This is a genomic window from Antarcticimicrobium sp., from assembly GCF_029212575.1.
Lineage (GTDB): Bacteria > Pseudomonadota > Alphaproteobacteria > Rhodobacterales > Rhodobacteraceae > Antarcticimicrobium.
The window spans coordinates 1-54,087 of sequence record NZ_JARGPK010000091.1 but is presented as its reverse complement, the minus strand read 5'-3'; the positions used below and the strand labels follow the sequence as shown (position 1 = coordinate 54,087).

The window sequence follows — 54,087 nt, the reverse complement described above, 5'->3', positions numbered from 1 at the left end:
CCGTCGTTGGTGTAGAAATCCACCTCGTAGACCCCCGGGGCGTCGAAGCGGATAAAACCCCGGATCGATGCCGCGACGTTCTCGTCCCGCTTGGAGGTAAGGGTTGGCTGGCCGGGGTTGGTATCGCGGTAATCCAGCCCGCGCAGGGCCGGGCCGGGCTGGGCCCCGCCGCGCAGGGCGCGGCCGGCATCGGTGAGGGTGCGGATGTCCTGCTCGGAATAGGCGTAGCTGACCGAGAGGCCGCCGCGCAGCCCCCCGGGCTGCGGGTTGGCCGGGCTGAGTTTCAGCGGCCCGGCAAAGCTGGCCGTCGCCGAAACGGCAGCGAGAGCGAGGGCGGCCACGGTGGCCTGAATGACTGTTTTCATAAGGCGTCCTTGGAAAAATGCGCCCCGAGGTGAGGAGCAGGGAAAGGTTAGGCGGCGCAGGCCGCGCGGGCAAGCCCGTTGCGCCTCAGCGCCACTTGGTATGGTAGGTCAGCGCCCGGCGGATCAGCAGGCGCAGAGCCGGGTCGGCAAGGCGGGCGGGATCGTCGAACAGGATGGCGCGTTTGCCTTCCACTGGCCAATCCGGCCCGGCGAGGGCGCAAAACTCCTCCATCAGGCTGCTCTGGCAATGCACGAAAAGAGCGAAGCCGCCGGATTTCGGCACCCCCAGTCGCAGGGTGCTGCCCGAGCCGGTTTCCGGCGTGAGATAGGCGGGCTGACCCCAGCGCAGCTCCTCGGTCACGCGCCCGACCTCGGGGGTGTCGGCGGCCACCGACAGGATCAGCGCGCGCAGCGCCCGCAGGCCCGGTTGCAAACCGGGCGGGAAGGCGTCGAAGACGGCGGCGACCGTATCGCTCATTTCCATATCCGTTCCTCCTGTCACAGTGGGCGCACCGGCTCGCGCAGGATGGTCTTCAGCCGTTCCGGCGTGGTGCGACGCGGATCGCCGAGGTAAACCTCGTGATGCGGCCCGTTGAAGGTGACGCCCAGGCCCGGCATCAGCCGGTCATGCAGATCGGCAAGCACCGGCGCCTCGTCGACATAGGGGCCAAGATGCAGGCGCTGCAGGCAATCGCCCTCGGTCAGGCCGGCCAGCCGCACGGCCTGTACGGTGGCGGCGTCGGTGGCGGCCTCTTTCCTGCGGGCAAGCTTTTTCAGCGCGCCGTCGCGGGCGGCGGCGAAGACCCCTGCATCGGTACTGTCGGGCAGCCGCAGCAGCACGGTCCAGCGCCAGGCGGCACGGTCGCCGGTGACGAAGGCCGCCGGATCGTCGGCCCACCACAGCGCCTCAAGCGGCGGCACAATGAAATCGGCGCCCGCCGTCCTGCGGATCGCCTTGACCCCATAGGCCACCGGGTAGAGCGCGGAGAGCGCGCGGGCGTAGTCCGGCCCGCCGGGATCACCCAGCCCGTCGATCGCGGCGAAGGTCCGGCCGGGGATGTCGATCCGCTGCCACTGGCCTGAAGGGGCGGAATAGAAGGGTTTCTCGGTGCGTTTGAAATCGAGCTTTGTCATGGTTTCAACCGCAGGCAGATATCGGTCACCAGATCCTCGGGCGTGGCCTCGGGCGGGGTTTTGACATAGATCTCATGCACCGGCTGATCGGCCGGCTCGCGCCCGGATTGCGGCAGCCAGACGCCGAAGAAATAGCCGTAGGCGGCGTGCAGCCCGGAAAAGGGCCCGTGATGGCGCAGCCGCGCCACCGGCCCGCCGGGGATCTCGACCGGCTCCAGATCGTCGGGAAGCGCCGCCTGGTCGCGCAATGCCAACCCGGCAAACGACCGCAGGTCCCGCGCCGACACAACCGCCGGGTCGTCGAGGAAGACCCCGACCCGGTCGGTGACCTGCGGCCAGAGCCCACGCGCGGTGGCGATCGCGCTGAGCTTTTCGAAGGTGGCGCCCAATGTGGGATAGGGCCCTCGATGCGCCAGCGCCGCCAGGAGGCGGCCCGGCGCGGTTTCGATCACGACATCATAGGTTTGCAAGGGGGTCTCCCGTTTCAGAAGTTGTGGCGCATAAGGTGCGCCGATCTCGCGAAACCGGACGGGCGGCAGGCCAAAGCCGGCACGGAAGGCGCGGCCGAAGCTCTGCACCGAGGGGTAACCGACGCGGCGAGCGATCTCTGCCGCCGGCAGATCGGTTCCGGTCAGCCATTCCGCCGCCCGGTAAAGCCGGATCCGCCGTACCGCCTGGGCGCAGGTCTCGCCGGTCATGGCGTGGAACACCCGGTGCCAGTGAAACCGGCTCATCGCCGCGACGTCGGCCAGCGCGTCGAGCGACAGGTCGCCCGCAGGGTTGGCGTGGATATAATCCAGCACCCGCAGCATCCTGTTTTCATAGCCGTCCGGCATCTCCGGCCCTACCCTGTTTCGCGCCACCGTCCTGGCATACGTGCCGTGAACAAATCTTGCTCAGTTGCATCTGAGGCTCCGCGACGTCATATAGCCCCCGTAATACCCGATACGGTTCCGCAGCGAGAGGCCCGATGACCCAGTACCTGGATTTCGAGAAACCCCTGGCCGAGATCGAAGGCAAGGCCGAGGAGCTTCGCGCGCTTGGCCGGGCCAACGAGGAGATGGACGTCGCCGACGAGGCCGCCGCACTGGATGCCAAGGCCGAGGCCCTGCTGCGCGATCTCTACAAGAACCTCTCGGCCTGGCGCAAATGCCAGGTCGCGCGCCATCCCGAACGGCCGCATTGCCGCGATTACGTCGAGGCGCTGTTCACCGAGTTCACGCCGCTGGCCGGGGATCGCAATTTCGCCGACGATCACGCGGTGATGGGCGGGCTGGCGCGGCTGGACGACCGCCCGGTCATGGTGATCGGCCAGGAAAAGGGCAATGACACCAAGTCGCGCATCCTGCACAATTTCGGCATGGCTCGCCCCGAGGGCTATCGCAAGGCGGTCCGCCTGATGGAGATGGCCGACAGGTTCCGCCTGCCGGTGGTGACGCTGGTCGACACCCCCGGCGCCTATCCCGGCAAGGGCGCAGAGGAGCGCGGCCAGTCCGAGGCGATCGCGCGCTCGACCGAGAAATGCCTGCAGATCGGCGTGCCGCTGATCTCGGTCATCGTCGGCGAGGGCGGTTCGGGCGGCGCGGTGGCGCTGGCCACCGCCGACCGGTTGGCGATGCTGGAACATTAGGTCTATTAGGTGATCACGCCGGAGGGCTGCGCCTCGATCCTGTGGAAGGATGCCGAGAAGATGCGCGAGGCCGCCGAGGCGATGCGGCTGACCGCGCAGGAGTTGAAGAAACTGGGCGTGGTCGACCGGCTGATCGCCGAGCCGCTGGGCGGGGCGCATCGCCACCGCGAGGCCAGCATCGAGGCGGTCGGCAAGGCGCTGCGCGCGATGCTGGGCGAGATGGACGGCAAATCCCCGGCCGCGCTGATCAAGTCCCGGCGCGAGAAATTCCTGAACATCGGGTCCAAGGGGCTGGCGGCGTAAGCCCCGCCTCGCCCCAGGCCCCCTCGCTGACGCGAGAGCTTCGCCTGCCCCTTCCCTTTCACCCTCTGAGCCGCGCCAGCAGCGCCCTGGACGGCTGCCCGGTTGCGGGCAGACCCCTGGCGCGCTGATAGGCGGTGATCGCCGCGCGGGTGTTGTCGCCGATCACCCCGTCGGTGCCTTGCGTGTCGAACCCGGCGCGGGTGAGACTGGCCTGCAAATGCTTGCGATCTTCCAGCGTCAACCCGGTGGCGTCCGGCCCGAATCGCCCGAAAAGCGGCGGGCCGCCGGCGATGCGGTCGGAGAGATGGCCGACACCGATCCCGTATTTCTCGGCGTTGTTGTAGCGCAGGATCACCCCGAAGTTGCGGAACACCAGGAAGGCCGGCGCGCCGGAGCCGGCCGGGGCCAGCACCGAGGCGGGCCCGTGGTCAGGCAGGGCGCCGCCGGCCGCCGGGCGAACCCCCAGCGCCGCCCACTGGCCCACACTGCGGCTGGTGCCGCGCCCGGTCAGCCCCATGTCGAAACCCTGTGGCAAGGCGACCTCGAGCCCCCAGGGCTGGCCGCGCCGCCAGCCCGAGCGCGACAGGTAGGCGGCGGCGGAGGCCAGCGCGTCGGCGGGATCGTCGGACCAGATGTCGCGCCGCCCGTCGCCGGTGAAATCCACCGCATAGGCGAGGTAGGAGGTGGGGATGAACTGGGTATGGCCCATGGCGCCGGCCCAGCTTCCGGTCATGCGCTCGGGCGGGATGTCGCCGTTCTGCACGATCTTGAGCGCGGCGATCAACTGGCTTTCGAAGAACGCGCCACGGCGCCCGTCATAGGCCAGCGTCGACAGCGCCGAGATCACCGGCACGTCGCCGCGCCGCGCGCCATAGCGGCTTTCCAGCCCCCAGATGGCCAGCACAACGCGGGCCTCGACCCCGTATTGCGCCTCGATCCGCGCCAGGAGCGCGCGGTGCCGGGTCAGCATGGAACGGCCCGTCGCGACCCGATCGTCGGAGGCGGCGATGGCGATGTAATCCTCAAGGCTGCGGGTGAACTCGGTCTGGTTGCGGTCGCGGTCGATCACGTCCGGCAGGTAGCCGGCGCCGCGAAAGGCGCGGGCCAGAACCTGCGGATCAATGCCCCGGGCCGCCGCGCGGGCGCGGAAGCCTTCGACCCAGGCATCGAAACCGGGGTTGGGCACCGCCCGCATCCGGGCCGGGGCGGGGGATTGCGGTGCGCCCCCGGTGCAGGCCGTCAGCAGCGTTGCCGCCAGTCCCGTTGCCGCCATGCGCCGTGTAATGATCATCTGCTGCCTGCCTCTGCGACCCGTTTTGACGCAGGCTAGCGCAAAACCCCGGCGGCCCCAACCGGCTGTCTAGCGCGTCAGCAGTTTCAGACCCTGGGTCACGTCCGAGCGCACCGCCAGGCGCAGGCCCGGTTCGTCGCCAGCCTTGAGCGCGGCGATGATCAGCCGGTGGTACTGCGGCGCCTCGGTCCGGTTCAGCCGGCCGTAGAGCGCCCGCATCGTCGGGCCGAGCTGGAGCCAGACGGTTTCGGCCATCGCCAGCATCGCCGGGGCCTGGGCGCGCAGGTAGAGGGTGCGGTGAAACTCCAGGTTGGTGCGGATGTAGCCGACCGCGTCGCGTTTCTGCACCCGTTCGGCGATCACGCTGTTGATGCTGTGCAACCGGTCGATCAGGGCGATATGGGCGCGCGGCAGGGCGCGGCTGGCCAGTTCGACTTCGAGCAGGGCGCGCAGGGCGGCCAGCTCCTCGAGCCGGTCCTGGGAAAGATCGGGGGTCGAGACCCGGCCCGAACTGGACAGTTGCAGCGCCCCCTCGGCCACCAGCCTGCGCACCGCCTCGCGCGCCGGGGTCATCGAGACATCGAACTCGCGCCCGATGCCGCGCAGGGTGAGCGCCTCGCCCGGGCCGATCTCGCCGTGCATGATCCGCGTGCGCAGGGTGCGATAGACCCGGTCATGGGCGGCGGGCGCGGCGTCGGGGGGGCGTTGCTGCATCATCATGGCGTCATGTGATCACAAAACGGCAGAGGGTCAAGCCGTCGCGCGCGGCCTATGGCAGAAAGCGGAACCGATGCAGCCCGGCGCCATGCTCGCGCAGCCAGCGGCGCGGCGCGTCATAGGGGCCGTGAATCCGCTCCACCCCCGCCCAGAAGGCGGCGGAATGGTTCATCTCGGCCAGGTGCGCGACCTCATGCGCGGCGACATAGCGCAGCACCTCGGGCGGGGCCATCACCAGCCGCCAGGAGAACATCAGCGCCGCGCGCGACGAGCACGACCCCCAGCGCGACCGGGTGTCGCGCAAGGTGATGCGGGCATAGTCCCGGCCCAGCGCGCGGGCATAGTCGTCGGCGGCGCCGGCCAGGCGGTCGCGCGCCAGTTCGCGCAGCCAGGACTGCAGGCGGCGGCCGGAATTGTCCTGCGGCACGGCGATCTCCTCCCCGGCCAGACGCACGCCGCGCCCCGGCCCGGCAGCGACGCGGCGCAGCACGCCCTCGACCGGCAGAAGCGTGCCGGGGCCCACCGCCACATCGGTCGGGCGCGCCGCCAGATGGGCGCGGATCCAGTCCTGTTTGCTCTGCGCGAAATCCAGAGCCTCGGCCTCGGGCACGCCGCGCGGCAGGGTCAGGGTGACCCGCCCGTCGAGCTGCGAGATGCGCAGGCTGATTCGCCGCGCGCGCGCCGAGCGGCGCAGGGTCAGCGGCACCGCGGGTTGCCCCGGCAGGAAATGATCGGGCATGACGCTCGGCTCCGGTCGCAAAGACTTTGACAGTCTCTAGCTCATATGGCACGTGCACGGAATCGTCGACACGACTCAGCAGATAATCGAAGGGATTTCGAATGCCCAAGGAAGAATGGGGTGTAAAGCGCGTTTGTCCGACCACCGGCAAGCGGTTCTACGACCTGAACAAGAACCCGATCGTCAGCCCCTACACGGGCGAGGTGGTTGAACTGGACGTCAGCAAGAGCCGGATGATCGCGGCTGACGCCGAGGATGCCGCCTCGGCCAAGGCCAAGGCCAAGGCGAAGGCCACCGATGACGAAGAGGTGGTGCTGGACGACGACGATTCGGTCGATGTCGATCTGGGCGACGATGTCCTGGAGGACGACGACGACGAGGACAACGTTTCGCTGGACGAAATCGCCGACGTCTCCTCGGACGACGACGACTGACCCTCGCACCGGCGGCGGGCGGGGGCGGATGGAGCCCGGCCCGGCGCAAGGGCGGAAATCCTGCCCGCGCGGCATCTTTTTTGCTTGATCATCCCAGCGCCGTTCCTTAAACGACGCGAACAACGCCGGTGACGGCGACGGGGCCTTAGCTCAGCTGGGAGAGCGCCTGCATGGCATGCAGGAGGTCAGCGGTTCGATCCCGCTAGGCTCCACCAAACCGCACATTTGTGTTGAAAAATCTGCTAACACCTTGAATGGAAAGGTGATTTTGGCGGTTCGATAACCTCCATCACGGCTGTACCGCAGAGGCTCTGCGAAGGCCAATTTCAGCACAGTTCGCTTGAAGGCGAATCTGCCTTTTTCGTAAAGAATCCAAGGGTTTCCCAGAAAAGTCAGGGCGTGTTCGATAAATTCGTCCAGGCGTCCTTTTGGCGGCACGATCTGCGCCGCTTGTTCGGCCAGCCTGATCTACTGACGCTCCAGCTTTTCGATCCGTGCTTCATACGCCTGTATGACGGACGGGCTCGTCGTTTCGACGATCCGATCCACAAGCGCATCGGTCTGGCCCTCAATGTCCTTGATCTGGGAATCAAGCATATTCCTAGCGCTGCGCGCCTCAGAAAGACGCATTCCCCCAACGTCGATGAACATCGCCCTGACCAACTCGAAGAGCTGCTGGGCGGGTTGCAGGGACCGAAGAATCGCTTCCGCCCCGTCTTCAATTTTTGCACGCAGGATCGATTTGCGCTTGGATACGCAATGAACCTGACACGGTTTGGAGTTGGAGTTCCCCCGATTTCGTGGACGATTATGGGCTTAGAGATTCCAGCCTTTCAGCGGCGGTCCTTTCGTAGTTGATCGGTGACTTATATCCCAAAGCCGAATGGCGGCGAGAGGGATTGTACCAACCTTCGATGAACTCGAAGCAGGCGACACGTGCCTCGACCTAGGTTTTGAACTTCCGGCGTTCGAGCAGCTCACATTCCAGCGTGGCGAAGAAACTTTCGCACATGCATTGCCCGGCAGGCGATTTGCAGCGCAAATCCGCCGAGAGGGGCGTTGTCATAACAATCACCCACCGATCCCATCGATGGCCGCACGCCCATTTCCTTGCAACGCAGGCCGAGCGCCACTGATGTGTATTGCGACCCTTGATCTGAATGGTGGATCACGCTGGAGGGCTTGCGTTGGGTGTCGCAGCGCTGGATCCCGGCGCGGCTGCGGAACCGGCGGTTCGTCTCACTGACCGAGCTGAACGCGGCGATCCGGCCCTTGCTCGATGATCTGAATACACGGATCATGAGCGATTACGGGGCCAGCCGGGCGGATCTCTTCGCCACGCTGGAGCGCCCGAACCTGCAACCGCTGCCAGCGGAACCATACATCTTCGCCCGCTGGAAACCATCCTGATCACCGGCGCGACCGACGGCATCGGTCGCGAAACTGCACGGCGCCTTGACGCCGATCGCCGGATACCTGGGCCCAGCCCGCAGGGCTGATCACAGTGCCGGAGCCGCGCCCTCGATGCGACGATAGCCGGCGGTGCCGAAGTAGAAGCCGTTGCTGAGGCCGGCCGATCCGCACATCGCCCGCAGCCGGCTGTCGGCCTCCTCGGCGGAGCAGGCGCCGTCGAGAACATCGCGGAACGCCCAGGCCACCTCGACCATGTCCACCGCTTGCGGCATCAGGCGCAGATGGCTCACGCCCATTGCGCCGATTTCCTCGATCTCGGGCAGCAGATCGACATAGCTTTCCGACTGGGTCTGAATGCCGTTCACCCTCAGGATCGGATCGCCGTCGCGCGTGGACAGGGGCATCCCGTCGGGATCGTTCTCGCAGACGAACTGGCAGTTGTCCTTGGTCCGGCCATGGGCGCGCGCGTGATAGCACCGCGCCGATACCGCCAGCGGGGCACGGCCGAAGACCTGCAACTCGACCCCGAGCCCAAGATTGCGCGCCGCCTTCGCGGCCACGTTCACGGCCTCACGCGGCAGTTCGACCGGCAGGGTCACGTGGGTTGCCCCCTGCCCCGCCATCCAGGCGATGGTCGCCTCGTTATAGGCGTTCAGGAACGGCCCGACCCGGTGCGGGCGCTTTTCGCGCGCGAACAGGCCCGCCGCGTTGTTGAGTTCGATCTCCGGGCTATCCATCCCGGCGAGATCGGCGGTGGCCTTGCGTTCCCGCGCCAGCATCACCTCGGCCAGCGACGAGACGATCACCGTCTTGCCGGCGCGCTCCAGCCGGTCGATCGTGGCGGGCAGATCGGCCTCGTGAAAGGGCGCCCGCTTGGAGCAGATCACCTCGCCCAGATAGACCTCGTCGACCGGGGCCTCGTCTGCGACGCGGGCATAGAAATCGCGCCGCTCATCACGGCTCCAGTGGTAGGCGATCGGCCCGAGTGTGAGTTTTTCCATGTCTGTCACCGCCATTTCTTGGTCTCGAAGGCGCCCTGGGTCTGTTTCTGGCCCTCGGTCAGGGCCACCAGGTCCTCGATATTCGCCGTGCGCCCGGCGCGGATGTCGTCCACCGCGCGGCGGAAGGACGAGACCACGCTGCGCACATAGGCCTTCGACCGCTGCCGCCCTTCGATCTTGAAGGCATGCACGCCGGCGTCGATCAGTTCGGGCAGCAGGCGTGACAGGTTCAGGCTGACCGGCTCCTCGAAGGCGTAATAGCCCTCGGGCCGGTGCGGGGCGGTGTAGCGGCCCTTGCAGATGGTGGGATAACCGGCCTTTTCCTCGGGACCGAAGCGGTCGATGGTGAACCCATTGAGACAGCTCGACATCTCTCCCGTCGCTTCGTCGCGGATGTATTCCACGTCCGAGGCGGGCGAACAGACGCCGTCCATGTTGGTCGACTGGCCGGTGAGATAGTTGGTCAGGCTGCATCGCCCCTCGACCATCAGCCCGTGATTGCCAAAGATGAAGGTCTCGATCTCGCAGGGGATGTCCTGCCGGATCTTGCGGATCTCGGGAATGGTCAGGATGCGCGGCAGAACCACCCGCTTGACCCCGAAATTCTCCACGTAATAGCGGATCGCCTCGGGGCTGGAGGCCGCCGCCTGCACCGACAGATGCAACCGGACGCCCGGATGGGTGCGCGCGATATAGTCGGCCACCCCCATGTCGGCGACGATGAAGGCGTCGACCCCGATCCGCGCCCCGGTATCGGCGGCGTGGCGCCACAGGTCCACCTTGCCCGCCGGCGGATAGGTGTTGAGCGCCAGCAGCACCTTGGTGCCACGCGCATGGGCATAGGCCACCGCCGCCTCCAGCTCCTCGGGGGTGAAGTTCAACCCCGGGAAATTGCGCGCGTTGGTGGCGTCCTGGAACCCGCAATAGACGGCATCGGCGCCGGCATCGACAGCGGTGCGCAGGGCGGCCGGGGTTCCGGCCGGGCAGATCAGTTCAGCAAGGCTCATCGCTCACCTCCTGGCATGGCATCATCGGAATACTTGCGGCGCAGGTGGCCCAGGATCGCGCGGCCGGGCGGGCCGAACATCGCCGCGGCCTCCTCGGCGATGGAGCCGTCCACGTCGTCCAGTGCGTTGCGCAGGCGCACCACAGCCTCGGTATCGCCGGTGATCTCCAGATCGCGCGAGAAGAAGGCCGCGTCGCCATCCTCTTCGTAATCAAGCAGTTCGAGAAACATCAGGAAACGGCCGCGGATGGTCGCCCCGGCCACGGGCAGCGCATCCCGCGGAACGGCCCGAAACAGCAGCGCCTTCGGGTCCGGGCGCAGGTGCAGCGCAAAGGGAAATTCAACCGGATCGATCACGAAATCGGTGCCCTGGTGCGGCCCCAGGCGCGCGAAAAGCGAGGCGTGCCGCGCCGCGACGCGGCGCACGACCCGGCCAAGGATTGGCTGAACCAGAGTCGCGGCCAGGCGGGCGAAGGCGCCCGCGCCGGGCGGCCGGGGAGGCAGCACTGCGCCAGGATCAATGGTCATCGCTGGACCTCCTCCGGGAACTGGACCCCCGCCTCGGTCACGATGGTGTCGAGCGGGATGTCATGAGGTTGCGGATAGATCGAGGCAAGGCGTGCCGCCTGCAACCCGATCCCGATGGTGAACGGACGTGGCGCGCAAGCCGCCAGCGTGCGGTCGAAATATCCGCCGCCGTAGCCGAGGCGATAGCCTGCCCCGTCCCAGCCCATCAGCGGCGCCAGCATGATATCGGGGAACAGCGGATCGGCCTCGGGCGGCGGCACCGGGATGTTCCAGTCTCCCCGCACCATTCTGGTGTCCGGGGTCCAGCGGCGGAACGCCAGCGGCGCGGCCTTCACCTCGACCACCGGCAACGCGACGGTGACACCGGCGGCGTGCAGTTCGGCCAGCAGCGGGCGCAGGTCCGGTTCCCCCTTGATCGGCCAGTAGCCGGACAGGACCCTGCCCCGCAGCGGCTCGATTCGCGCCGCGAGCAACCCGCGCAAGTGCCAGGACAGCGCCTGTCCGATCGCGTCCCGGGCCTCGACGCTCAGCGCCTGCCGCATCGCGCGCAGCCGCGCCCGCTCGGCCCGGCGCCAGCGCGCCACATCGCGCGCCTGCGCGGGGTCAACCGCCAGCGGATCGAAGTAATCCGGCGCCACCTCTGCCGCCATGCAGGGGGGAGAGGCATAGCTGCCCGAGGCGTCACTATCCTGCATTTATCCGGCCTCCCTGTTCACGTCGCGGGGACAATTCGAATCGCATTTCCATTCCCCCCGATCAACGCAATGCCGGCGCTGCTGCGCTCTCCGTCATGGCCGCATCCTCGACCGCCATGTGCAGCGATCTTGCGATGCGCTCGGCGGCCTCGGTCACATGACGCGCGCCCTCCGGCGTGCAAACCTGCTGCGCCGTTTCGCGAAACAGTGCCAGCCAGCGGTCGAAATGCGCCCATGTCACCGGCAGGCTTGCATGGGCCGGGACCGGCGCCCCATGATAGCGTCCGGTCATCAATGCCACCGAGGACCAAAACGCCACCATACGCTCCAGATGCGGCGCCCAATCGGTGATCCGCGCCTCGAAGATCGGCCCCAGCACCCCATCGCCGCGCACCTTGCCGTAGAACCTGTGCACCAACTCGCTGAGTATCTCTTCGTCCAGCCCGGTCCGCGCCATCAACGCGGCCGTCATGTCCGGCCGGGCAGAGGCAGTACGCGGTGTAGTGTCGGAACGTTTCATCAAGGCTCTCCCGGATTCGCGCTTGAAATCCTGCCTATCCCCGCTAATAGGTATTGTAAATGCCTATTCAAAGGAACCTCCTGCGATCATGCGTCTCACCTCCTTCACCGACTACGGGCTGCGCATGCTGATGCGCATGGCCAGCGCGCCGAAGCGCGCCTTTTCCACCGCGGAACTGGCGGCAGAGTTCCAGCTCTCGCGCAACCACCTGGCCAAGATCATGCAGCGCCTCGCGCGCGCCGGGCTGATCGAAACCCGCCGGGGCGGCGGCGGCGGGGCGGTCCTGGCGCGACCGGCCGAAGAGATCCGCCTCGGATCGGTGGTCCGGCTGCTGGAGCAGGATCAGCCGCTGGTCGAATGCCTGGGCACAGACGGCGGAAACTGCGTCATCGACGCGCAATGCCGGCTGAAAATCCGGTTCCGCAGCGCCGAGGCGGCCTTCCTCGCCGACCTCGACCGTTCGACGCTGGCCGATGTCGCCCTGGCCCCGGCACCCACGGCATGAGGCGGCGCAAGACCATGTGCAGCGTCCGAAACATCAGGAGGGACGACCGATGACCACAATCGAACGCGACGGCGACGGGTTCGCCGTGGATGCGACCCTGCTGGCCGAGGCGCTGGGGCTGACGCCGGCGCAGGTCAAGGAACGGATGCGTGACGGCCGGATCACCTCGCGCTGCGAGGCGGGCGTGGACGAGGACAGCGGTCGCTGGCGCCTGACCTTTCACCACGGATCGAAAGCCTGCCGGTTCATCGTCGATGACAGCGGCCGCCTGCTGACCCGCGCCAGCTTTCCCGTGCGCCCGCGCGCGGCGGTGCAGGATAAAGACGAGGACCGCTGAGCGCAGGGGCACATCCCCTGCCCGCCCCGCGACGCGGGCGTTTGAGACCAGCGGTCAACCCCTCGGCCCCGGCGGTCATGTCCGGATCGCCCCTAGGGTCCTAAACCCGCCATCGACACATCAACACCCTGTCGAGGCAAACACCCATGAAACCCGCCCCCCTTCTTCTCGCGGCCCTGATCGGCCTTGGCGCCTGTGCCGACAGCGGCGCGCGCGATACCCCCATTCTCGACGGCCCGGAATCCGCCGCCTACCGGGCCGACCTTGCCGCCGGCCAGACCCTTGCCAGGGACCAGCGCCAGTTCGATCAGGAAACGCTGGGCGCGGCAGTGCTCGGCGCCGGTCTCGGCGTGGCCCTGGGCGCGGCGGATGACGATGCCACCGCCGGCGAAGGCGCGGCGGCAGGGCTGACCGGGGGCGCGGCGATGACACTCACCACGATGCCGGTCCTCTGCCTGATGATGATCTGCGGCGGGATCGTTGGTATACCCTGACACGCCGCCCGAAGCCTGAGAGGATCAAGACATGAAAACCGTTCTCATCGCCGGCGCGACCGGCTATCTCGGGCGCCACCTTGTCCGCACCTATGTCGAGCGCCGCTGGCATGTCCGGGCGCTGGTCCGCGATGCCCGCCGCGCCGAGGCCTCGGGCCTCATCGCGCATGAGCTGATCGAGGCCGAGGCGACCCGCCCGGATACCCTGGCCGGGGTGATGCAGGGGGTCGACCTGGTGGTCTCCAGCCTCGGGATCACCCGCCAGAAAGACGGGCTGAGCTATCGCGACGTGGATTACCAGGCCAACCGCAACCTGCTGGACCGGGCCTTGGAGGCGGGCGTCGACCGCTTTGCCTATATCCATGTGCTGGGCGCCGAGAGCATGGGTCACGTGCCGCTGGTCGCGGCGAAACAGGCCTTTGTCGATGATCTGCAGGCGGCCCCCATCGCCTCCACCCTCGTCGCCCCCTCGGGGTATTTCTCGGACATGGCGGATTTCCTGAACATGGCGCGCGCCGGGCGCGTCTGGCTGTTCGGCAGGGGGGCGCATCGGCTGAACCCGATCCACGGCGCCGATCTGGCCGAGGCGGTGGCCGAGGCGGTCGCGGCCGAAAGGCCCTGGCTCGACGTCGGCGGCCCCGACGTGCTGAGCCAGAATGATCTGGCGCGGCTGGCCTTCGACAGCCTCGCGAAGGAGCCGCGGATCACCCACCTGCCCGACGCGCTGCGCCGCCTCGCGCTGGCCGTCCTGCCCCGGGTCACGCCGCGCCACATCCACGGCCCGGCGCAATTCTTCCTCACCGCGATGGGTCGCGACATGGTCGGCACCCCCTGCGGCACCCGCCACCTGATCGACCACTTCCGCGCTGCGGCAAAGACCGGTTAGGGGATAATCGCGCGCCCGCTTCGGAACTCCGCCGGGGTCTGGCCAGTCCAGCGCCGGAACGCGCGGACAAAGGACGAGGCCTCGGAAAAGCCCACGAGATAAGTGGTTTCGTTCACCGAGACCTTGCGCGCGGTGAGATAGTCGGAGGCCATCCGGCAGCGCAGGTCATCGAGCAGCGCGGCGAAGGTCACCCCCTCCTCTTTCAGGCGGCGATAAAGGGTCTGGCGGCTCATCCCCATCTCGGCGGCCACCGCCTCGACCGAGATCTCGCCCTTGTGCAGGACCGGCAACAGATGCGCCTCGATCCGCGCGCGCAGACCGTCCTGACGGTCCAGTTCGGCCAGCAGCGTGTCGGCCTTGTCGGTAAAGACGCCAAAGACATAGGCGATGTGGTTGTCGAATGCCTGTTCCAGCCACTCCGCCGCGATCAGCATGGCGTTGCGCGGCGCGCCAAAAGTAACCGGACAGCGCCACAGCGCCCCGTACTCCGCCGCGTAATCCGGCGCTGCGTGGGTGACCTCGACCGCCAGCGCAAAGGGGCGGCCAGGGAATTCGCGCGCGAACTCGCCGATGAAGCGGCCGAAACCGCCCTCGGTCAGCTCGGGAAACCCGTTGGGATCGGGCCGGTTGTCGATGATCCAGACGCCGTCGCGGGTAAGCTCGGTGCCGAACCGCTCCTGCCCGTCCATCCCGTCCACCTCGACCGTCAGCTTGCCATAGCGGTTGAGCTGCGACAGCGCCTCGCCCAGGGTGCGGCAGGAATGCACGATCAGCCCGACGACCGAAATCTCGGCGATCTGGGTGTCCATCTCGTGATGCAGCACGAAGGCGGGATCGCCGGTGGCGGCCTTGGCGTGCAGCGTCAGGCTCTGAAACCGGTCGAGCGGGACGCGGGCATCCTGATCGGTCAGATCGAGTCCATCCAGCCCCGCCGCAGTTATCAGCGCAGCGCGATCGGCGCCGGCTGTGGCACAAGCGCCGCCGACCCCGGCGCAATCGTGGCCTTCCTTGCCGCGCACCACGGGCTGATGTCGGTCTGGACCCTGACCATCCACGTGGTGAACGGGCTGGTGCTGGCCGCGCTCGCCATTGCCCTGGGCGCGGTGCTTCATGCCGGCGCGCCGGTTCTCGCGCCGCTGGTGCGGGGCTTTGGCCAGCTCTGGGCGACGCTGGTCGTCGCCGGCGGTCTCCGGGCGGTTCTGGTCGCAGGCGCGGCGCGGGTCTCGGGGCTGCTGCCCGGCCCGCTGCCCTGGTTCGGCGGATTGGTGGGGGTGAGCGGGCTGCTGACCCTGCTGCCCGCGCTCAGCGATGGCGCGGGGGTGGTCTTAGGGTTTGGCTATATCGTCTGGTTCTTCTGGCTCATGGCGGCCCTCTCCCGCGCCCCGGCGGAGGGGCGCTGACTGCCAATCCGCAACCGGCGGCGATGCGCCCGAAGGCGCAGCGCCATCAGATATCAAGCTCCAGATGCGGCGCCCCGTCCGAGGTGCGCTCGCGCGACACGCCCGACGGACCCACGGTTCCCCGGATCCGCTTGCGGAAATTCGAGAAGCTGTCGAAGGTCACCACGTCGACCGCTTCGTCAAGATCAAGCTCCAGCCGATACCAGCCGGGGCGCGGCATCTCGACCCCGATCACGGTCGCCTCGAACCCCTGACCCAGATACCGCCCGCGCACCCGCCCGCCCGGCGTGAAACCATCCGGCGGGCGATTGCCGATCGCGGCGTGACAGGTGTTCCAGTCCCGAAACCCGAGCTGATGGGCCACCATCTCCAGCGCCTGCGCGTGGCCCACCTCGGTGCCCTGTGCGGCAAGATCGTCACGCAGCCGCCTGGCCTGCTGTTTGGCCTCGGCAATCGTCGGCAATTGGCGAGTCATTTGCCCGCTCCTTTCATCGGTGTTTCAAACAGACCCCACTTCAAGGCCTGGGTCCTGGCAAGTTGCATCAGCACGAGGCCCGTCAGCCCCAAAAGCATGCCCTCCGCCAACGGACCGGCAAACCAGATGCCAGGTTCGCCGAACCCGGCGGCAAGACCGAATGTCAGCGGGATCGCGAAGAGATAGGGTTTGCTCAACCCCAGCAGGGCCGCGCGTGCCGCGTCGCCGATCGCCTGGAAATGCAAGGCGATCATCATCAGGGGTCCGGCGGCGAAAAAGGCGCCCCCGATCACCGGAAGGATACGTGCCACCTGTGCGACGACCTGCGGGTCGTCGACGAAGGCGCCGCCGAGGGGCGCGGCGAACAGGCTCAGGCAAAGCTGCATCGCGGCACAGTAGACAAGGGCCGTGAGCAGCGCCGTCTTCAGGCTGGTTTGGCTGCGGCGCAGGTCCCCGGCGCCGTAGTTGTTGCCGGTGATCGTCTGCATCGCATGGGACAGGCCCAGCAGCGGCAGGAAAGCGAAGGTGATCAGCCGCGTGACGATTCCATAGGCCGAGACCGTCGCCTCGTACTGCGGAACCTGCACCCCTTGCAGCGCGGCGAGGATCGCCCCCGAACCAAGCGCCAGCCCGATGAAACTCAGGCTTTGCGGCGCGCCGAGCGCGAATATTCCCCCCCACGAGGTCCGCGGCGAATGCCGCAACAGCGCCGTGGGCCGCAGCCCGGTCTCGCCGAAGATGCGAAAGGCCAGGATGATACAAAGCGCAAGCGCCTGCGCCATCGCCGTGCCATAGGCCGAGCCTGCGACCCCCATGTCGAGCACGGCGATCAGCAGGTAGTTGAAGCCGATGTTGGCCAGCGACACCAAAAGGCTCATCGCCGCCATCAAGCCCACCCGCCCCTCGTTCCGCAGGGCATCGGAGTTGACCGAGAGCACGAAGAGCACCGGCGAAAAGAACACCGTGATCCGCAGGTAGACGAGGCCCATCTCGGCCAGGCTTTCCGAGCCGCCGGCCGCCATCAGCGCGGTCGGGCGCCCCAGGGTGAGGAAAAAGGCGATCAGAAACAAGCCCATGACCAGCGCGAGGCCATGCGCGCCGGCAAAGACCGCGCGCGCCTCAACGATCCGCCGGGCGCCCAGGTGGCGTGCCAGGATGCTGGACATGCCCGAGGAGACGAGCGTCGAAAGCGCCACGATCAGCATGTAGATCGGGAACATCAGCGTGACCGCGGCCAGCGCCTCGGGGCCGACGAAGTGGCCGAGAAACAGCGCGTCGGCGACGGTCAGCAACCCGTTCATGCCCATCACGAAGACGATCGGCAGGGCGGTCCTGAGGTAGATCGGGCCGAGCGGCCCGGACAGAAAACTGTTGGTCTGGGTATCGGACATGACCCCGTACTCCTCTCGCGTGGGTCGCGCAGGAATGGACGGGGCCCGCATTACCATCCGCGCGACAAATGCCGAGGATGACGTGGTTCGATATCTACAGAACTTCACCGGGACAATCTGTCAGCGGGCGGCGGGCGTCTGCGGCCGCGCCTGCCTTAGACCGGGGGGCGGCGTGGCGTCAACCCCCCTCATTCGCAGGGATCGAGGCGGAAAACGGGGAGTTTTCGGCCGGTTCCGTACAGACCGCCCGCAGTCGACATCCCCCCGTATGCCCGGTTTGCGGAGTTTTCGACGGATTTTGTACAGGCTTTCTTGCCGGGCGGTGAATCGCCCTGCCCGGCGCGCGGCGCGTTAACCGATGCGCAACCGATGCGGGCGAGGATGCCCCCGGCTCAGAACGCGCCCATGGCAAGACCGGCGGCCAGCGCCGCGCCGAGATCGCGGCAGCGGGCAAGATCATCTTCGGGGATGGTCTTTGCCGCCAGGATCGCCTCGGGGGTCTGGGCCTTTGTGCCGACGATCAGCGGCGGCTGCACCGCGCGCAACCGCCAGCCGGTGGCGATGCGGGCGGCCTGCCGCGCGGCGCCTTCGCCGTCGGAGCCGGCGCAGATCATCAGGGCATAGGGCCGCCCCTCGATCCGGCCCAGAAGGGGGTAATAGCAGCGGTCGAAAAACTCCTTCATCGCGCCCGACAGCGCGGCGAGATTCTCCGGCCCGCAGAAGAGGTAGCCCTGCGCGCCCAGCAGGTCGTCCGGCCCGGCGTCCTCGGCGGGGAGCAGGACGCAACCCGCCTCCGCCCGGGCGGCCCCGGCGGCGGCCTCGGCCATCTGCCGGCTGCCGCCGGTGCGGGAATGGTAGACGATCAGAAGTTCGGGCATGGGAAGGGGTGTAGCGTAGGAGGGGGAGTGGCGGCAATGGTGGGGTGGTGGCTGTGGGCAGAGAGGGGATTTTGCAGAGTGACGAGTTCTGCCCATGGAAATCACTCGAGCAAGGTGTCTTTTACTGCGCTGCTCCTTTAGGCTAAGGTGTCAGAGCCGTGGTATCTCCCCCCCCGGCAGAAAGACCATGCCCGAACTTGTGCCCGACGTGCAGCGTGTGGGGTGAACGACTTGGCAACACTTTCTCCACAGTTTTTTGGGACAGCTTGTTTCGTGCGTGGGAAAGCCCCATGTTCAGCGCAAGAGGATAGCTGCGAAAAATGCCATACGATCCACGAAAAGCTGCACAGACTATCGCCTTTTTCGCAATGAAGCAGGGCGGGGCGATCAATGTGCTTAAGGTGGTGAAGCTGGTGTATCTGGCCGACCGCGAAAGCCTGCGCCAACGCGGACACCCCATACAGTATGAAGCTCGTGTTTCCATGCCATATGGCCCGGTCAACTCGACCACGCTGGACTATCTAAATGGAGCTTATCGTGACGATGGCGGGTGGTCGGATTTCCTGCGCGACCGCGCAGACAATAACGTGGGCTTGGCAAACCAAAACATGCCCCTCGACGCTCTGGACGAATTGAGCAACCGAGAAATCGGTATTCTGGAAAGTGTCTGGTCAGAATTCGGACATATGGACCGCTTTGATCTGGCCGATTGGACCCATGATCATATCCCGGAATGGGAAGACCCTAACGGATCATCGCTCCGTATTCCTCTGGATAGAATGATGGCAGCAGTGGGCTTAGAACGGTCAGTCGAACGTGCCCGAGAGCTGGAAAGCCTAGACCGAGCATCCGCGCTTCTGGGTTCTCTTTAAAGTATGGCATACCGGCGCGGAACGTTTCTTTTGCAATCTGGAACGCCTGCGCAGCCAAACATGAAACACCTGCATATCGTTTGCAATGACACCTGCCCACGGGGCGGCAACCTAATCGTACCGGTTACCAGCTTTTACGACGGTTGCGATAACACATGCGAATTGGATGTTGGCGACCACGAGTTCATACGACATCTGTCATTTGTGTTCTATGCCAGATCACAGATCGCAAAAGCCGCGCAAATTGATGAGTTGGTTGCACAAAATCTAATCACGCCTAAACCCGATATTTCCGAGACCGTGTTTCAGCGCGTTCTACGCGGTATTTGCCTATCGCCAGACACCCCGCCGAAGGTGAAGGTATATCACGGCTGTTAAGCCCCAAATGTAACCTCAGCCCGTTCAATGGCTAGTGAGTGCAAGACCGCTTTGCGCAGCTTCAATGTTTTGGCCCCGCGAAGAGCGCCGAATCGCTTACTTCCGAACCACTCCCCTCCCCCAACCTCCCTCCCCACCCCGCCCGAACAGCGCCGCAGGCGCCGGGCGAGCGACGGCCCGTTCCGGCGGGCTGGCGCCTTGGGGATCTTGCGCTTCGCTGTCAGGGGGGGAGGTATTGGGCTGGCATAAATCGCGCCGATCCAACGTTTGCGGCGCCGTCCCACGGGCCGTCGCGCGACCGGCTTGCGGTGTGTCCGGGGGTGAGCGGTGCGGGAGGGGGGAGGTATCGGGCTGGCATAAAGCACGCTGGCTGGAAGTTGCGGCGCCGCCCCACGGGCCGTCGCGCGCCCGCTACAACCGCGCCAGAACCTCCTGCGCCAGCCTGTCATAGGCCTCGGCCAGGGCGCGGCTGCGGGCGAAGGTGGCGACCGGGGCGCGGTGCTGGCCCATCTTCTCGATCTCGGTGGAAAAGGGCAGAACCACGTCGAGAAACCGCTTACCCTGGGCCGCGCGCATCCGCTGCATGGTCTCGCCGTGCAGGCGCTTGGCCCCCTGCGCCATGGAGAACAGCGCAAGGATCTTTTTCCGGGGGAGCCCGTGGTCGCGGAAGAAGGCGAGCAGCTGGTCGAAGCTGCGTTCCGACAGGGTGGTCGGGATCACCGGCACCAGCACCGCGTCGGCGGCGCGGAACACGTTTTCCGACAGGGTCGAGATGTTGGGCGGGCAGTCGAGCACGATCACGTCGTAGTCGCCTCCGACCGAGGCGAGCGCCTGTTTCAGCCGCGAGCGGCGGTTCTTCATCCGCGACAGGAAGACGTCGAAGTCGCGGAAGCTCATGTTGGCGGGCAGGATGTCGAGCCGGTCGAAATCGCTGGCCCGGATCGCGGCGGTGAAGCGCGCGACGTCCTGGAAGAAACGGGCATCCTTGAGTTTCTTCGAGGGTTTGACCCGGAAATAGAAGCCCGACGCGCCCTGCGGATCGAGATCGCACAAGAGCACCCGCTGCCCCCGGGCGGCGAGCGCATGGGCGAGGTTGACGGCGGTGGCGGTCTTGCCCACGCCGCCCTTGTTGGAATAGCAGGCGATGATCTTCATCTCCCCCCCTCCGCGGCGAAGAGCGCCCTGAACCCGGCGCGGGTTGCGGGCACGTCGAAGGCGGCGAAGGTCGCCATCACCCGGGCGCGTTCGGCGGTCTGGCGCTGATGCAGCACGGTCAGCAGGGCGCCAAGGCTGCGGGCAATCTCGAGCTGCTGCGCGCCCTGTTTTCCGGCCCTGTCCGAGAGCACGTTCTCCAGCGCCTCCTGCTGCACCACGCTGTCGTTGAAGGCGCCGAGGTTCTCCTGCAGGATCTTCAGCGACCTGATCAGCCGCTTCATCGGTTTCTCGCCGTAAAGCGGCGCGAAGAACTCCATCAGGTAGCGCAGTTTCTTGCACTGGATGCGCAGGGCGTGCACCCGTTCGTCCGGGGTGGTGGCGTCGATGGAGGCGGCGATCTTGCGCACCTTGCGGTAGCGCGCCCAGATCAGCGCGCGGGCGTAGTCGCGCACCGGGCGGTCGGCCTCGGAGCCCTTGGCGAGATGTTTTCCGGGCTTGGCGAAGAGCCGGGAGAGCCGGTCCATTTCCTTGCCGTAACCGGCGCTGCGCAGGTGGCGGGTAAGCCGGCGATGCGCCGCCGCGCGGTCGCGCGCGAAGCCGTCGAACAGCAGGTCGAGGCCGGGGCGCAGCCCCTCGGGCACCATCCGCAGGTAATGATCGCGTTCGATCAGGTAGACGTCGAGGTCGCGCAGCCGTCCGGTCTCGGCCATCAGCGCGGCGAAGCGCGCCTTGAGTTTCTCGGTCTCTTTCGGCGTGTAGACGCCCCAGAACAGCGAGAGCACCGAGCGGATCTTGCGCAGGGCGACGCGGTAGTCGTGCAGGAACTCGCTGTCGAGGTCGGCGAGGATTCCCGGCTCGTTGGCGCGGGCGACAGGCAGATGGGCGGCGATCACGTCGCCGGTGGCCTTGAAGACGGATTCGTCGGGCGCGAAGGGCACGGCGGGCTTGGGGTCATATCCGGCCGCGTCAGGGAACAGCCGCGCGGCGGTGGCGCGGGCCCCGAGCGGCGCCGCGCCGACGATGCCCCGCAGGTGGGAAACCAGCCGGTCGCAATCGCGTCGGTAGCCGCGCAGCGGTTCCAGCCGAACCAGCGTGACGGCGCGGTCGCTGTCCGGTTCCAGAACGGTCAGGTCACAGCGCGCGCGGGTCTTTTCCTCGTCGTCGAGCAGGGCGAACCGCTGGTGCAGCAACTGGCCCGAGCCCAGTTCCAGCACCCGGCGCAGCGGCGAGACGATGCCGGAGAGCGCGTCGGTGACCGCGCCCCCGGGCATTTCGGGCAGGAAGCCCGGCGGCATTCCCGGTTGGCTCGCCTCACAGCCATCAGGGCCGATCAGGTCGAGCCGCCCGTCGCAGCAGAGCAGCAGCCGCCCGGTCAGGGCGATCTCTCCGTCGAAGGTGTCGCAAAGGGCAAAGCTGACCGTGGCCCCCGGCCCGGCGGCGACAAGGCGGCGCTTGCCTGGCGCGGCGTCGGCGAGGAGGCCGCGGAGGTCTCCGGCGACGATAAACAGGGGGCCGGATTCGGTGTTCATGTATCCCCGGATCGGGTTGCGGGCGGCTTCGGGTATCTCGGTCACGGACGGCGCGGCCCGGATATGGACAGACCCGCGATGAGGGGCATCATGTCATGACAGGGTCATGGCTCGCAATACCAAAGGGATGGCGCTATGGCCATTTTGCAACCGGAGGGAGAGACATCAGCACGGCATTGGCGTCGTGGCCGGTCTCCAGCCCGAACTTGGTGCCGCGGTCATAGACCAGGTTGTATTCCGCATAGAGCCCGCGATGGATCAACTGGGTGTCGCGGTCTGCCTCGGTAAAGCTTTGCGGGCGGCGTTTCTCGACCAGAGGGACGAAGGCGGGCAGGAAGGCGCGGCCGATGTCCTGGGTCAGGGGGAAATCGGCCGCCCAGTCATCGGTGCAGTAATCGTCCATGAAGATGCCGCCCACCCCGCGCGCCCGGTGGCGGTGGGGGATGTAGAAATATTCGTCCGCCCAGGCCTTGAGCCGGGGATAATGCGCCGCCCCGTGCGGGTCGAGGTGGGCCTTTTGCGTGGCGTGGAAATGGGCGGTGTCCTCATCGTACTCGATGCATGGGTTGAGGTCGGAGCCGCCGCCGAACCACCAGGCGTGCGGGGTCCAGAACATCCGCGTGTTCATGTGCACCGCCGGGACGTGCGGGTTACGCATATGGGCGACGAGGGAGATGCCCGAGGCCCAAAAGCGCGGGTCGCCGGCCATCCCCGGCAGCCCCTTGCGCGCCATCATCGCGGCCTGGGCGCGCTCGCCCAGCTGGCCGTAGACGGTCGAGACGTTGACGCCGACCTTTTCGAACACCCGACCGCCGCGCATCACGCTCATCAACCCGCCGCCGGCGTCCGAGCCGTCGTCGGAGGCGCGGCTGGTTTCGGTGACCTCGAAACGGCCCGGGGCGGCGTCGGAGAAGGGGCCTGTGTCGTGGCTGTCCTCCAGCGCCTCGAAGGCGGCGACGATCCGGTCGCGCAACTGGCGGAACCAGGCGGCGGCGGTGGTTTTCTCGGTGTCGAGCGGTGCGGTCATCTGGGCTCTCCCGGGGGTCGGTGATGGGCGGCCAATCTAACCGGGTTGGCGGCGGGGGCCAGCGGTTTTCCCGCAGGTTCGCGATTTGACGCAGAGGGGGCGCCGCCCCCGTCGCGGCAGGCCGCGCGGGCTCCGCCCGTTCGCGCCTGAAACCCTCCACCGGAGCATTTCCGAGACGGCGCTCACCTCCCGGAGTATTTGCGGCCAGAAAAAGACCGGGATGGGGCCCTTGCCGCCATCGCGGGCGGCCCCGTATCAGGTCCGGAGTGACAGGGTGGGCGGCGGGGGACGCCGTCTCAGTGCGCCGGGGCCGCGACCGGGTCGAGCAGGGTGCGGCCGCCGTCCAGCGTGAGGATCTGGCCGGTCATGAAGCCGGCGGCGTCGGAGGCGAGGAACTGCACTGCGTCGGCCAGTTCGCCGGGGGCGGCGATGCGCGACAGCGGGGTGTGATCCTCGATGTCCTGGCGAAACTCCCGGTGTTCCTTAAGCGTGGACTTGAGCGAGGCGCTCATCACCGAGCCGAAGGCGACGGCGTTGACGCGAATGCGGTGCGGCGCCAGCGCCACGGCGAGCGAGCGGGTGAGCTGGTCGAGCGCGGCCGAGCTGACCGAATAGGCCATCAGGTTGGGATGGGTGCGGCGCGCGGCGATCGAGCTGAGGTTGACGATGGCGCCGGCGCTGGCGCCCTCTTCGCGTGACCTGGACTGTTTGATCATCCGCTTGGCGACCATCTGGCTGAGCCGGAGCGCCGGCATCAGGTTCTGGTTCAGCAGTGCGATTACCGAGTCGTCCTCGGGGTCGAGCGGGTCCGAGGGGATCACCTGGCGGGCGCCGTTGACCAGCACGTCGACCTCGTCGAAGGCGTCGAGGGTGGCCGAGAGCAGGTTGGCGATGGTCAGCTTCTCGCGCAGATCGCCGGCGAAGTAGCGCACGTTGCTGTCCTCGGCGCGGTCGCCCAGCTCATCGACGAGGCGGGCCTCGTCGATGTCGGCGAACATGACGTTGGCGCCCTTTTCGGCGAACTGGCGGCCAATGGCGAGGCCGATGCCGTTGGCGGCGCCGGTGACGATGGCGGTCTTGCCGGCGATGGAAAAGGACATGAGGATACTCCTGGCGAGATGGGGTCAGCCGCGTTTGCGGCGCGGCCTGGTGGCGCGCAGCAGCTTGAACCGGGCATTGCCGCCGATCTGCTGGACCTCGGAAAAGGCGGCGTCGAGCGCGGTTTCGTAGGGCAGTTGCCGGTTGGCCACCATCCAGAGCTGCCCCTGCGGGCCGAGCAGCCGCGCGGCGGCCTCGATGAAGCTCTGGCCGAGGGCGGGGTCGGCGGCGCGGCCGGTGTGAAAGGGCGGGTTCATCACCACCGCGTCGAGCGGGCGGGTGGTGCGGAAGAGCGCGGCATCGACCCAGTGGAAGCGGGCGCGCGGATCGGCGACATTCTCCATCGCACAGTTGAGCGCGATGCGGTCGGCCTCGACCAGATCAAGCGATTCGAGGCGGTCGTCGTCGAGCAGCCGTGCGGAGAGATAGCCCCATCCGGCGCCGAGGTCGGCGACGCGGGCGCCAAGGTGTTTTGGCAGCGCCTCGGCCAGCAGTTTCGAGGCCGGGTCGACGCCGTCGGCGGAGAACACGCCGGGCGCGGTAACAAAGCCATCGACGCGTTGCGCCTCGGGCGCGGTCCAGTCGGAAAAGACGGCGCGGTCGAATCCGGCCGCATCGGTGCGGAACCAGAAGATGCGGCCATGCGCCTTGGACAGCGAGCCGTCGAGCGCCACCCGGCCGGAGACCTGCCGCAGCAGGCTGTCGGCGCCATCGGTCTTGGCGCCGTCGACGATGACCACGCCGTCGGTCTGGGCAACGGCCTGGGCGATCAGCGCCCGGGCCAGCGGCTTGGCCCGCGGCAGGCAGACCAGCGCGGCGGCGAAACGATGCGCCTGAGGCACCGTCCAGTTGACATTGGGAAAGCCGCTGGCGGCAAGGAAATCGTGATCGGGGCGGAACGGCTGTACCAGCACTGCCCGGTCGCGCGGCAGTGCCGTGAGGTCGGCCCCCGCGCGCGGATGCAGCACCAGGATCTGCCCCTCGGCGGGCAGGTCGAGCCCACCCTGGGCGGTGGCGGTTGTCAGGCGCGCAGACAAGGCGCTTTCCTAATCCTCTTTTTCCATGGTGCATTGCAGCGGGTGCTGGTGCCGGCGGGCGAAATCCATCACCTGCCCGACCTTGGTTTCGGCGATCTCGTGGCTGAACACGCCGACCACGGCGACCCCCTTCTTGTGCACGGTGAGCATCACCTCGAAGGCCTCGGCGTGGGTCATGCCGAAGAACCGTTCGAGCACGTGGACCACGAATTCCATCGGGGTGTAGTCGTCATTCAGCAGCAGCACCTTGTAGAGCGGCGGCCGCTTGGTCTTCGGCCGCGTCTTGAGCAGGGTCGAGGCATCGTCCCCGCCATCCGGGTTGTCGGTCATCATCAATGGCTGTAGCAGCATCGCGAAGCTCTCGTCCGGTTGCGGTCTGTGCGGTGAAGGGTCGATGCCCTTATATAACGCTCCGGCGGGTTTAGAAAAGGTATAGCGGACAAACAAGCCATGACGCGCAAATTGACCACGGTGGGGTTCGACGCCGACGACACGCTCTGGCACAACGAGCGGTTCTTTCACCTGACCCAGCAGCGCTTTGCCGAGCTGCTGTCGGAGCATGCCGAGCGCGACCACCTGGCCGAGCGGTTGCTGGCGGCGGAACGGCGCAACATCGGCCGCTATGGCTATGGCATCAAGGGATTCACCCTGTCGATGATCGAGACCGCCATCGAGGTGACCGAGGACCGGGTGCCGGCGCGGATCATCCGCGCGCTGATCGAGGCCGGGCAGGAGCTGCTGGCGCATCCGGTCGAGCTGTTGCCGCATGCGCGCGCGGCGGTCGAGGCGGTGGCGGGCACGCACCGGGTGGTGCTGATCACCAAGGGCGACCTGCTGCACCAGGAGCAGAAGCTGGCGCAATCGGGGCTGGGCGATCTGTTCGACGGGGTCGAGATCGTGTCGGAGAAGACGCCGCAGGTCTACGCCGAAATCTTCGCGCGCCATGGCGAGGGGGCCGAACGGGCGCTGATGGCGGGCAACTCGATGCGCTCGGACGTGGTGCCGGTGGTCGAACTGGGCGGCTGGGGGGTGTATGTGCCGCACGGGCTGGTCTGGGAGATCGAGCACGCCGACCCGCCCGAACAGGCGCCGCGCTACCGCAGCATCGCCGATCTGGGCGAATTGCCCGGGCTTGTGGCCGCAATCGAGGCCGGCTGAGGGCGGCGGGCCGGGCAACTGTCCGGCGCCATGTTTTCGCCGCAATCGCCGGTGTTGCGGGCGGCCGCACGGCAACCGCAAGATGTTGCAGATCCGCTGCGAGGGAAATGAACAATCCCCTGCAAGCTACGGGTTTATTTTGGTTATTCCCTGTGATAGCCTCAGGGTAACAAATCGAAAAACAGCCGCCGGTCAACCGGGGGCATGAGGCAGACAGAGGCAATATCGTGCAGGTCCGGCGTTTCCGTCCGGCCCGATCCGGGCCGAGTCCATTTTCCGCGCATCCGATTCCGTTCTTGTGGGCGCTGGTGCTGGCCGCGCTGCTGGTGGCCATGGCCGCCGCGCCGCTGCGCGCCGCGCCCTATGCGGCGATGGTGATGGATGCGCGCACCGGCGAGGTGCTGCATTCGCGCAATGCCGACACCAGGCTGCACCCGGCCTCGCTGACCAAGATGATGACGCTCTACATCGCCTTCGAGGCGGTGCGCAACGGCGAGATCACCATGGACACGATGGTGCGGGTGTCGCAGAACGCGGCCTCCGAACCGCCCTCGAAACTGGGGCTGCGGGCCGGGCAGAAGATCGCGCTGCGTTACCTGGTGCGGGCGGCGGCGGTGAAATCGGCCAATGACGCGGCCACCGCCATCGGCGAGGCGATCAGCGGCTCCGAGGCCGCCTTTGGCCGCCGGATGACCCGGACCGCCAAGGCGCTGGGGATGACCCGGACCACCTTCAAGAACGCCCACGGGCTGACCGAGAGCGGGCATTTGTCGACGGCCCGCGACATGACCATCCTGGGGCGCCACCTGCTTTACGATTACCCGGAATATTACAACCTGTTCTCGCGCCAATCGACCCACGCGGGGATCAAGACGGTGTCCTCGCACAACCGGCTGCTGACCAGCTACAAGGGCGCCGACGGGATCAAGACCGGCTATACCCGGGCCGCGGGCTTCAACCTGGTGGCCTCGGCGCAGCGCGGCAACGAACGGGTGCTCGCCACGGTGTTCGGCGGGCAATCGTCATCCTCGCGCAATGCCAAGGTGGCCGAACTGCTTGACCTCGGGTTTCGCCGGGCGCCGTCGCAGGCGCCGCTGCGCAAGCCCAGCCCCCCGGTCTATGCCGGCAACGCCGGCGATGGTGCGGAAGGGCATGTGGTGCGCCTGAGCGGCGTGGTGAAAAAGAGCCCGCGGCCGGTGGCCCGCCCCGGCAGTGCGCCGGTGCTGGTCGCGGCGACCGACGCCGACGCCCAGGTCATCGCCGCGGCGGTGGCCGAAGCGATGTCCACGGCGGCGGCGCCGCCAACCATCGAGACCACCGAGGCCGCCCCCGCCGAAGTGCCCCGCCCGGCCCTGCGGCCGCAGGACCTGGTGGAGGAGGTGGCGCAGGCCGATCCGGTCGAACCGGAGGAGGAAGAGCAGGAGATCGTCACCCGGCTCTCGACCTCGGGGGAATTGCACTGGGGGATCAACGTCGGCCGCTATACCAGCCGCTACCAGGCCGAGAAGACGCTGCTGCGCACCGCCCTGTCGGAAATGGAGACGCTGGACGGAACCCTGCGCAAGGTGGTGCATAGCAAGAAGGGGTTCGACGCCAATTTCATGGGCATGTCGGCGGAAACCGCCGACCTGGCCTGCCGCCGGCTGAAGGCGCGCAACGTTACCTGCACCCTGCTGAGCCCGTCGTCGTGATCCGAGGCGCGGGCGGGCAGTCGCGAAGGACCGGCTAGGCCGCGCCCCTCTCTCCGGTTTCATCGTCGCCGAACTTCCCGATCCACTTGCGCAGCGAGAAGATGTCGAAATAGATCGCCAGCAGCGACGGGAACACCAGCACCACCAGGATCATCGAGGCCAGCAGGCCAAAACCGACCGAGACCACCAGCGGCACCATCGTCTGGACCTGCGGCGAGGTGTCGAACATGATCGGCACCAGACCCGCGAAGGTGGTCGAGGACGACAGCAGGATCGGGCGGAACCGGTCGCGCACCGCGTTGAGCGAGGCGGTGATGTAATCGTCGCCCTGCAGGTGGGTCTGGAAGAAGGTCAGGAACAGGATCGCGTTGTTGACCACGATGCCCGAGAGCGAGGCGAATCCGATCATCGAGGGCATCGACATGTCCAGCCCCAGCGCCAGATGGCCCAGCACGGTGCCGATCAGCGCGAAGGGGATCGACAGCATCACCACGATCGGCAGGCTGTAGGAGCGGAACTGGAAGGCCAGCACCAGATAGACGCCCACCAGCCCCAGCAGCAGCGATCGCATCATGGATGTCTGGGATTTCTGCTGTTCCTCGGTGGCGCCACCGATCCGGACGCTGACGCCAGGATGGTCGCGCATGATCTGCGGCGCCAGTTCGTCGAGCGCAACGGCGGAGATCCGCGCCGAGGTGGTGGCGGCGCGGTCGATCTTGCCCTCGATCCGGGCGGTGATCTTGCCGTCCTTGCGGGTCAGCGCCGGGAAGCTGGCGCTATAGGTGAAATCGGCCACCCCGGCCAGCGCCACCTGGTTGCCGCCCGGCAGGGTGACCGGGAACAGTTCGAGCGCGCTGAGGCTGGGGATGCTGTCGGCCAGCTGCACCCGCACCGTCATGCTGGAGGGACCGGCGCGGAAGCTGTCGACCTCGTCGCCGGAGAATGCGTTGCGCAGTTGCGCGGCGAGGTTTTGCGGGGTGAGCCCGACGGAATATCCGAAGGGCGTGAGCGTCATCTGCACCTCGCGGCGGCCGCCCTGCAGGTCGAGAAACGCCTCGGTCACATCGGCGCGGGCGACCAGCGCCAGCAGCATCTGGTTCGCCGCCGCCTCGAGCGTGTCGAGGTCCTGCGACAGCAGTTCGACATCCAGATCGGCGCCACCGGGCCCCCGCTCGGCCTGGGAAAAGCTGCCCTGGACCAGGTCGGGGATCGGGCCCGTCTCCTGCCGCCAGAGGGCGAGGATGGTGTCGGCCTCGACATTGCGGGCGGCGCTTTCCAGCAGATCCACGGTGACCGTCGCGGTGTGCGAGCCATTGGCGGTGACATCGCTGTTGACCGCGTATTGCACCAGCACCCGCTGGACCAGCGGCGCGGCATCCTCGGTTCCGGGGGCCAGCTGCGCATCGACCCGGTCGAGCGCGGCGAGGATGCGGCCGACCTCGGCCACGGTGCGGCTGCGGTCGATACCGGGGGTGAGCGCGATGCGGGCGATCACCGTGTCGCTTTCGGTGGCGGGAAAGCCGATCACCTTGACCGCGCCGGAGGCGATCAGCCCGACGGTGAGGATCAGCGCCGCGATCACCGTGCCGAAGGTGAGGTAGCGCACCCTGACCAGCCGCGCCGCCGTGGGCAGCAGCACCCGCTCCTTGAACCGTTCCAGCAGGCGGGTGGCGCGGCGTTCCCTTGGAGCGGCCTCGTCGTGGCCGCCATGGCTGAGGTGGTGCGGCAAAATCAGGAACCCCTCGACCAGCGACAGGGTGAGGGTGAGCAGCAGCACCATCGGGATGAACTTGAGGATCTGGCCGAAATCGCCGGTGATGAACATCAGCGGGCCAAAGACGCAGGCTGTGGTGAGAAAGGAGGAGACGACGCCGGGCATCACCTCCATCGCGCCGCGGGCGGCGGCCTCGGTCCGGCTGGCCTTGCCGCGCCATTTGTCGATGTTCTCGGCGATGACGATGGAATCGTCCATGATGATGCCCACCGCCATCAGCAGGGCGACCAGGGTGATCATGTTGATGGTGATGCCCAGCACGCTCATCAGGAACAGCCCGCCGAGGAAGGACACCGGCAGCGAGGCCGAGATCCACAGCGATTCGCGCATCGAGAAGAACAGCCACATGGTGCCGAAGACCAGCACCAGCCCCATGCCGATGTTCTGCAGGATCAGCCTCAGCCGTTCCTGCACCACCTCGGTCAGGTTGTTGATAACCGTGAGGCGGAACGGATCGGGATAGCGCGCCTGTTCCGCTGAAAGTGCCGCATCGACCGCCGAGAACACGCGGATGCTGTCATCGTCCTTCGACTTGTAGATGGCGATGATCGCGGCCTGATCGCCGTCGATGAAGGATTGCACGTTCTCGTCGCTGTCCATTGTCGCGACCTGCGCAAGGTCGCCCAGAAGCACCACGCCGCCCTGCTCGTTCTGGAGCACGATCAGGTCCTCGAGCTCGCTCACCGTGCGGCGCACGTCGGTATAGCGCAGAACGAAGCTGGTCTCGCCGATCTCGACGTCGCCGAGGGGCTGGCGCAGGCTGCGCGCCTCGATCGCGTTCAGCACGTCGCTGGCTGACAGCCCGTAGCGGCGCAGCGCCTGCGGATCGAAGCTCACCCGCAGCTCACGGTCGGAGATGCCGGTGACCTGGGCCTCGGCCACCCCGTCGAGGGCCTGCAGCAGGTCGGCGAGGCTGTCGGTGTACTCGAGCAGCCCCTGCTTGCCGGCGATGCCGGAGACCGCGACCAGCGCGACCAGCTCGGTCTGGCCCTGGATCTCGACCGTGGGGGTTTCGGCGGCGGTGGGGAAATCGGTCACGCCGGAGACCGCCGAGAACACGTCGTTGAAAAACTGGATGATGTCGCCGCCCTCGTCCAGCTCGGCGGTGGCGCTGGCGCGGCCGTCGAGCGAGACGCAGTCGAACTCGGCCAGCCCGGTGAGGCCGGTGACGGCATCCTCCAGCGGAATGCAGATCTCTTCGTCCACATCGCGGGCCGAGGCGCCGGGGTAGACCACGCCGACGCTGACGGTATCGGAGGAGAACTCGGGGAAGGTTTCCCGCTCGATCCCGGTGGCCACGGCGATGCCGAGGATGCAGACCAGCACCATCAGCAGGTTGGCGGCAACCGGGTGGCGGACGAAATAGCCGATCATCTCAGCCGTCCCCGCCGGGGGTCACCGGGATCAGGCGGATGCCGGGGATCGAGGGTGAGGGCACGCTGAGGACAAGGGTTTCACCCCCGGAGAGGCCATCGGTGATCAGCACGTCGGCGCCCAGTGCCGGGCCGACGGTGACCGGCCGGACCTCGAGCCGCTGATCTGCGTCGGCGAGGAAGACGAAGGCGGCACCGTCATCGTCGAGCTGCAGCGCGGTGCGCGGCACGGCGATAGCGTCGGGGATCGGTGGCGCGCTGAGCACGACGGTGACGAAGCTGCCGGGGTTGAGCGGCGGCCGTTCGGTGGCGCCGTTGGCCAGATAGGGGTCATCGACCTGCACCACGAGGCCCAGCGTGCCGGTCTGGCTGTCGAGGGTGCCGCGCAGCCGCATGATGCGGGCGTCGTAGCGGGCATGCGTTCCGGCCAGGTCGAGCACGACCTGCGCGGTGATCCCCATCTCTCCCATCATCCCGCTCAACAGGCTGGTATCGACCATCGCGCCCTGCGGCAATTGCCCGCCGACCGAGGCCAGCGCCAGGTTGCGAAAGGCGCGCGGGGCGAACTCGGCGGTGATCTCGGCGGCGGCGGCGCTGTCGAGCGTGAGCAGCGTCTCGCCGGTGCGGATGAACTGGTCGGCCTCGACGTTCAGGGCGTTGACGCGGCCCCGGAACGGCGCGGTGATGGTGGTCTTGCCCAGGGCGCGCTCGGCCTCGGCCAGTTCGGCCCGGCGCACCGCCAGCGTCGCCTCGGCGGAGGCCCGCTGCGCGGGGTAGAGCGCCAGCGTGTTGGTCACGTTGGTGAGCGCGTTCTGTTGCGCGAAGAAAACCTTTTCGGCGGAGTTGAGCGCGGACTGGGTGCTGGTTCCGCTTTCGACCAGGGATTTGACGCGGTCATATTCGGTCTGCGCCACGTCCAGGGTGCGCTGCTCGATCTCGAGGTTGCGCTCGGTGTTGGCCTCTTTGCGGTCGATCTCGGCCAGGGCGGCCTCGGCGGCGGCGATATTGGCCTTGGTCTTCCGGATTGCGAGATCGTAGTCGGTGCGGTCGACCTCGACCAGAACCGCGCCGGCATCGACGAAGCTGCCCTCGGCCAGCCCTTCGGCAAGGCGGGTGATCCGGCCCTCGACCTCGGACACGGCACTCCAGCGGTGCGCCGATTCGACCCGGCCATAGCCCTCGGCGGTGGGCGTGATCCGGCCGGGATCGACCTGCATCACCCGCACGGCGACGGTGGCCTGGGGTTCCTCGGCGACGGGCGGCTGGCCCTGCCGCGTCATCCAGACAAAGCCGAGCACGCCGAGGACCAGCGGCGGCAGGATCAGAAGGGGGCGCAGGTTCATGGAGGCTCTCCCGCCGGGACCGGAAATGCGCCGGGGTGCCCCGGCATCGGTTTTCTATAGCGCGGCTACCTCTATGGAAGAAAGCGCCGCCTGCACCCGGGTTCAGAATGTGACCGGTTGGCCGCGCCCCTCGGCCCGGGCGCGGGTCAGCACGTGATGCGCCGCCGCCAGATCCTGTGCCGCCACCCCGAGCGAGCGGTAAAGCGTGATCTGATCGTCGCTTGCGCGCCCGGCGATCTCACCCGACAGGAGCGCGCCGATCTCTCCCCTGAGGTCGGATTCGGCAAGGTTTCCGGCGGCGATCATCTCGACGATCTCGCCGGCCTGGGCCAGTGTCGAGGGCAGGTAGTCGACCCAGATCGCGGCGCGAGTGACCATGCGGTCATCGACCTCGCGCATCGACGGGATCGAGGAGCCGACCACATTGACATGCGCCCCCGGTTGCACCCAGTCGCCCATGACGATGGGGGTGGGCGCGGCGGTGACGGTGCAGGTGATGTCGGCCTGCTCTACAGCGGCCTGCAGATCGGTGCCGCTGGTGAAACTCACATCGGGAAAATCGGCGGCGGCGCGGGCGGCGAAACCGGCGGCCTTTTCCGCCGAGCGTCCGGCGACGGCGACCCGTTTGATCGGGCGCACCGCCATTATCGCGGTCAGGTGGTGTTCGGCCTGTTCGCCGTAACCGATGAGCGCAAGGCTCTCGGCGTTCTCGCGGGCCAGCGCGCGGGTGGCCACGGCGCTGGCGGCGGCGGTGCGGATCGCGGTCAGAAGGCTTGCGTCCATCATCGCCACGGCGCCGCCGGTTTCGGCCTCGAACAGCACGATGGCGCCGCGATGCGACGACAGCCCGCGCGCCGGGTTGCCGGGAAACAGGCTGATCAGCTTGACGCCGAAACAGGCGGGGTCGGCGATGGCGCCGGGCATTACACCCATCCTGTTGTCGCCGCCCACCGGCACCACCGAGCGCAGCGGCAGTTCGGCGGTACGGGTGGAGACGCCTTTCATCACCCCGGCGACCACCTCGATCGCCTCGATCATCGGCAGCAGGGCGGCGACGTCGTCATGGGTCAGCACGATCATAGCGCGCGCTCCTTGTCCTCGCCCCAGCCGGGGCCGGTGACGGCCAGCCCCATCGCCTGTTCCAGCAGGGCGGTATAGGCTTCGGGGCGCACGACGTAGGGGAAATGCCCGCCCCAGGTGAAACGGTAGGCGGCGGCGGGGTCCACCCTTGCGCGGACGGCGGTGCGCATCTCGGGCGGGATCAGGGGATCGTCGTCGGCCTCGATGGTAAACAACTGCTCCTGCGGCAGGGCGAGATCGGGCAGCTCCGGCGCGGTCTTGAGCGCCTTGAGCCGCATCCGCAGTTCCGCCTGGGGGATGCGACCGCCGACCTCGCCCATCAGCAGTTCGACCAGGTCGGCCTGGTCCGGGTGCGCCTCGGCCCATTGACCCAATCCCTGACCGAAGCCCGCGCGCAGCTCCGCGATGGGGGCGGCGTCGAGATCAAGCGCATAGGGCATCTTGTCGGCGGTGCCGGCGACCGAATGCAGCGTGTTGGCGGCAAAGAGGCGATCTGTGCGGGTCGGGTGCGTGGCGGCGAAATACTGCGCCAGGTAGCCGCCCAGCGAGGAGCCGAGCACCGAGGCGCTTGCCAGCCCGAGGTGATCCAGCAGCGCGGCGAGATCGCCGGCCCAGGCTTCGATACCGCCGGTCTCGGGATAGGTCACGGCGATGACGTGCAGCCGGTCCGAAAGCGCCGCGATCTGCTGCCAGAAGATGTCGCCGCGCCCCAGCGTGCCGGGGATCAGCACCAGCGCGGGGCCCTGCCCGGCCTCGACATAGCCCCAGTCGCGCCCGTTCAGGGCGATGCGGCGTTCGGGGAATTGCGCGGCGAAGGCGTCGCGCGCGGTGCTCAGCGGATTGCTCATGCGAAAGGGTCCTCCACGACGGGGAAATAGGTCTTTGCCCGGTGTTTGTACGGGATGTTGGCGAAATCGGGGGTGATCGAGCCGGGGGTGGCGACGCCGATGACCTGTGCCGCGATCGGGTTGAAGCCGGCCTCGTAGTGGTTTGAGGATTTCACGCAGACATAGCGGCGCTGGCCGAGGTCGATGCCCAGTTGCTCGAAGGCCTCGGGGTGGAAGGTCTGGCTGCGCAGGTCGTTCAGGACGATGTCGATGCCCCGGGTTTCGATCCAGACCACATCGCCCATCGGCGCCGGCAGCGTGCCGAAGCGCTGGGTCAGGCCCGAGGCCACCTTTCTGACCGTGACCACGAGGTCGAGCGGGTCGCCCGACATCGGGCCGCATTTGCCGCCCATGCGCAGGTTCAGCGTGGCGCCCTCGCCCGCCTCCTTGCAGATGCGCACGGCGATCGGATCCCAGAACAACCCGGTGGCAACGCCGGTCATGCCGCGTTCGATCATCGCGCGCAGAAGGAAGGTGGCATCAGAGGGCGCGCCGCCGCCGGCGTTGTCGGACATGTCGGCCAGCACCACCGGCCCCTCGGGCGCGGCCTGGGCCATGTCGAGGGCGGTGTCGATATCGGGCGGCACGCGGTGCAACTCGTGGCGCAGGGCAAAGATCCTGCGGCCCAGCGTCTCGGCCTGCTGCTCCGCCTGCTCGGCGCTGCCGTCGCAGATGGCGACGGCGCGGCTGCCGGTGCGGGGGTGGTCGGACCAGGGAAAGCCGTGGATCAGCGACAGCGAGAGCAGGTCGCCCTGCCCCTCGGCCGCCAGCATATCATCCACAAAGCCGCGCATCGGCGGCTTGGTGGTGGGCATGGCGATGATCATGCGACAGTCCCAGTCGCGCATCACCGGGGTGATCTTTCCCTCGGCGGTCCCGGCGGCGAGGCGGAACAGGTCGGCGGCGCGTTCGGGCACGTCGACATGGGGGTATTCCTTGAACGCGACCAGCAACGAGGCCTCGGACATCATCGTGTCGGTGAGGTTGGAATGCGGGTCCAGCAGCCCGCCGATCACCGCATCGGGGCTGACCGCCCGGCAATGGGCGATCAGGTCGCCCTCGCAATCGTCATAGCCGTCGGCGATCATCGCGCCGTGCAGCGCCAGCAGGATCACGTCGGCGCCGCCAGCGGCCGTCAGTTCCGCCACAATCTCGTCGCGGAACCCCTCGTAGACCGATTTCACCGTGAGGCCGCCGGGCTGGGCGTGGGCCGACAGGCTTTCGATCACGTGCCAGCCCTTTGCCTCGGCCTTGTCGCGCCAGATGTGCAGCGGCGCGGTCCAGTACATCGGCTTGTCCCGGGTGGCGTCGCCGTGGTGGATCGAGCCCTCCTCGAAACTGGCCATGCCGGTGGGCATCGGAGAGAAGGAATTGGTTTCGGTGCTGAGACCGGCAATGAAGAGTTTCATCGGCACGTCCTGTGGGTTGGGTCAGGGGGTCGGGGTATCTTGCTCGGGCACCGGCAGCTGGCCGGTGGCCTGCATGGTCAGCCGCGCGGAAAGGTGGACCAGGATCAGCACGAAGGCCAGCGGCACGGCGGCGGTGAACCAGATCATCGGGATGTCCAGCATCTCGGCCTGCCGGTTCAGGCTGCGGCCGAGAAAGCCGCGCGCCATGTCCATCCGCGCGTTGAACAGCGAATACCAGATCACCGGCACGGCGAAGATCACGACGCCGGTCGCGCGGATCACCGCCAGCGCCATGCCGGGGCCTCCCCGCCGCGCCTGCATTGCGGGAAAGAGCGTGGGGTCGGAGCCGGCGCGAAAGGCGCAGGAGGCCCCCAGCATCCCGGCCCAGACCATGGCGCGGCGGGCCAGTTCCTCGGTCCAGATCGGCGGGGCATCGAGCGCATAGCGCGCCAGCACCTGCCAGCCAGCGGCAAAGACCATGACCAGCACCGCCAGCACCGCCCCCCAGAGGGCGATGCCGTTGAGCGCGACCGACAGCCGGTCGAGGGTGCGGGCCAGGGTCTTCATCGGCTCAGTTGCCCTTGGCCGCTTCCCAGGCCGCGATCTGCTCCGGCGTCAGCAGCCCGCTTTCATAGGCGGGGGCGGAGGCGGCGCGGAACTCGGCACGGGCGGCCTCGTCAAGCTGAACCACGGCGACACCGGCGGCCTCGAGCTTGCCCATCACGGCGTCCTGGGTTTTCAGCCAGTCGCGGTTGGCCTGGGTTGCGGCGGCGATGGCGGCGTCAACGGTGGCGCGGTCTTCGTCCGACAGGCCCTGATACCAGTCCTCGGACAGGATCGTGATCCGCAACGAGGGCGAGATCGCGGCATTGGTGAAATGCTTGATGAAGTCGGTGTGACCGAACAGCAGCGGCACAAAGGCGGGGTTGAGGTAGCCGTCGGCCACGCCGGTCTGCAGCGCGTTGGGCACCTCGGCCCAGCTGACGATGGTGCCGGCCGCACCCCAGGCCTCGTAAAGCTCGATCTGGCTTTCGTCCAGGGCGCGCATCCGCAGCCCGGCCATGTCGGCGACCGAGTTCACCGGCTTCTTGGTGTTGAAGATGCCGCTGGCCTGACCGACGGTGTTGACCGAGACCACCCGCACACCCTCGGGCGTGGTGGCTTCGTTGATCTTGGCGAGCATGCCACCCTCGACCATGGCGCGGTCGACCTCCTCCATGCCGGAGAAGAAATAGGGCAGTCGCAACCCGTAGATCAGCTTGTCGATGGAGCCGACGATGTTGAGCGGCGACATCGAGACCTCCAGCAGCCCCTGGCTGACCTGATCGAACAACTCGTCGTCGCCGCCGAGCGCGCCGCGCTGGAACTCCTCGGCCTCCATCCCGTGGTCGTTGAGATAGCTTGCGAAGGCATGCGCCCAGACGTAGGAGCCGGAGCCGTCGAGGTCGGGCGGGCTGTCGAGCGCGATCTTGACCTGCGCCGAGGCGGTGCCGCCGGCCAGCGCGAGGGCGGCCGCGAACAGGCCGCCGGTGAGGATATTCGAAAGTTTCATGTCATTTTCTCCTGTTGGTTTGTGGTCTTTTCTTTTGGTCATCAAATGAGTGTCATGGACCGCCGCCCAGCCCGAAGGCGCGCGGCAGCCAAAGGCTGAGGCCCGGCACGTTGACCAGCAGCGCCAGCACGGCGATCTGGGTCAGGACGAAGGGAAGCACGGCGCGCGCCAGTTTCCAATAGTTCACTCCGGTCACCGCCGAGACGACGAGCAGACATCCCCCCATCGGCGGCGAGACCAGACCGATGCACAGGTTGAAGCAGAGCACGATGCCAAGGTGTACCGGGTCGGCGCCCTGGGCCAGCGCGACCGGGGCCAGCAGCGGCACCAGCAGCGCAAGGGCGACAGGAATATCCAGCACCATTCCGGCGAGCAGGAAGATCACGTTCATCGCCAGCATGTAGCCCGCCGGGCCGAGACCCAAGCGCGCGACCATGTCCGAGATCGCCTCGGGCACCCGTTCGAGCGCGCCGAGGTGGCCGAGGGCGGAGACCGCGCAGATGATGATGAAGATCGAGCCGGAGAGGATCGCGGTGCGGCGCAGCGCCTCGACCACCTGCCCGCCCGACAACCCGGCATAGAACCATCCCGCCCCGAGGGCCGCGAAGACGGCGACGGCGGCGGCCTCGGTCGGTGTCATCCAGCCGAAGACGATACCGCCGAGGATGATGATCGGCAGGCTCATCGCGGGCAGCGAATGGATCAGAGTGGGCAGAAAGGGCGGCATGTCGGCCTTTTCCACCCTTGGGTGATCCTGGCGGACGGCAAAGGCGCCGTTGACCACCAGCAGCGCGGCGGCAAGCACCAGCCCCGGGACGATCCCGGCGAGAAAGAGGGCTGTGACCGAGGTGCCCATCAGTGCGCCGTAAAAGATCAGGATGATCGACGGCGGCACGATCGGCCCGATGATCGAGGAGGCGGCGGTGACGGCACTGGCGTAGGTCAGCGAATAGCCACGCCGCGTCATCTCGGGCACCAGCGTGTTGGACAGCGCGGCGGCATCGGCAACGGCGGAGCCCGAGATGCCGGCGAAGAACACGCTGGTGAGAATGTTGACGTGGCCCAAGCCGCCGCGCACCCGGCCGACCAGCGCCATGGAGAGGTTGATCAGCGCGCCGGTGATGCCGCCCCGGTTCATCAGCTCGCCCGCGAGGATGAAAAGCGGCATCGCCATCAGGGCGAAGACGTCGATCTTGGAAAAGATCTGTTGCGGCAGGATGGCGAGGTAACGGGAATTGTCGGTGGCGAGAAAGGCCAGCACAGTCGCGCCGCCGATCACATAGGCGATCGCCAGCCCCGAGGCGAGGAAGGCGGCGGCGGCGAGCCCGACCCAGACCATCATGGGGTCAGCGCCGGACGCATCGGGGAAAGCCCGGCCTCGGTGACGCCCTCGGCGGCGATGTCATCGGGTATCGGACCGCCCAGCGCCAGCGCGGCGGCGGCGCGGGCCATCGCCGGGGCGGTCTGGATGCCGTAACCGCCCTGCCCGGCCAGCCAGAAGAACCCCTGCGCCTCGGCGTCGTAGCCGACCGCCGGGGTGCCGTCTGGCAGAAAGCTGCGCAGCCCGGCCCATTTATGCTCGATCCGGCGTACCTGGATGTCGAAGGCGGTTTCGATCCGGTCGACGCAGATCGCCACGTCAAGTTCCTCGGGCTGGGCATCGCAAGGCTCGGACGGGGTCTCGTCGGCGGGGGAGATCAGCAGTTTGCCGGCGTCGGGTTTGAGATAGAAATCCTCGGCCACGCCGACCACCATCGGCCAGCGGTCGGGCACCACACCTGTGGGCGGCGCCACCAGCAGCGCGGTGCGGCGCAGCGGACGCAGGCCGAGCGGGCGTACCCCGGCCATCTGCGCCACCTCGTCGGCCCAGGCGCCGGCGGCGTTGATCACCCTGGGCGCGCGCAGCGGGCCTTGCCGCGTTTCCACCACCCAGTCGCCGCCCGCGCGGGAGATGCCCAGAACCTCGGACTTCAGGTGCAGCGCGCCGTCACGGGCGCGGAAGGATTTCAGGTAATGCTGGTGCAGCCCGTGCACCTCGATATCCGCCGCCGAAAGGTCGATCAGCGCCGAGGCGAGATACTCCGGGCGCAGCAGCGGGACCATGTCCTGTGCCGTGGCGGTCGGGACCGGCTCGACCGCATCGCCAAGTTCGGCCTGCAGGGCGGCGGTCTCATCGGTCTGGTCGGTGCGGGCGACGAACAGCACCCCGCGCGGGTGGATCAGGCCGGCGGGCGGCTCGCCCGGCCCCTCGCCGCGGAAAAAGGCATGGCTGGCGCGCGACAGCGCCCGGATCGCGGGCGGGCCGTAAGCCACGGTGAACAGCGCCGCCGAGCGCCCGGTGGTGTGATAGCCGGGCTGGGTCTCGCGTTCGAGCAGGATCACGCGCGCGGAGCGGGCCAGTTCGGCGGCCACCGAGGCCCCGGCCATGCCGGCGCCGATCACGATGAAATCGGTCGTCTCGCCGCCCTGCGTCATGTGCCCTGTCCCTGTCCGGTCCTTGCTTAGGGAAAAGCGTAGCACCGATTTTCCAATCGGAAAACACATTTTTTCCTATTGGAAAAATCCTTGGCGACACAGGGATTTGGGCCTAGAGTTGCCCCATGACAGAGGTGACAGACGCCCCGAATCCACGCGCCGATTTCGGCCGCCGTTTGCGCCAGTTGCGCCGCGACCGGGGCTGGACCCTGTCCGAGGTGGCGGAGCGCTCGGGGCTGGCGATCTCGACAATCTCCAAGGCCGAACGTGGGGTGATCTCGCTGACCTATGACCGGCTGTCGCAGCTCGCGCGCGGGCTGGAGGTGGACCTTGCCGCGTTTTTCAATGCCGAGGGGCAAAGCTTCGAGCCGGGCAGTTTCGCGGTGGCGCGCAAGGGCGAGTTCAAGCGGCAGGAAACCGTGAACTACGTTTACGAGATGCTGTTTCCCGACATGTGGAACAAGGCGATGACGCCGATGATGGGGTCGCTGAAGGCGCGCGAACTGGTGGATTTCGAGGATTTCGTGCGCCATCCCGGCCAGGAATTCCTGGTGGTGATGGAGGGGGTGGTGACGGTGTTCGTCGAGGGCCGCGCGCCGGTGCGGCTTGAGGCCGGAGACAGTATCTATTTCGACAGCGCGGTCGGCCATCTCTATGCCTCGGACGGCGAGCGCGATGCGCGTATCCTGGTGGTCTGCGCGCCGGGGCCGGGCGCCTAGCGGTTGCGCCGCGGCAGTTCCGCGTTGGCGGTCCAGTCCCAGGTTCCCTTGTCGCGCTCGGTCACTGCCTGTTTCCAGCCGACCGCCTCGGCGCGGGTCTTGAAATTGATCCCCTCCGGCGAATGGCGGGTGATGCCGTCAAAGAGGGTCGCCAGCCGCTGGGTCTGCATCATCCCGGTCTGCTCGATCGCCTGGTTGATCACCATCTTCTGCATCGCCAGCTGATTGATCGGCACGCTGGCCATGCGCACCGCCAGCTCCTCCACCCGGTCGTCGAGCGCCTCGTCCGGCACCGCCTCCAGCACCAGCCCCATGTCGGCGGCCTCGCGCCCGGTGATCCGGTCGCCGGTGAACAGCATCCGCTTGGCCCGCTCCGCCCCAAGCCGGTAAACCCACATCGCCGTTGTGGGACAGCCCCAGACACGGGCGGGCATATAGCCGATCTGCGCGCTCTCGCCCATGATGGTCATGTCGGCGCAAAGCGCGATGTCCGAGCCGCCGGCGACGGCAAACCCCTGCACCTTGCAGACCACCGGCTTCATCGCCCGCCACAGCGCCATGAAATGCTGGGTATTGGCCCACATGAAGCTGTAATCCTTGATCGGGTCCCAGGGCATCTCCTGCGTCGCCTGCCCGCTGCCGTTACCCTCGGCGTAAAAGCTCAGGTCGTAGCCCGCGCAGAACGCCGGCCCGCGCCCCGACAACACGATCACATGCACGCCCGGATCGGCATCGGCGCGCGCCACCGCGGCGGCCAGCTCCACCGGCAATTCATCATTGATCGCGTTCATCACCTCGGGCCGGTTCAGCGTGACCCGGGCGATGCGGCCGTCCTTCTCATAGTCCACGACAGACATGGCTTTCCTCCCTTTCTCCTCGGCGAAGGGAACCATGCGCCCCGCCAAAAGAAAACGGGACGCGCGATGTGACCGCGCGTCCCGTCTTTTTCTGGCGACAAATACTCCGGGGGGCCGCCCGCATGGGCGGCGGGGGCAGCGCCCCCTCTCGCGCCCGGTCCTAGAACGGCAGCCCGACGTAATTCTCCGCCAACGAGGTCTGCGCCGCATCCGAGGAGAACAGATACTCCAGGTCGGTCTGCTGCAGCCGCTTGTCATAGGCGATGCTGTCGGGAAAGGTGTGCAGCAGCGATGTCATCCACCAGGAGAACCGCTGCGCCTTCCACACCCGCGCCAGCGCCTTTTGCGAATACTGCTCCAGCCCGGTATCGTCGCCGTCCTGATAGTGATCCAGCAGCGCGTGATAGAGATAGTAGATATCCGACGCCGCCGAGTTCAGCCCGCGCGCACCGGTCGGCGGCACGATATGGGCGGCATCGCCGGCCAGAAACAGGTTGCCATAACGCATCGGCTCGGCGACGAAACTGCGCAAGGGCGCGATGCTTTTTTCGATGCTGGGCCCGGTGATCAGATCCTCTGCCACATCCTGCGGCAGGCGCTTTTTCAACTCGGTCCAGAAATCCTCGTCCGACCAGTCCTCGACAGTATCGGTCAGCGGCACCTGGAGGTAATAGCGGCTGAGCACCTGGCTGCGCAGCGAACACAGGGCAAAACCGCGCTCATGCTTGGCATAGATCAGTTCCGGCGAGACCGGCTTGGTGCGGGACAGGACGCCGAGCCAGCCAAAGGGATAAACCTTTTCGTATTCGGTCAGCACGTCCTTGGGGATCGACTTGCGGCTGACGCCGTGAAAGCCGTCGGCGCCGATGATGAAATCGCAATCGACGCGGTGCTGCTCGTCGCCCAGCCGATAGGTCAGATAGGGTGCGTCCGATTTCAGGTCATGCGGCGTGACGTCCTGCGCCTCGTGGATCACCGCGCCGCCCATCTTGTCGCGGGCCTCGTAAAGGTCTCGGGTCACCTCGGTCTGGCCGTAGACCACCACCGAGTTGCCGCCGGTGTGCGCCTTGAGATCCACCCGATCCCGGATGCCGTCATGGGCGATATAGAACCCGTCGTGGATCTCGCCCTCGCGGTCCATCCGCTCGCCGCATTCGGCCTCGCGCATCAGCTCGGCGAAACCATGCTCCAGCACGCCGGCGCGAATCCGGCCCAGCACATAGTCGCGGCTGTGCTTTTCCAGCAGGATATTGTCGATTCCCTTCAGGTGCAGCAGTTGCGACAGCAACAGGCCCGACGGCCCGCCACCGATGATTCCGACCTTGGTTTTCACGGGGGTATTCATGGACGCTCCTCCTTTGATTGCCGAAATATGCCGTCTTTCGGCCTGGTCGGGAATGGATCAACCGCGCAACTTATTGTATATTTCGAACATGACCGAGACCTCCACCAGCGCCGCGATCCGCAATTATAACCTGTTCGGCGAAACCGCCGAAGTGCCCGATGTGGTCCATTGCGAGACGATTCAGGATCGCTCCGAGCTGCACAATTGGGAACTGCGCCCGCACCGCCACGCGCGGTTGCACCAGGTCCTGATGCTGCGCTCGGGCGGCGGCAGCGCCCGGATCGAGGGGCAGACCGTCCCACTCCTCCCGCCGGCGCTGATCAACATGCCGCGCGGCTTCGTCCACGGCTTTCGCTTTCACCAGGGCACCGAGGGTTGGGTCATCACGCTGAGCGCCGATCTGATGGACGAGGCGCTGCGCGACCGCGAGGGGCTGCGGGCGGTGCTCGCCAATCCCTGCGCCGTGCCGCTGCCCCCCGAGCTGGAGACCCTGGCCCACCGCATCCTGACCGAATATCACAACCGCGATTTCGCCCGGGCCCAGATCCTGCGCTCGCAGGCCGGCTCGCTTCTGGGTCTGGCGGCCCGCGCGATCCACGCCGATCAGGCGCCGCCCGATCCCCATGCCGACACCCCGCTGCTGCGAAGGTTCGAGGCATTGGTCGAACAGCACTTCCGCCAGCGCCTGTCGGTCGCCGACTATGCCGCGCGGCTGGCGGTGTCGCCCACCCATCTCAACCGCGTGGTGCGGCAGGCGACCGGGCGGCCCGCCTCGGCGCTGATCGCCGAGCGGGTGCTGCGCGAGGCGCGGCGGATGCTGATCTATACCAACCTGACGGCGGCCGAGATCGGGTACGAACTGGGCTTTGCGGACCCGGCGCATTTCTCGCGCGTCTTCACCCGCGGCACCGGCAACCCGCCGCGCGCCTTTCGCCGACGGATGGAACAGGGCGGCTGAGGCCGCGCGCCGGTCTCAGCCGCGCGCCTGGTTCCGTACGGTATCGACCATCAATTGTACGTTTTCGGGGTCCGCGTCCGGGGTGATCCCGTGGCCGAGGTTGAAGATATGCGGCCCCCCCGAAAACGCCCTGACGATGCGCCGCGTCTCATCCACCAACGCCTGCCCGCCGGTCACCATGTGCTCGGGCGCGAGATTGCCCTGCACGCAGCCGTCGACCTGCACGTTGGCCGCCGCCCATTCGGCATCGACCGATTGATCCAGCGCCACGCAATCGACGCCAGTGGCCCGGGCGAAGCCCGCGTATTTCTCTCCCGCCCCGCGCGGAAAGCCGATCACCGGGATACCGGGGTGCCTGGCCTTCAGCGCCGCCGTGATCTCGCGCGCCGGTTCCAGCGCGTATTTGTCGAAGGCCGCGCCGCTCAGCGAACTGGCCCAGCTGTCGAACAGTTTCACCACCTCGGCCCCGGCCTCGATCTGGGCCGAGAGATAGTCGATGGTGGCCGCCGTGATGCGCTCCAGCAGCGCCTCGAACAGCGCGACGTTGCCCTCGCGCAGGGCATGGGCCGGGCCCTGGTCAGGGGTGCCGCGCCCGGCGATCATGTAGGTGGCCACGGTCCAGGGCGCGCCGGCGAAGCCGATCAGCGTGGTCTCGCTGGGCAATTCGCGGGCGAGGATGCGCACGGTCTCGTAAACCGGCGCCAGGTGATCATGGATCGCATCGGCCGGTTTCAGCGCGTCGAAATCCGCGCGTTCAGTGATGGTCGAAAGGCGCGGCCCCTCGCCGGTGACGAACCACAGATCGGCGCCCAGTGCCTGCGGCACCAGCAGGATGTCGGCGAACAGGATCGCGGCGTCGAATCCATAGCGGCGGATCGGCTGCAGCGTCACCTCGGCGGCCAGATCGGGGGTGTAGCACAGCGACAGGAAATCGCCCGCCTTTTCCCGCGTGGCGCGGTATTCGGGCAGGTATCGGCCAGCCTGCCGCATCATCCAGATCGGCGGGGTTTCCAGCACCTCGCCCGCCAGCGCGCGCAGCAGCTTTTTCTGTCCGGCCATGTCATCCCCTTCGGGCTAAATCGGTAAAACAGGCCGCGCCCCGTCCAGGCGAACGGGGCGCGGGCCGGTGATCGGTTGGGTCAGACCCCGACGTTCACGATGGCCTGGGCCAGGATCGGAACGGTGGTCTTGTTCAGCCCGGCGATGTTCATCCGGCTGTCGCCCACCATGTAGATGCCGTGATCCTCGCGCAGTCTGGCCACCAGTTCGGGCGTGGTTCCAAGCCGCGAGAACATGCCGCGGTGCTGCGCGATGAAGCCGAACCGGTCCGACCCGGTCAGCCGCTGCAACTCGTCGGCAAGCTGCTGGCGCAGGCCCAGCATCGACAGGCGCACATCCTCCAGCTCGCTCGCCCAATCGGCGCGCAGCGCGGGATCGGTGAGGATGGTGCTCACCACCCGGGCGCCGTGATCGGGCGGAAAGGAGTAGTTCTGACGGTTGAGATAGGCCAGCGTACCCTGGTTGAGCTTGGTCTTGCCGGCATCGGCAGCGACGGCCATCAGCAGCCCGGTGCGCTCACGGTACACCCCGAAATTCTTGGAACAGCTTGCCGCGATCAGGCATTCGGGCACCGAAGAGGCCACCAGGCGGGTGCCGGCGGCATCCTCTTCCAGACCGTCGCCAAAGCCCTGGTAGGCGATGTCGATCATCGGGATCAGCCCGCGATCGTTCAACACGTCGATCACCACCTGCCATTCGACAAGGTTCAGGTTGGCGCCGGTGGGGTTGTGACAGCAGCCATGCAGCAGCACCACGTCGCCGGCCTGCGCCGTCTTCAGGTCGGCGATCATGCCGTCGAAATCGACGCCGCGTGTCTCGCTGTCGAAATAGCGGTACGCCTTGGTCTCGATCCCCAGGTAGCCGAGGATCGAGGTGTGGTTCGGCCAGGTCGGATCGGACACCCAGACGCGCGCGCCCGGGTTGGCCATGCGAATGAGTTCGAACGCCTGGCGCACCGCGCCGGTGCCGCCGGGCGTGGCCACGGCGGCGACGGTATCGCGTGCCACCGCATCCGACAGGATCAGCCCGATCATCGCGTCGGCATAGGCCGGATCGCCGGCCAGTCCGGTATAACTCTTGGTGGTCTGCTGTTCCCAGATGCGTTTCTCGGCGGCCTTCACCGCGCGCATCACCGGGGTCACCCCCTCGGCGTTCTTGTAGACGCCCACGCCAAGGTCGATTTTCTGATCGCGCGGATCGTCGGCGAACATCTGCATCAGTGCGAGGATCTTGTCGGCGGGCTGTTCCTTGAGGGTTTCGAACATCAGTCGTCTCCGGTTGCGACGGGCAGGGTCGGGAAGGCGCCCCATTCGGCCCAGGAGCCGTCATAGAGGGAATGGTCGGTCTTGCCCATGCGCTCCAGCGCCAGGCTGAGGATGGCGGCGGTCACGCCCGAGCCGCAGGAGGTGATCGCCGGTTTGGACAGATCGACACCGGCGGCCTCGAAGATGGCGCGGCAGGCCTCGGGTGATTTCATCGTGCCGTCCGCGTTCAGAAGCTCGGTGAAGGGCACGTTCTTCGAGCCCGGCACACGGCCGCCGCGCAGCCCTTCGCGCGGTTCCGGTTCTTCACCGCGGAAACGGCCGACCGAGCGCGCGTCGATGATCTCGTAATCGCCAAGCTTGGCGGCAGCCGAGACCTGTGTCACATCGCGCACCAGGTGGTTTTGCAGCCGCACGGTCATGTGCCGGTCGCGCACCATGGGCGGCAAATCCTCGGTCTCGCGGCCCTCGGCCAGCCATTTCGGCAGGCCGCCGTCAAGCACGGCAACGTTGTTCTGTCCCATCAGCCGAAAGGTCCACCAGACACGCGCGGCCGAGCTCACGCCCATGCCGTCATAGACCACCACCTGATGGCCATCGCCCACGCCCATGGCCCGCAGCCGCGACATGAATTTCTCGACCGGGGGCGCCATATGCGGCAGCTCCGAGCGGTGGTCCGCGATATCGTCGATGTCGAAGAACCGCGCACCGGGAATATGCGCCGCCTCGTATTCCGCGCGGGCATCCCGTTCCAACTGCGGCAGATACCACGAGCCATCGAGAATCCTCAGGTCCGGATCCTTCATATGGGCCGCCAGCCAATCGGTGGAAACCAGTGTTCTCGGGTCGTCCTGCATGCCTGCCACCCCTCGTTCAAAGCCGATGCCCTGCCTACTATTGGCCGGAGACGGGTGCAAGGCAACAGGATGTACCGCGCGGCCTCGGAAGGCGGGCTCGATACTGCGCGCCGTCGCGAAGGCGTTGGCAGGCCTCCTGCGGCCGATCTTGACCGGCCACAGGAGGCGGTACCTCAGACCAGCAACGACTCGAAGGCCGAGAGGTGGTTCTCGGAGCCGGTCAGCAGGTTTCCGTAGACCTTGGCGAGCCGGGTTCCCTCGACGTCCTCGATCGCTGCGGCGATATCGGTGATGTCCTTTGACTCGATCGCGACACCGACCTCAAGCGCGGCTGTGAGCGACTCGCTCCCGGCCTCGAGAAGCGTGTCGTACAGCGCCTGGAGTTCCGCATCCAGGAAGCCGCCGCTTGGCTCGAACAGGAACTCGTCCGTATCGATGCCGATCTTGTCGGCCTGTTTGATCACCGCATTGAAATGCCGGTCCTCGGACCTGGCGATGTTCTTGAACACCTTGAGGCCATACATGTCGTGAAACGTCTCGTAGATATCGCCGGCGAGTTTCTCTTCTTCGATCATGTAGCGCAGTTCGCTGATCGCCTCATCGCTGTAGGTTGCGGAATCATCCCCTTTTCCGTCGCCCTTGCCCTTTGGTCCGCCGGTGTCCTGTCGGCCGGCCGGCGTGGTTCCAAACTTGAAAACGTCGATTTCGGAGACCGTGCCATCCGGATCTTCCCGCTGCAATGCCGGGTCTTGTCGTCCGGCGAGCCTGTGCGCACGACCGAGCGGCGTCGCGATTTCGGAAACCACGTCGTCGGAATCGGTCGCTGCAGTCTTGTCGTCACTCGCGTTGCGCGCCTTGCGCGCGGCATGACCGCCATCGGGCATGGCGCCTGACGGATAATCCCCGTCGTCGGCTCCCGCAACCCGGGCGGTGTCTGTCTCCATTCGGCCCTTGCCTGTCGGCGCCGCCTCTTCCTCCGGCAGGCTGTCGTCGATGGCCGGGTCGATGACTTTCGCGGCGAACTTGAACGGCTCGTCGGACAGCTTGAATGCTCTTTTTCTCATTTGCAGACCTCGCAAGAAACCCAGTGCTCACTTTTCATGAACACATATGAATTAATATATGTGTTGGCCGAGGTGTTTTAAACAGGGGCAAGGCCCGCATTGCCGCGATTGTGTAGCCCCGGCGCCGGCCGGTCTAGCGGTTGTCTTTCAGCAGCCGCTGCTTCTGACGCGACCAGTCGCGCTTGGCCTGGGTTTCGCGCTTGTCATGGGCCTTCTTGCCCTTGGCGATGCCGATCTTGAGTTTGGCGATGCCCTTGTGATTGAAATACATCACGATCGGCACCAGCGTCATGCCCTTGCGCTGGGTCGCGTTCCACATGTTGGCGAGTTGCTTGCGGCTGACCAGCAACTTGCGCCGGCGCCGCTCCTCATGGCCAAAGGTCCTGGCCTGCTTGTAGGGCGCGATGTAGGAGTTGACGAGCCACAGCTCGCCCTCCTCGACTGCCGCGTAGCTCTCGGCGATGTTGCCGCCGTTGGCGCGCAGCGACTTGACCTCGGACCCCTCCAGGATGATCCCGCATTCCACGTCATCCTCGATCGCGTAGTCGAAGCGCGCGCCGGTTCTCGGCGATTACCTTGTAGTTCGGATCTGACTTTTGCTGGGCCATGCCGACCGATCTACGCGCGCGCAGGCCGATCCGCAAGATCGCGCGCGGTCAGTTGCCCAGCTTGGCGTGCACCTCGTCAAGGTCGATCTCGCCCACCGGCAGTTTGTTGGAGGGATCGGCGGGGTCGTACTTGAACAGATCGAAATCGCGTTTGTAGATCTCGTAGACCAGGTGCATCGAGAGATCGTCGAAATAATCCTCGACCGGATGCGCCCGTTTTGGCCCGTGGCCCTCGCTCTCGTTGAACCGGGGGATCTGCGACAGGTCGACCGCATGCGGTGTGTCCACCGCGTCGAGCACCGATTGCATCCCTTCGTTGAACTTCTCGGTCCAGAAGATGTTGTCGTAGCGGCCGCCGTTGACGATGAAGGTCGAGACATGGCCCGACATCCCCGACCAGTGGATATCCGGGTCCATCGGCCGGCGCCAGCGGATGGTGTCGCGGGCGAACAGCAGAAAGCGGCGAAAGCTCTTGACCTGGTCGAACTCCTGCTTGCCGTCGTCGCCGCCGACCTCGATGCCATAGGTATAGGCCAGTTTCGGCACCAGGTTGCCGCGATAGCGTTTGCCGTTGCGCTGGATGCCGCAGATCTTGTCGAAGAAGGAACTGAGAATCCGCGTGTACGGGTTGCGCACACAGGTGAAGGCGTAAGAGCGATGCTCCTGCACGTTGCGGGTGATCGGCTCCTGGCTCTCCTCGATCCCCCATTTGTGTAGCCCCGACTTGGCGTCGTGGATGTCGCCGTCAAAGAACACGCCATGATCGGAATAAAACATGATCTGGCCAATGGTCGAACAGGCGCATTTCGGGACGACCCGATACACCATGCTTTCGCTCGTCGTCATCCAGGTACCGGGAAAGCCCATGCGTCCGTGTCTCCATGCCGTCCCGACCGCCGGGCGAAGCGCCTTGGCAGGGGTTAACGTAAAAAAAGCAAATTATGCATGTTTATTCAATCGGCCTTCACCTTTATCTAGTTATTAGAAGCGCCCCAACACGTATATGTCGTTCCCCCAATGGCCAAGATCGCGTACATCCTGCTCTGCCACAAGGACCCGGAGGCGATTGTCGCGCAGGCCGAGCGACTGACCGCGGCCGGCGACTACATCTCGATTCACTTCGACGCGCGTGCCCCGCTGGCGCATTTTCGGCAGATCCGCGATGCGCTGGCCGACAATCCGAACGTGACCTTCGCCCGCCCCCGTATCCGGTGCGGCTGGGGCGAGTGGTCGCTGGTGCAGGCGACGCTGAACGCCGTCGAGGCGGCGGTCGAGGCCTATCCGCGCGCCACCCATTTCTACATGCTGTCGGGCGATTGCATGCCGGTCAAATCGGCCGAATACGCCCACCGGTTCCTTGACACGCAGGACCGCGACTTCATCGAAAGCGTGGATTTCTTCGACAGCAACTGGATCAAGACCGGGATGAAGGAGGACCGGCTGATCTATCGCCACTTCCTGAACGAGCGCAAGCACAAGGCGCTGTTCTATGCCTCGGTCAATCTGCAGCGGCGGCTGGGGCTGAAACGGGCGATACCCTCGGACATCCGGATGCAGATCGGCAGCCAGTGGTGGTGCCTGCGCCGCCGCACCATCGAGTGGATCCTGGATTTTTGCCGGACCAGGCGCGACGTGATGCGGTTCTTCCGCACCACCTGGATTCCGGACGAGACCTTTTTCCAGACCCTGGTGCGTCACCTCATCCCGGAAAACGAAATCGAAAGCCGCACTCTGACCTTCCTGATGTTCTCCGACTACGGGATGCCGGTGACCTTCTACAACGATCACTACGACCTGCTGCTGGCGCAGGATTACCTTTTCGCGCGCAAGATCAGCCCCGAGGCGACCGACCTCAAGGCGCGGCTCGGCAGGCTTTACGCGGCGCATGATGTGGAGTTCCGGATTTCGAACGAGGGGCAGAACCTTCACAAGTTTCTCACCGGACGCGGGCGAATCGGGCGCCGGTTCGGGATCCGGTTCTGGGAGGCGGAAAGCTCGCTTGGGCGCGAGCGCGAACTGATGATCATCGTGTGCAAGAAATGGCATGTCGCCAAGCGGTTGCTGCAGAACATCCGACAGATCACCAATCTTCCGGCGATCGGGTATCTCTTCAACGAGGTCGATACCCCCCTGCCCGACCTGGGCGGGATCGAGGGGTCGCTGGAAAAACGCGCCCGCCATCGCCGCGCGCTGATGCGGATGCTGTTCGACCACTACCAGACTGACCGGCTGATCGTCTGCATGGACCCGGGCAACCTCGACCTGGTGCAGGATTTCGCCTCCGACCGGTCGATCGCGCGAATCCTCGAGATCGAGTGCCAGTTCTCGGATGACTACCTGATCGGGCACGCCCGGCGCATCGGGTTGGCCGGGGAAGAGACCGGGCAAGCCGCGCTGGAGCGGTTGCTGCCCGCGATCCGGAACGACCTGATCCATGAAACCGACCTGCTCCGCGATGCCGGGTTCGAGCATTTCAGCCGGATCCGCGAGACCGCCGAGGTCGAACAGAACGCCGCCGCGCTGTCAGACTTCCTGGCGATTCCGCACGATCAGGCGATGGGTCTGGCTCAGGAGGCGCATCTGTTCGACGACTGAATCGGTTCAGTTTCCCCGCCGGCGGTCAAGCCAGCGGCGCAGCCGGCCGCGCCGTTCCGAGATCGCCTCGCCGGCGATGTCCATGTTGTCCTCGAGATCCTCGATCAGCGGGTCGATCCGGGCCCGCCGGAACCGCCGCCAGCGCACCCAGACCGCATAGACCAGCGCCGCCAGCAGGGTCAGCAGGATGATGTTGAACCACGGGATCAGGCGCACGTCCGGCCCCGCGACCGGCCGGATCTTTACCGCGTTTGGAAAGATCGACAGAAACTCGTTGCGCCAGCCGTAATGGCGGATCGCCACCCATTTCGGCGCCTCGGCGGTGGATTTCTGATCCGCCGCCTCGGCCTGCAGGTTGGAACTGTTGACCTTGAAATAGGGCGGCCAGGACCAGCCGGTATCCTCGTTGCGATAGACCATGATCTTGCCGTCCGATCCGCGCGTCTGGATGAAGAACACGTCACGGTTCGAGGTGGTCGGATCGCTGCCCACGTCGTGCGAGGCCCAGAACCAGCTGTTCTCGCCCGGGTCGATCCGCTTTTCATAGGTGTCGGTGATGCGGGCGATGTCATTCTGCGGCAGCGTGTAATGAAGGAACCCCGCGACCAGCAGCCAGAAGACCAGGATGAATGCCCATTTGACGTAAACCATCGGTGCGCCCTTACATGAAATTGGTGACATAGATGAGGATCGCGATCACCGTCAGCGGCACGATGTAGACCCCCAGGATCAGCTTGCGACGGAACGACCGGTCATAGCGTTCCAGCCCGCGCCGGATAAAGGTTTCGCGGTCCACGGTCAGCACGTCCTTGCTGTCCCAGCGTTCGGCCAGCTTGCGGCGGCGGACAATGCGCGAATAGACCGAGAGCACGACATAGACCACCGTGAGCACGACCAGAAGCGGCAAGAGAAATCGCAGCATCACCAGCATGTCAGCTCCTCCTTACCGCGCCCCAGGGTCCGACCCGGCGGATCAGGTCGTCGGGCGGGGGCGGCGGATCCTCGCCCGTCATGTCCGGTTCGTGACCAAAAAGCGCCGCCCGCGCGCCCGCCTTGTCCACCTGATACTCGCGCGCGAGGAAATCGGCAACATAGGCCTGCTTGGCCTCGGGCCAGGTGGCGTAGTGACGATAAAACAGCGCCTTGTGGCAGATGAACAGCTGGCGGATGTCCAGCGGCGTCAGTTCCGCCAGCAACATGTTCACCAGGTCGCGCAGCGGCGTGTCGGCGGCGCGCAGGGTATAGAAATAGGCCGGATCCTCCGACGTGATGCGCGGCCAGTCGCCCCCGGACGAGGCCCAGCTTAGCAGATGCGCCAGCCCGTGATAGGCGCCGGGCAGCACATCGGCATTGGTGCGCGCCAGACGCCGCAGGTCGGCGCGGTCGAGATCGGCCAGGTCCAGCCCGGCCCCGGCGGCGGCGTCGATCACGATGAAATCCATCTTTTGCCGCAGGATCGCGGCGGCATCGATCCCGCGCGCGCGCAGGATCGGCTCCACCAGCCCGTTGTCGGTCAGAAACCGGGCGATGCGGTTTCGGTCTGAGAGCGCCAGCAGCCGTTTCACCGGCAGATCCTCCAGCCCGTCGGTCTCGCCGGCGGTGATCAGCGTCGTCTCGTCGACGCTCTGAAACAGGTAGAGCCCGCCGAAATGCGCGGTCCAGAAATCCGCCTGCTCGTATTCGCGGGCCTTCAGCCGCACCGGGTTGCGGGTGAGATCGCCGGATTTCTGCGCCAGCCCGATCATCTCGGCGATCAGCACGTCATCGAACCAGGCGTCCGGCTCGGACTTGAAGCGGTCGACCAGCCGGGTAAGCTTTTCGGCGTGGCGCAGGGTGCCGGTGGTGGTGTCGGCCTCGATCACCACGCGGCGGACGTCGAACAGCCGGCGCGGGTCCGAGATATCGATCACCGAGTTCACCAGCTCGCCCGCAACCGCATCGGTCGCGGTCAGCGCAAAGAGCTGTGCCAGGTTGTCGGTGATGAAATTGCGCAGGATCTCGCGGCTGGTCGAGAACTTTGCATTCAGCAGCGGGCAGCGTTTCTGTTCGGTCGTCAGCAGGATGAACTGCCGGTTCACCCCGCCGTGGTTGAGATAGAGGTGATCGCCCAGCTCATCGCCCACCTCGGGCGAATAGCCCGACAGGTCGACATGAAATTCCGACAGCGCAGTACGCTTGCCGGTCAGATGCATGAGCGCGCGGTTATACCGCTCGACCAGCGCCGGGCTGTCGACGCGGTAGAGATTGCCGAACATCAGGTCACGGGTGATGAGGCGGGCGTTGTTGCAGACCTGCGGCTTGAGGGGTGATTTCCCCTTTCCCCGAATGCGTCGGACCACAGGAACAATTTCGGCGATGCCAAGTGCCGAGAAGCGGTTCATGAGTGCGATGCGGATATGGATTTCGGCGGTCTGTCCACTGCCCGACAGGGTATTGCGCAGCAATACCCGAGAGGGGGTCTGGGTCTCTCGAGGCGATGCGCTCACCGAAGGCCTTGAGGCATCGCATCCGCTGCCCGGCAGTGGTTTTTCCGCAAACGATGAGTGGGGTCGCCTCGATACGGCTGCGGGTGTGGTATCCGGTCCATCGTTTCCAGAACGCCCTGCCATGGTATCGCGTGGCCCGGAGAATGTCGTTGCGGGCCACTGCAGCCGGGCAGTCCTCTTTCCAGGGCCGTCCGTTCTTGCGGATCGGGATGATCGCGGTGGCGTCGCGCTCGATGATGGCGGCGTGGCAGCGGCGGGTGTCCTAGGGGATCCGGACGGCCAGGGTCTTCTGCCTGC

At 66.8% G+C, this 54,087-nt stretch carries 54 protein-coding genes, 1 tRNA gene and 5 pseudogenes (1 of these 60 only partly in view); 16 read left to right on the top strand and 44 right to left on the bottom strand.

The annotated features are described in order from the left end of the window. From P1U75_RS19375 to P1U75_RS19360, 4 genes are all read right to left on the bottom strand, one after another. A protein-coding gene (locus tag P1U75_RS19375) for a hypothetical protein (protein ID WP_300246269.1) crosses the window boundary here: on the bottom strand, positions 1–365 show its 5' portion. Its footprint begins 217 nt before the window's first position; 365 of the gene's 582 nt are visible here — the first part of the coding sequence; its start codon is at positions 363–365; its stop codon lies beyond the left edge, outside the window. Between the two features lie 85 nt (positions 366–450). Further along, positions 451–843 carry a DUF1801 domain-containing protein gene (locus P1U75_RS19370; protein WP_300246267.1) on the bottom strand — a complete coding sequence of 131 codons (393 nt, stop codon included), beginning with the start codon at positions 841–843 and terminating at the stop codon, positions 451–453. A 20-nt stretch (positions 844–863) separates the two neighbouring features. Next, positions 864–1,499: a GyrI-like domain-containing protein gene (locus P1U75_RS19365; RefSeq protein WP_300246265.1), complete on the bottom strand. Its 636-nt coding sequence runs from the start codon at positions 1,497–1,499 to the stop codon at positions 864–866. Continuing rightward, entirely contained in the window at positions 1,496–2,335 is an 840-nt protein-coding gene (locus P1U75_RS19360; protein ID WP_300246263.1) for a GyrI-like domain-containing protein, read from the bottom strand. Before P1U75_RS19360 ends, P1U75_RS19365 begins: the two co-directional genes overlap by 4 nt. 134 nt (positions 2,336–2,469) lie before the next feature. Between P1U75_RS19360 and P1U75_RS19355 the strand changes: the two are divergent. Continuing rightward, a pseudogene (locus tag P1U75_RS19355) lies at positions 2,470–3,432 on the top strand (acetyl-CoA carboxylase carboxyltransferase subunit alpha). A gap of 58 nt (positions 3,433–3,490) precedes the next feature. Here the strand turns inward: P1U75_RS19355 and P1U75_RS19350 are convergent. The 3 genes from P1U75_RS19350 to P1U75_RS19340 form a co-directional block, all read right to left on the bottom strand. Then, positions 3,491–4,705: a lytic murein transglycosylase gene (locus P1U75_RS19350; protein WP_300246341.1), complete on the bottom strand. Its 1,215-nt coding sequence runs from the start codon at positions 4,703–4,705 to the stop codon at positions 3,491–3,493. Between the two features lie 87 nt (positions 4,706–4,792). Continuing rightward, entirely contained in the window at positions 4,793–5,440 is a 648-nt protein-coding gene (locus P1U75_RS19345) for a GntR family transcriptional regulator (RefSeq protein WP_300246261.1), read from the bottom strand. Positions 5,441–5,492: 52 nt separating this feature from the next. Further along, entirely contained in the window at positions 5,493–6,179 is a 687-nt protein-coding gene (locus P1U75_RS19340) for a SprT family zinc-dependent metalloprotease (protein ID WP_300246259.1), read from the bottom strand. A gap of 101 nt (positions 6,180–6,280) precedes the next feature. On the opposite strand from P1U75_RS19340, the gene P1U75_RS19335 reads away from it, so the two are divergent. From P1U75_RS19335 to P1U75_RS19325, 3 genes are all read left to right on the top strand, one after another. Continuing rightward, positions 6,281–6,613, top strand: coding sequence for a TIGR02300 family protein (locus tag P1U75_RS19335; protein ID WP_300246257.1), 333 nt, complete (start codon positions 6,281–6,283; stop codon positions 6,611–6,613). A 139-nt stretch (positions 6,614–6,752) separates the two neighbouring features. Next, positions 6,753–6,828: transfer RNA gene (locus P1U75_RS19330), tRNA-Ala, on the top strand. A 184-nt stretch (positions 6,829–7,012) separates the two neighbouring features. Continuing rightward, positions 7,013–7,471, top strand: coding sequence for a hypothetical protein (locus P1U75_RS19325; protein ID WP_300246255.1), 459 nt, complete (start codon positions 7,013–7,015; stop codon positions 7,469–7,471). On the opposite strand, the pseudogene P1U75_RS19320 reads toward P1U75_RS19325, so the two are convergent. Next, a pseudogene (locus tag P1U75_RS19320) lies at positions 7,422–7,803 on the bottom strand (integrase core domain-containing protein); the annotation flags it as partial. The gene P1U75_RS19325 and the pseudogene P1U75_RS19320 overlap by 50 nt on opposite strands. A 1-nt stretch (position 7,804) precedes the next feature. Between P1U75_RS19320 and P1U75_RS19315 the strand changes: the two are divergent. Next, positions 7,805–8,014, top strand: a pseudogene (locus P1U75_RS19315) (IS21 family transposase); the annotation flags it as partial. Positions 8,015–8,112: 98 nt separating this feature from the next. On the opposite strand, the gene P1U75_RS19310 reads toward P1U75_RS19315, so the two are convergent. The 5 genes from P1U75_RS19310 to P1U75_RS19290 form a co-directional block, all read right to left on the bottom strand. After that, on the bottom strand, positions 8,113–9,027 hold the full coding sequence (locus P1U75_RS19310) for a U32 family peptidase (protein ID WP_300246253.1): 915 nt from the start codon (positions 9,025–9,027) through the stop codon (positions 8,113–8,115). Between the two features lie 5 nt (positions 9,028–9,032). Beyond that, complete coding sequence (locus P1U75_RS19305) at positions 9,033–10,034, bottom strand: peptidase U32 family protein (protein WP_300246251.1); 1,002 nt, start codon at positions 10,032–10,034, stop codon at positions 9,033–9,035. Beyond that, positions 10,031–10,561, bottom strand: coding sequence for an SCP2 sterol-binding domain-containing protein (locus tag P1U75_RS19300; protein ID WP_300246249.1), 531 nt, complete (start codon positions 10,559–10,561; stop codon positions 10,031–10,033). The genes P1U75_RS19305 and P1U75_RS19300 overlap by 4 nt, the downstream gene beginning before the upstream one ends. Next, positions 10,558–11,256 carry a 5-formyltetrahydrofolate cyclo-ligase gene (locus tag P1U75_RS19295; protein ID WP_300246247.1) on the bottom strand — a complete coding sequence of 233 codons (699 nt, stop codon included), beginning with the start codon at positions 11,254–11,256 and terminating at the stop codon, positions 10,558–10,560. The genes P1U75_RS19300 and P1U75_RS19295 overlap by 4 nt, the downstream gene beginning before the upstream one ends. Positions 11,257–11,317: 61 nt before the next feature. Then, on the bottom strand, positions 11,318–11,776 hold the full coding sequence (locus P1U75_RS19290; RefSeq protein ID WP_300246245.1) for a group III truncated hemoglobin: 459 nt from the start codon (positions 11,774–11,776) through the stop codon (positions 11,318–11,320). Positions 11,777–11,864: 88 nt separating this feature from the next. Here P1U75_RS19290 and P1U75_RS19285 point away from each other — a divergent pair, with 88 nt between their 5' ends. From P1U75_RS19285 to P1U75_RS19270, 4 genes are all read left to right on the top strand, one after another. Beyond that, positions 11,865–12,281, top strand: a complete 417-nt coding sequence (locus P1U75_RS19285; RefSeq protein ID WP_300246243.1) for an Rrf2 family transcriptional regulator — start codon at positions 11,865–11,867, stop codon at positions 12,279–12,281. A gap of 49 nt (positions 12,282–12,330) precedes the next feature. Then, positions 12,331–12,618, top strand: a complete 288-nt coding sequence (locus P1U75_RS19280) for a DUF6522 family protein (RefSeq protein WP_300246241.1) — start codon at positions 12,331–12,333, stop codon at positions 12,616–12,618. Positions 12,619–12,764: 146 nt separating this feature from the next. Then, the gene (locus tag P1U75_RS19275; protein WP_300246238.1) at positions 12,765–13,112 is read left to right on the top strand and encodes a glycine zipper family protein; all 348 of its coding nucleotides are present in this window, start codon (positions 12,765–12,767) and stop codon (positions 13,110–13,112) included. A gap of 31 nt (positions 13,113–13,143) precedes the next feature. Further along, complete coding sequence (locus P1U75_RS19270) at positions 13,144–13,998, top strand: SDR family oxidoreductase (RefSeq protein ID WP_300246236.1); 855 nt, start codon at positions 13,144–13,146, stop codon at positions 13,996–13,998. Here P1U75_RS19270 and P1U75_RS19265 read toward each other — a convergent pair. After that, complete coding sequence (locus P1U75_RS19265) at positions 13,995–15,017, bottom strand: AraC family transcriptional regulator (protein WP_300246234.1); 1,023 nt, start codon at positions 15,015–15,017, stop codon at positions 13,995–13,997. The two genes, P1U75_RS19270 and P1U75_RS19265, sit on opposite strands and share 4 nt — an antisense overlap. Between P1U75_RS19265 and P1U75_RS19260 the strand changes: the two genes are divergently transcribed. Continuing rightward, positions 14,997–15,398, top strand: coding sequence for a hypothetical protein (locus P1U75_RS19260; RefSeq protein WP_300246232.1), 402 nt, complete (start codon positions 14,997–14,999; stop codon positions 15,396–15,398). The genes P1U75_RS19265 and P1U75_RS19260 overlap by 21 nt on opposite strands. A gap of 46 nt (positions 15,399–15,444) precedes the next feature. On the opposite strand, the gene P1U75_RS19255 is transcribed toward P1U75_RS19260, so the two are convergent. The 3 genes from P1U75_RS19255 to P1U75_RS19245 all read right to left on the bottom strand — a co-directional run bounded on the left by P1U75_RS19255 (position 15,445) and on the right by P1U75_RS19245 (position 18,142). Beyond that, positions 15,445–15,873 (bottom strand): glyoxalase superfamily protein, encoded by a 429-nt coding sequence (locus tag P1U75_RS19255; protein WP_300246229.1) that lies wholly within the window; start codon positions 15,871–15,873, stop codon positions 15,445–15,447. Then, positions 15,870–17,264: an MATE family efflux transporter gene (locus P1U75_RS19250; protein WP_300246227.1), complete on the bottom strand. Its 1,395-nt coding sequence runs from the start codon at positions 17,262–17,264 to the stop codon at positions 15,870–15,872. The genes P1U75_RS19255 and P1U75_RS19250 overlap by 4 nt, the downstream gene beginning before the upstream one ends. Before the next feature lie 392 nt (positions 17,265–17,656). Continuing rightward, positions 17,657–18,142 carry an NAD(P)H-dependent oxidoreductase gene (locus P1U75_RS19245; protein WP_300246225.1) on the bottom strand — a complete coding sequence of 162 codons (486 nt, stop codon included), beginning with the start codon at positions 18,140–18,142 and terminating at the stop codon, positions 17,657–17,659. 320 nt (positions 18,143–18,462) lie between these two features. On the opposite strand from P1U75_RS19245, the gene P1U75_RS19240 reads away from it, so the two are divergent. Further along, positions 18,463–19,014 carry a Panacea domain-containing protein gene (locus P1U75_RS19240; RefSeq protein ID WP_300246224.1) on the top strand — a complete coding sequence of 184 codons (552 nt, stop codon included), beginning with the start codon at positions 18,463–18,465 and terminating at the stop codon, positions 19,012–19,014. 789 nt (positions 19,015–19,803) lie between these two features. Here the strand turns inward: P1U75_RS19240 and P1U75_RS19235 are convergent. The 6 genes from P1U75_RS19235 to clpS form a co-directional block, all read right to left on the bottom strand. After that, positions 19,804–20,547 carry an AAA family ATPase gene (locus tag P1U75_RS19235; RefSeq protein ID WP_300246222.1) on the bottom strand — a complete coding sequence of 248 codons (744 nt, stop codon included), beginning with the start codon at positions 20,545–20,547 and terminating at the stop codon, positions 19,804–19,806. Next, the gene (locus P1U75_RS19230; protein ID WP_300246219.1) at positions 20,544–22,121 is read right to left on the bottom strand and encodes a CHAD domain-containing protein; all 1,578 of its coding nucleotides are present in this window, start codon (positions 22,119–22,121) and stop codon (positions 20,544–20,546) included. The genes P1U75_RS19235 and P1U75_RS19230 overlap by 4 nt, the downstream gene beginning before the upstream one ends. Before the next feature lie 88 nt (positions 22,122–22,209). Then, positions 22,210–23,103: an oxygen-dependent coproporphyrinogen oxidase gene (hemF, locus tag P1U75_RS19225; RefSeq protein WP_300246217.1), complete on the bottom strand. Its 894-nt coding sequence runs from the start codon at positions 23,101–23,103 to the stop codon at positions 22,210–22,212. Between the two features lie 296 nt (positions 23,104–23,399). Next, positions 23,400–24,203 carry an SDR family oxidoreductase gene (locus P1U75_RS19220; RefSeq protein WP_300246215.1) on the bottom strand — a complete coding sequence of 268 codons (804 nt, stop codon included), beginning with the start codon at positions 24,201–24,203 and terminating at the stop codon, positions 23,400–23,402. Between the two features lie 24 nt (positions 24,204–24,227). Further along, a complete protein-coding gene (locus tag P1U75_RS19215) occupies positions 24,228–25,238 on the bottom strand; it encodes a class I SAM-dependent methyltransferase (protein ID WP_300246213.1) in 1,011 nt (336 codons plus the stop codon). 9 nt (positions 25,239–25,247) lie between these two features. Next, complete coding sequence (gene clpS, locus P1U75_RS19210) at positions 25,248–25,589, bottom strand: ATP-dependent Clp protease adapter ClpS (protein WP_300246212.1); 342 nt, start codon at positions 25,587–25,589, stop codon at positions 25,248–25,250. A 99-nt stretch (positions 25,590–25,688) separates the two neighbouring features. Here clpS and P1U75_RS19205 point away from each other — a divergent pair, with 99 nt between their 5' ends. Both P1U75_RS19205 and P1U75_RS19200 read left to right on the top strand, forming a co-directional pair. Next, positions 25,689–26,396 (top strand): HAD family hydrolase, encoded by a 708-nt coding sequence (locus tag P1U75_RS19205; RefSeq protein WP_300246209.1) that lies wholly within the window; start codon positions 25,689–25,691, stop codon positions 26,394–26,396. Positions 26,397–26,728: 332 nt separating this feature from the next. Beyond that, positions 26,729–28,087, top strand: a complete 1,359-nt coding sequence (locus P1U75_RS19200) for a serine hydrolase (protein WP_300246339.1) — start codon at positions 26,729–26,731, stop codon at positions 28,085–28,087. A 34-nt stretch (positions 28,088–28,121) separates the two neighbouring features. Here the strand turns inward: P1U75_RS19200 and P1U75_RS19195 are convergent, their stop codons facing one another. From P1U75_RS19195 to P1U75_RS19155, 9 genes are all read right to left on the bottom strand, one after another. Beyond that, positions 28,122–31,235, bottom strand: a complete 3,114-nt coding sequence (locus P1U75_RS19195) for an efflux RND transporter permease subunit (protein ID WP_300246206.1) — start codon at positions 31,233–31,235, stop codon at positions 28,122–28,124. A gap of 1 nt (position 31,236) precedes the next feature. Further along, complete coding sequence (locus tag P1U75_RS19190) at positions 31,237–32,577, bottom strand: efflux RND transporter periplasmic adaptor subunit (RefSeq protein ID WP_300246203.1); 1,341 nt, start codon at positions 32,575–32,577, stop codon at positions 31,237–31,239. A 102-nt stretch (positions 32,578–32,679) separates the two neighbouring features. Continuing rightward, positions 32,680–33,657 carry an ornithine cyclodeaminase family protein gene (locus tag P1U75_RS19185; RefSeq protein ID WP_300246200.1) on the bottom strand — a complete coding sequence of 326 codons (978 nt, stop codon included), beginning with the start codon at positions 33,655–33,657 and terminating at the stop codon, positions 32,680–32,682. After that, on the bottom strand, positions 33,654–34,505 hold the full coding sequence (locus tag P1U75_RS19180; RefSeq protein ID WP_300246199.1) for an alpha/beta hydrolase: 852 nt from the start codon (positions 34,503–34,505) through the stop codon (positions 33,654–33,656). Before P1U75_RS19180 ends, P1U75_RS19185 begins: the two co-directional genes overlap by 4 nt. After that, entirely contained in the window at positions 34,502–35,953 is a 1,452-nt protein-coding gene (locus tag P1U75_RS19175; RefSeq protein ID WP_300246198.1) for a M81 family metallopeptidase, read from the bottom strand. Before P1U75_RS19175 ends, P1U75_RS19180 begins: the two co-directional genes overlap by 4 nt. Before the next feature lie 21 nt (positions 35,954–35,974). After that, positions 35,975–36,520 (bottom strand): TRAP transporter small permease subunit, encoded by a 546-nt coding sequence (locus P1U75_RS19170; protein WP_300246197.1) that lies wholly within the window; start codon positions 36,518–36,520, stop codon positions 35,975–35,977. Positions 36,521–36,524: 4 nt separating this feature from the next. Next, positions 36,525–37,505, bottom strand: coding sequence for a TRAP transporter substrate-binding protein (locus tag P1U75_RS19165; protein ID WP_300246195.1), 981 nt, complete (start codon positions 37,503–37,505; stop codon positions 36,525–36,527). A 52-nt stretch (positions 37,506–37,557) separates the two neighbouring features. Further along, positions 37,558–38,847: a TRAP transporter large permease gene (locus P1U75_RS19160; protein ID WP_366915071.1), complete on the bottom strand. Its 1,290-nt coding sequence runs from the start codon at positions 38,845–38,847 to the stop codon at positions 37,558–37,560. Then, positions 38,844–39,980 (bottom strand): FAD-binding oxidoreductase, encoded by a 1,137-nt coding sequence (locus P1U75_RS19155; protein WP_300246194.1) that lies wholly within the window; start codon positions 39,978–39,980, stop codon positions 38,844–38,846. Before P1U75_RS19155 ends, P1U75_RS19160 begins: the two co-directional genes overlap by 4 nt. 125 nt (positions 39,981–40,105) lie before the next feature. Between P1U75_RS19155 and P1U75_RS19150 the strand changes: the two genes are divergently transcribed. Continuing rightward, positions 40,106–40,699, top strand: coding sequence for a helix-turn-helix domain-containing protein (locus tag P1U75_RS19150; protein WP_300246192.1), 594 nt, complete (start codon positions 40,106–40,108; stop codon positions 40,697–40,699). On the opposite strand, the gene P1U75_RS19145 is transcribed toward P1U75_RS19150, so the two are convergent. Together P1U75_RS19145 and pobA are read right to left on the bottom strand one after the other, a co-directional pair. Next, entirely contained in the window at positions 40,696–41,592 is an 897-nt protein-coding gene (locus P1U75_RS19145) for a crotonase/enoyl-CoA hydratase family protein (protein ID WP_300246190.1), read from the bottom strand. The two genes, P1U75_RS19150 and P1U75_RS19145, sit on opposite strands and share 4 nt — an antisense overlap. A gap of 124 nt (positions 41,593–41,716) precedes the next feature. Beyond that, entirely contained in the window at positions 41,717–42,901 is a 1,185-nt protein-coding gene (gene pobA, locus P1U75_RS19140; RefSeq protein ID WP_300246188.1) for a 4-hydroxybenzoate 3-monooxygenase, read from the bottom strand. Between the two features lie 88 nt (positions 42,902–42,989). On the opposite strand from pobA, the gene P1U75_RS19135 reads away from it, so the two are divergent. Then, positions 42,990–43,859: a helix-turn-helix domain-containing protein gene (locus P1U75_RS19135; protein WP_300246186.1), complete on the top strand. Its 870-nt coding sequence runs from the start codon at positions 42,990–42,992 to the stop codon at positions 43,857–43,859. A 15-nt stretch (positions 43,860–43,874) separates the two neighbouring features. Here P1U75_RS19135 and hemE read toward each other — a convergent pair whose 3' ends face one another. The 6 genes and pseudogenes from hemE to P1U75_RS19105 form a co-directional block, all read right to left on the bottom strand. Beyond that, a complete protein-coding gene (gene hemE, locus P1U75_RS19130; RefSeq protein ID WP_300246184.1) occupies positions 43,875–44,918 on the bottom strand; it encodes a uroporphyrinogen decarboxylase in 1,044 nt (347 codons plus the stop codon). 80 nt (positions 44,919–44,998) lie between these two features. Further along, entirely contained in the window at positions 44,999–46,183 is a 1,185-nt protein-coding gene (locus P1U75_RS19125) for an amino acid aminotransferase (protein ID WP_300246182.1), read from the bottom strand. Then, a complete protein-coding gene (gene sseA, locus P1U75_RS19120; protein WP_300246181.1) occupies positions 46,183–47,037 on the bottom strand; it encodes a 3-mercaptopyruvate sulfurtransferase in 855 nt (284 codons plus the stop codon). The genes P1U75_RS19125 and sseA overlap by 1 nt, the downstream gene beginning before the upstream one ends. A gap of 173 nt (positions 47,038–47,210) precedes the next feature. Then, positions 47,211–48,101, bottom strand: a complete 891-nt coding sequence (locus P1U75_RS19115) for a DUF2202 domain-containing protein (RefSeq protein ID WP_300246179.1) — start codon at positions 48,099–48,101, stop codon at positions 47,211–47,213. Between the two features lie 133 nt (positions 48,102–48,234). Further along, positions 48,235–48,709, bottom strand: a pseudogene (gene smpB / locus P1U75_RS19110) (SsrA-binding protein SmpB). Positions 48,710–48,757: 48 nt separating this feature from the next. After that, positions 48,758–49,576 carry a sulfotransferase family protein gene (locus tag P1U75_RS19105; RefSeq protein ID WP_300246177.1) on the bottom strand — a complete coding sequence of 273 codons (819 nt, stop codon included), beginning with the start codon at positions 49,574–49,576 and terminating at the stop codon, positions 48,758–48,760. Positions 49,577–49,726: 150 nt separating this feature from the next. Here P1U75_RS19105 and P1U75_RS19100 point away from each other — a divergent pair, with 150 nt between their 5' ends. Next, the gene (locus P1U75_RS19100) at positions 49,727–51,304 is read left to right on the top strand and encodes a DUF5928 domain-containing protein (protein WP_300246175.1); all 1,578 of its coding nucleotides are present in this window, start codon (positions 49,727–49,729) and stop codon (positions 51,302–51,304) included. A gap of 6 nt (positions 51,305–51,310) precedes the next feature. Here P1U75_RS19100 and P1U75_RS19095 read toward each other — a convergent pair whose 3' ends face one another. From P1U75_RS19095 to P1U75_RS19080, 4 genes and pseudogenes are all read right to left on the bottom strand, one after another. Further along, positions 51,311–51,955 (bottom strand): DUF1523 family protein, encoded by a 645-nt coding sequence (locus P1U75_RS19095; RefSeq protein ID WP_300246173.1) that lies wholly within the window; start codon positions 51,953–51,955, stop codon positions 51,311–51,313. Between the two features lie 10 nt (positions 51,956–51,965). Further along, positions 51,966–52,235 (bottom strand): hypothetical protein, encoded by a 270-nt coding sequence (locus P1U75_RS19090; RefSeq protein WP_300246172.1) that lies wholly within the window; start codon positions 52,233–52,235, stop codon positions 51,966–51,968. 1 nt (position 52,236) lies between these two features. Then, a complete protein-coding gene (locus P1U75_RS19085; RefSeq protein WP_300246335.1) occupies positions 52,237–53,559 on the bottom strand; it encodes a DUF6638 family protein in 1,323 nt (440 codons plus the stop codon). A gap of 102 nt (positions 53,560–53,661) precedes the next feature. Continuing rightward, a pseudogene (locus P1U75_RS19080) lies at positions 53,662–54,052 on the bottom strand (hypothetical protein); the annotation flags it as partial. Positions 54,053–54,087: the final 35 nt, after the last annotated feature.

Excerpts from the sequence above, each read along its gene's own strand:
- P1U75_RS19370 (WP_300246267.1), bottom strand. The coding sequence starts at position 843 with ATGAGCGATACGGTCGCCGCCGTCTTCGACGCCTTCCCGCCCGGTTTG.
- P1U75_RS19365 (WP_300246265.1), bottom strand. The coding sequence starts at position 1,499 with ATGACAAAGCTCGATTTCAAACGCACCGAGAAACCCTTCTATTCCGCC.
- P1U75_RS19360 (WP_300246263.1), bottom strand. The coding sequence starts at position 2,335 with ATGCCGGACGGCTATGAAAACAGGATGCTGCGGGTGCTGGATTATATC.
- P1U75_RS19350 (WP_300246341.1), bottom strand. The coding sequence starts at position 4,705 with ATGGCGGCAACGGGACTGGCGGCAACGCTGCTGACGGCCTGCACCGGG.
- P1U75_RS19345 (WP_300246261.1), bottom strand. The coding sequence starts at position 5,440 with ATGATGCAGCAACGCCCCCCCGACGCCGCGCCCGCCGCCCATGACCGG.
- P1U75_RS19340 (WP_300246259.1), bottom strand. The coding sequence starts at position 6,179 with ATGCCCGATCATTTCCTGCCGGGGCAACCCGCGGTGCCGCTGACCCTG.
- P1U75_RS19335 (WP_300246257.1), top strand. The coding sequence starts at position 6,281 with ATGCCCAAGGAAGAATGGGGTGTAAAGCGCGTTTGTCCGACCACCGGC.
- P1U75_RS19310 (WP_300246253.1), bottom strand. The coding sequence starts at position 9,027 with ATGGAAAAACTCACACTCGGGCCGATCGCCTACCACTGGAGCCGTGAT.
- P1U75_RS19305 (WP_300246251.1), bottom strand. The coding sequence starts at position 10,034 with ATGAGCCTTGCTGAACTGATCTGCCCGGCCGGAACCCCGGCCGCCCTG.
- P1U75_RS19300 (WP_300246249.1), bottom strand. The coding sequence starts at position 10,561 with ATGACCATTGATCCTGGCGCAGTGCTGCCTCCCCGGCCGCCCGGCGCG.
- P1U75_RS19295 (WP_300246247.1), bottom strand. The coding sequence starts at position 11,256 with ATGCAGGATAGTGACGCCTCGGGCAGCTATGCCTCTCCCCCCTGCATG.
- P1U75_RS19290 (WP_300246245.1), bottom strand. The coding sequence starts at position 11,776 with ATGAAACGTTCCGACACTACACCGCGTACTGCCTCTGCCCGGCCGGAC.
- P1U75_RS19285 (WP_300246243.1), top strand. The coding sequence starts at position 11,865 with ATGCGTCTCACCTCCTTCACCGACTACGGGCTGCGCATGCTGATGCGC.
- P1U75_RS19280 (WP_300246241.1), top strand. The coding sequence starts at position 12,331 with ATGACCACAATCGAACGCGACGGCGACGGGTTCGCCGTGGATGCGACC.
- P1U75_RS19275 (WP_300246238.1), top strand. The coding sequence starts at position 12,765 with ATGAAACCCGCCCCCCTTCTTCTCGCGGCCCTGATCGGCCTTGGCGCC.
- P1U75_RS19270 (WP_300246236.1), top strand. The coding sequence starts at position 13,144 with ATGAAAACCGTTCTCATCGCCGGCGCGACCGGCTATCTCGGGCGCCAC.
- P1U75_RS19255 (WP_300246229.1), bottom strand. The coding sequence starts at position 15,873 with ATGACTCGCCAATTGCCGACGATTGCCGAGGCCAAACAGCAGGCCAGG.
- P1U75_RS19250 (WP_300246227.1), bottom strand. The coding sequence starts at position 17,264 with ATGTCCGATACCCAGACCAACAGTTTTCTGTCCGGGCCGCTCGGCCCG.
- P1U75_RS19245 (WP_300246225.1), bottom strand. The coding sequence starts at position 18,142 with ATGCCCGAACTTCTGATCGTCTACCATTCCCGCACCGGCGGCAGCCGG.
- P1U75_RS19240 (WP_300246224.1), top strand. The coding sequence starts at position 18,463 with ATGCCATACGATCCACGAAAAGCTGCACAGACTATCGCCTTTTTCGCA.
- P1U75_RS19235 (WP_300246222.1), bottom strand. The coding sequence starts at position 20,547 with ATGAAGATCATCGCCTGCTATTCCAACAAGGGCGGCGTGGGCAAGACC.
- hemF (WP_300246217.1), bottom strand. The coding sequence starts at position 23,103 with ATGACCGCACCGCTCGACACCGAGAAAACCACCGCCGCCGCCTGGTTC.
- P1U75_RS19220 (WP_300246215.1), bottom strand. The coding sequence starts at position 24,203 with ATGTCCTTTTCCATCGCCGGCAAGACCGCCATCGTCACCGGCGCCGCC.
- clpS (WP_300246212.1), bottom strand. The coding sequence starts at position 25,589 with ATGCTGCTACAGCCATTGATGATGACCGACAACCCGGATGGCGGGGAC.
- P1U75_RS19205 (WP_300246209.1), top strand. The coding sequence starts at position 25,689 with ATGACGCGCAAATTGACCACGGTGGGGTTCGACGCCGACGACACGCTC.
- P1U75_RS19200 (WP_300246339.1), top strand. The coding sequence starts at position 26,729 with ATGGCCGCCGCGCCGCTGCGCGCCGCGCCCTATGCGGCGATGGTGATG.
- P1U75_RS19195 (WP_300246206.1), bottom strand. The coding sequence starts at position 31,235 with ATGATCGGCTATTTCGTCCGCCACCCGGTTGCCGCCAACCTGCTGATG.
- P1U75_RS19190 (WP_300246203.1), bottom strand. The coding sequence starts at position 32,577 with ATGAACCTGCGCCCCCTTCTGATCCTGCCGCCGCTGGTCCTCGGCGTG.
- P1U75_RS19185 (WP_300246200.1), bottom strand. The coding sequence starts at position 33,657 with ATGATCGTGCTGACCCATGACGACGTCGCCGCCCTGCTGCCGATGATC.
- P1U75_RS19180 (WP_300246199.1), bottom strand. The coding sequence starts at position 34,505 with ATGAGCAATCCGCTGAGCACCGCGCGCGACGCCTTCGCCGCGCAATTC.
- P1U75_RS19175 (WP_300246198.1), bottom strand. The coding sequence starts at position 35,953 with ATGAAACTCTTCATTGCCGGTCTCAGCACCGAAACCAATTCCTTCTCT.
- P1U75_RS19170 (WP_300246197.1), bottom strand. The coding sequence starts at position 36,520 with ATGAAGACCCTGGCCCGCACCCTCGACCGGCTGTCGGTCGCGCTCAAC.
- P1U75_RS19165 (WP_300246195.1), bottom strand. The coding sequence starts at position 37,505 with ATGAAACTTTCGAATATCCTCACCGGCGGCCTGTTCGCGGCCGCCCTC.
- P1U75_RS19160 (WP_366915071.1), bottom strand. The coding sequence starts at position 38,847 with ATGATGGTCTGGGTCGGGCTCGCCGCCGCCGCCTTCCTCGCCTCGGGG.
- P1U75_RS19155 (WP_300246194.1), bottom strand. The coding sequence starts at position 39,980 with ATGACGCAGGGCGGCGAGACGACCGATTTCATCGTGATCGGCGCCGGC.
- P1U75_RS19150 (WP_300246192.1), top strand. The coding sequence starts at position 40,106 with ATGACAGAGGTGACAGACGCCCCGAATCCACGCGCCGATTTCGGCCGC.
- P1U75_RS19145 (WP_300246190.1), bottom strand. The coding sequence starts at position 41,592 with ATGGTTCCCTTCGCCGAGGAGAAAGGGAGGAAAGCCATGTCTGTCGTG.
- pobA (WP_300246188.1), bottom strand. The coding sequence starts at position 42,901 with ATGAATACCCCCGTGAAAACCAAGGTCGGAATCATCGGTGGCGGGCCG.
- P1U75_RS19135 (WP_300246186.1), top strand. The coding sequence starts at position 42,990 with ATGACCGAGACCTCCACCAGCGCCGCGATCCGCAATTATAACCTGTTC.
- hemE (WP_300246184.1), bottom strand. The coding sequence starts at position 44,918 with ATGGCCGGACAGAAAAAGCTGCTGCGCGCGCTGGCGGGCGAGGTGCTG.
- P1U75_RS19125 (WP_300246182.1), bottom strand. The coding sequence starts at position 46,183 with ATGTTCGAAACCCTCAAGGAACAGCCCGCCGACAAGATCCTCGCACTG.
- sseA (WP_300246181.1), bottom strand. The coding sequence starts at position 47,037 with ATGCAGGACGACCCGAGAACACTGGTTTCCACCGATTGGCTGGCGGCC.
- P1U75_RS19115 (WP_300246179.1), bottom strand. The coding sequence starts at position 48,101 with ATGAGAAAAAGAGCATTCAAGCTGTCCGACGAGCCGTTCAAGTTCGCC.
- P1U75_RS19105 (WP_300246177.1), bottom strand. The coding sequence starts at position 49,576 with ATGGGCTTTCCCGGTACCTGGATGACGACGAGCGAAAGCATGGTGTAT.
- P1U75_RS19100 (WP_300246175.1), top strand. The coding sequence starts at position 49,727 with ATGGCCAAGATCGCGTACATCCTGCTCTGCCACAAGGACCCGGAGGCG.
- P1U75_RS19095 (WP_300246173.1), bottom strand. The coding sequence starts at position 51,955 with ATGGTTTACGTCAAATGGGCATTCATCCTGGTCTTCTGGCTGCTGGTC.
- P1U75_RS19090 (WP_300246172.1), bottom strand. The coding sequence starts at position 52,235 with ATGCTGGTGATGCTGCGATTTCTCTTGCCGCTTCTGGTCGTGCTCACG.
- P1U75_RS19085 (WP_300246335.1), bottom strand. The coding sequence starts at position 53,559 with ATGTTCGGCAATCTCTACCGCGTCGACAGCCCGGCGCTGGTCGAGCGG.